This is a genomic window from Pseudomonas folii, from assembly GCF_014357575.1.
Lineage (GTDB): Bacteria > Pseudomonadota > Gammaproteobacteria > Pseudomonadales > Pseudomonadaceae > Aquipseudomonas > Aquipseudomonas folii.
In genome coordinates this window covers 1-57463 of record NZ_JACONW010000004.1, presented here as the reverse complement: position 1 = coordinate 57463, position 57463 = coordinate 1, and the positions used below count along the sequence as shown (strand labels likewise).

General features: G+C 56.6%; 52 protein-coding genes and 1 pseudogene (1 of these 53 cut by a window edge). 29 read left to right on the top strand and 24 right to left on the bottom strand.

From position 1 onward, the window contains the following. From H8S59_RS01990 to H8S59_RS27215, 9 genes and pseudogenes are all read left to right on the top strand, one after another. A protein-coding gene (locus H8S59_RS01990) for a MurR/RpiR family transcriptional regulator (RefSeq protein ID WP_095098937.1) crosses the window boundary here: on the top strand, window positions 1-590 show its 3' portion. It extends 271 nt beyond the left edge of the window; 590 of the gene's 861 nt are visible here — the last part of the coding sequence; the start codon falls outside the window, past its left edge; its stop codon occupies window positions 588-590. 49 nt (window positions 591-639) lie between these two features. Next, window positions 640-1200 (top strand): D-alanyl-D-alanine dipeptidase, encoded by a 561-nt coding sequence (gene ddpX, locus H8S59_RS01985; RefSeq protein ID WP_187520314.1) that lies wholly within the window; start codon window positions 640-642, stop codon window positions 1198-1200. A 200-nt stretch (window positions 1201-1400) separates the two neighbouring features. Next, window positions 1401-2969, top strand: coding sequence for an ABC transporter substrate-binding protein (locus H8S59_RS01980; protein WP_187520313.1), 1569 nt, complete (start codon window positions 1401-1403; stop codon window positions 2967-2969). Window positions 2970-3097: 128 nt separating this feature from the next. Further along, window positions 3098-4114: an ABC transporter permease gene (locus H8S59_RS01975; protein ID WP_095098945.1), complete on the top strand. Its 1017-nt coding sequence runs from the start codon at window positions 3098-3100 to the stop codon at window positions 4112-4114. Between the two features lies 1 nt (window position 4115). Further along, on the top strand, window positions 4116-5015 hold the full coding sequence (gene ddpC, locus H8S59_RS01970) for a D,D-dipeptide ABC transporter permease (RefSeq protein ID WP_187520312.1): 900 nt from the start codon (window positions 4116-4118) through the stop codon (window positions 5013-5015). Between the two features lie 2 nt (window positions 5016-5017). Continuing rightward, the gene (locus H8S59_RS01965) at window positions 5018-6037 is read left to right on the top strand and encodes an ABC transporter ATP-binding protein (protein WP_187520311.1); all 1020 of its coding nucleotides are present in this window, start codon (window positions 5018-5020) and stop codon (window positions 6035-6037) included. Beyond that, complete coding sequence (locus H8S59_RS01960; protein ID WP_187520310.1) at window positions 6034-7020, top strand: oligopeptide/dipeptide ABC transporter ATP-binding protein; 987 nt, start codon at window positions 6034-6036, stop codon at window positions 7018-7020. The genes H8S59_RS01965 and H8S59_RS01960 overlap by 4 nt, the downstream gene beginning before the upstream one ends. A gap of 146 nt (window positions 7021-7166) precedes the next feature. Beyond that, a pseudogene (locus tag H8S59_RS27220) lies at window positions 7167-8216 on the top strand (HAMP domain-containing protein); the annotation flags it as partial. Between the two features lie 63 nt (window positions 8217-8279). Further along, window positions 8280-9074 (top strand): methyl-accepting chemotaxis protein, encoded by a 795-nt coding sequence (locus H8S59_RS27215; protein WP_411567055.1) that lies wholly within the window; start codon window positions 8280-8282, stop codon window positions 9072-9074. Window positions 9075-9189: 115 nt separating this feature from the next. On the opposite strand, the gene H8S59_RS01950 is transcribed toward H8S59_RS27215, so the two are convergent. From H8S59_RS01950 to H8S59_RS01920, 7 genes are all read right to left on the bottom strand, one after another. Further along, on the bottom strand, window positions 9190-10014 hold the full coding sequence (locus H8S59_RS01950; protein WP_095098957.1) for an HDOD domain-containing protein: 825 nt from the start codon (window positions 10012-10014) through the stop codon (window positions 9190-9192). A 333-nt stretch (window positions 10015-10347) separates the two neighbouring features. Beyond that, a complete protein-coding gene (locus H8S59_RS01945; protein ID WP_187520309.1) occupies window positions 10348-11301 on the bottom strand; it encodes a 2-hydroxyacid dehydrogenase in 954 nt (317 codons plus the stop codon). A 153-nt stretch (window positions 11302-11454) separates the two neighbouring features. Then, a complete protein-coding gene (locus H8S59_RS01940) occupies window positions 11455-12729 on the bottom strand; it encodes an MFS transporter (protein WP_187520308.1) in 1275 nt (424 codons plus the stop codon). 449 nt (window positions 12730-13178) lie between these two features. Further along, window positions 13179-14486, bottom strand: a complete 1308-nt coding sequence (locus tag H8S59_RS01935; RefSeq protein WP_425504540.1) for an OprD family porin — start codon at window positions 14484-14486, stop codon at window positions 13179-13181. 281 nt (window positions 14487-14767) lie between these two features. Next, a complete protein-coding gene (locus H8S59_RS01930; RefSeq protein ID WP_187520306.1) occupies window positions 14768-15187 on the bottom strand; it encodes a GFA family protein in 420 nt (139 codons plus the stop codon). A 288-nt stretch (window positions 15188-15475) separates the two neighbouring features. Beyond that, a complete protein-coding gene (locus H8S59_RS01925; protein WP_187520305.1) occupies window positions 15476-16363 on the bottom strand; it encodes an arginase family protein in 888 nt (295 codons plus the stop codon). A 145-nt stretch (window positions 16364-16508) separates the two neighbouring features. Beyond that, entirely contained in the window at window positions 16509-17438 is a 930-nt protein-coding gene (locus tag H8S59_RS01920) for a helix-turn-helix domain-containing protein (protein ID WP_187520304.1), read from the bottom strand. Window positions 17439-18199: 761 nt separating this feature from the next. Between H8S59_RS01920 and H8S59_RS01915 the strand changes: the two genes are divergently transcribed. Further along, on the top strand, window positions 18200-20026 hold the full coding sequence (locus tag H8S59_RS01915; RefSeq protein ID WP_187520303.1) for a hypothetical protein: 1827 nt from the start codon (window positions 18200-18202) through the stop codon (window positions 20024-20026). 396 nt (window positions 20027-20422) lie between these two features. On the opposite strand, the gene H8S59_RS01910 is transcribed toward H8S59_RS01915, so the two are convergent. Further along, window positions 20423-20710 (bottom strand): hypothetical protein, encoded by a 288-nt coding sequence (locus H8S59_RS01910; protein WP_187520302.1) that lies wholly within the window; start codon window positions 20708-20710, stop codon window positions 20423-20425. 466 nt (window positions 20711-21176) lie between these two features. Between H8S59_RS01910 and nfsA the strand changes: the two genes are divergently transcribed. Continuing rightward, window positions 21177-21998, top strand: a complete 822-nt coding sequence (nfsA, locus tag H8S59_RS01905) for an oxygen-insensitive NADPH nitroreductase (protein WP_187520301.1) — start codon at window positions 21177-21179, stop codon at window positions 21996-21998. A 27-nt stretch (window positions 21999-22025) separates the two neighbouring features. Here the strand turns inward: nfsA and H8S59_RS01900 are convergent, their stop codons facing one another. Continuing rightward, window positions 22026-23417, bottom strand: coding sequence for a heavy metal sensor histidine kinase (locus tag H8S59_RS01900; protein WP_187520300.1), 1392 nt, complete (start codon window positions 23415-23417; stop codon window positions 22026-22028). Beyond that, window positions 23414-24088, bottom strand: coding sequence for a heavy metal response regulator transcription factor (locus tag H8S59_RS01895; RefSeq protein WP_187520299.1), 675 nt, complete (start codon window positions 24086-24088; stop codon window positions 23414-23416). The genes H8S59_RS01900 and H8S59_RS01895 overlap by 4 nt, the downstream gene beginning before the upstream one ends. A 531-nt stretch (window positions 24089-24619) precedes the next feature. On the opposite strand from H8S59_RS01895, the gene H8S59_RS01890 reads away from it, so the two are divergent. From H8S59_RS01890 to H8S59_RS01875, 4 genes are all read left to right on the top strand, one after another. Then, the gene (locus H8S59_RS01890) at window positions 24620-25858 is read left to right on the top strand and encodes a TolC family protein (RefSeq protein ID WP_187520298.1); all 1239 of its coding nucleotides are present in this window, start codon (window positions 24620-24622) and stop codon (window positions 25856-25858) included. A 66-nt stretch (window positions 25859-25924) separates the two neighbouring features. Beyond that, window positions 25925-27259: an efflux RND transporter periplasmic adaptor subunit gene (locus H8S59_RS01885; protein ID WP_187520297.1), complete on the top strand. Its 1335-nt coding sequence runs from the start codon at window positions 25925-25927 to the stop codon at window positions 27257-27259. A 24-nt stretch (window positions 27260-27283) separates the two neighbouring features. Further along, entirely contained in the window at window positions 27284-30427 is a 3144-nt protein-coding gene (locus tag H8S59_RS01880) for a CusA/CzcA family heavy metal efflux RND transporter (RefSeq protein ID WP_187520296.1), read from the top strand. Between the two features lie 131 nt (window positions 30428-30558). Beyond that, the gene (locus tag H8S59_RS01875) at window positions 30559-31173 is read left to right on the top strand and encodes a hypothetical protein (RefSeq protein WP_187520295.1); all 615 of its coding nucleotides are present in this window, start codon (window positions 30559-30561) and stop codon (window positions 31171-31173) included. A gap of 7 nt (window positions 31174-31180) precedes the next feature. On the opposite strand, the gene H8S59_RS01870 is transcribed toward H8S59_RS01875, so the two are convergent. The 10 genes from H8S59_RS01870 to H8S59_RS01825 form a co-directional block, all read right to left on the bottom strand. Continuing rightward, entirely contained in the window at window positions 31181-31768 is a 588-nt protein-coding gene (locus tag H8S59_RS01870; protein ID WP_187520294.1) for an SMI1/KNR4 family protein, read from the bottom strand. 90 nt (window positions 31769-31858) lie between these two features. After that, window positions 31859-32449: an SMI1/KNR4 family protein gene (locus tag H8S59_RS01865; RefSeq protein WP_187520293.1), complete on the bottom strand. Its 591-nt coding sequence runs from the start codon at window positions 32447-32449 to the stop codon at window positions 31859-31861. 46 nt (window positions 32450-32495) lie between these two features. Then, entirely contained in the window at window positions 32496-32963 is a 468-nt protein-coding gene (locus H8S59_RS01860; protein ID WP_187520292.1) for a DUF4303 domain-containing protein, read from the bottom strand. 91 nt (window positions 32964-33054) lie between these two features. Next, window positions 33055-33384, bottom strand: coding sequence for a DUF7716 domain-containing protein (locus tag H8S59_RS01855; RefSeq protein ID WP_187520291.1), 330 nt, complete (start codon window positions 33382-33384; stop codon window positions 33055-33057). A gap of 63 nt (window positions 33385-33447) precedes the next feature. After that, window positions 33448-33993 carry a hypothetical protein gene (locus H8S59_RS01850; RefSeq protein WP_187520290.1) on the bottom strand — a complete coding sequence of 182 codons (546 nt, stop codon included), beginning with the start codon at window positions 33991-33993 and terminating at the stop codon, window positions 33448-33450. A gap of 10 nt (window positions 33994-34003) precedes the next feature. Next, window positions 34004-34378: a hypothetical protein gene (locus tag H8S59_RS01845; protein WP_187520289.1), complete on the bottom strand. Its 375-nt coding sequence runs from the start codon at window positions 34376-34378 to the stop codon at window positions 34004-34006. A 69-nt stretch (window positions 34379-34447) separates the two neighbouring features. Continuing rightward, a complete protein-coding gene (locus H8S59_RS01840; protein ID WP_187520288.1) occupies window positions 34448-35029 on the bottom strand; it encodes a hypothetical protein in 582 nt (193 codons plus the stop codon). 61 nt (window positions 35030-35090) lie between these two features. Beyond that, window positions 35091-35540, bottom strand: coding sequence for a DUF7832 domain-containing protein (locus H8S59_RS01835; RefSeq protein WP_187520287.1), 450 nt, complete (start codon window positions 35538-35540; stop codon window positions 35091-35093). A gap of 121 nt (window positions 35541-35661) precedes the next feature. Next, window positions 35662-37257: a J domain-containing protein gene (locus tag H8S59_RS01830; RefSeq protein WP_187520286.1), complete on the bottom strand. Its 1596-nt coding sequence runs from the start codon at window positions 37255-37257 to the stop codon at window positions 35662-35664. Between the two features lie 3 nt (window positions 37258-37260). Next, on the bottom strand, window positions 37261-38955 hold the full coding sequence (locus tag H8S59_RS01825; RefSeq protein ID WP_187520285.1) for a molecular chaperone HscC: 1695 nt from the start codon (window positions 38953-38955) through the stop codon (window positions 37261-37263). 437 nt (window positions 38956-39392) lie between these two features. On the opposite strand from H8S59_RS01825, the gene H8S59_RS01820 reads away from it, so the two are divergent. The 8 genes from H8S59_RS01820 to H8S59_RS01785 all read left to right on the top strand — a co-directional run bounded on the left by H8S59_RS01820 (window position 39393) and on the right by H8S59_RS01785 (window position 47132). Beyond that, window positions 39393-39962 (top strand): hypothetical protein, encoded by a 570-nt coding sequence (locus H8S59_RS01820; protein ID WP_187520284.1) that lies wholly within the window; start codon window positions 39393-39395, stop codon window positions 39960-39962. Window positions 39963-40175: 213 nt separating this feature from the next. Next, window positions 40176-40772: a DUF6891 domain-containing protein gene (locus H8S59_RS01815; protein ID WP_187520283.1), complete on the top strand. Its 597-nt coding sequence runs from the start codon at window positions 40176-40178 to the stop codon at window positions 40770-40772. 53 nt (window positions 40773-40825) lie between these two features. Then, complete coding sequence (locus H8S59_RS01810; protein ID WP_095099045.1) at window positions 40826-41257, top strand: hypothetical protein; 432 nt, start codon at window positions 40826-40828, stop codon at window positions 41255-41257. Between the two features lie 123 nt (window positions 41258-41380). Further along, window positions 41381-42160 carry a hypothetical protein gene (locus H8S59_RS01805; RefSeq protein WP_187520282.1) on the top strand — a complete coding sequence of 260 codons (780 nt, stop codon included), beginning with the start codon at window positions 41381-41383 and terminating at the stop codon, window positions 42158-42160. A 126-nt stretch (window positions 42161-42286) separates the two neighbouring features. Beyond that, complete coding sequence (locus H8S59_RS01800; RefSeq protein ID WP_095099051.1) at window positions 42287-42769, top strand: cell division protein; 483 nt, start codon at window positions 42287-42289, stop codon at window positions 42767-42769. Between the two features lie 36 nt (window positions 42770-42805). Next, window positions 42806-45241: a PEP-utilizing enzyme gene (locus H8S59_RS01795; RefSeq protein WP_187520281.1), complete on the top strand. Its 2436-nt coding sequence runs from the start codon at window positions 42806-42808 to the stop codon at window positions 45239-45241. A gap of 42 nt (window positions 45242-45283) precedes the next feature. Then, on the top strand, window positions 45284-46240 hold the full coding sequence (locus tag H8S59_RS01790; protein ID WP_187520280.1) for a DKNYY domain-containing protein: 957 nt from the start codon (window positions 45284-45286) through the stop codon (window positions 46238-46240). A gap of 25 nt (window positions 46241-46265) precedes the next feature. After that, the gene (locus H8S59_RS01785; protein WP_187520279.1) at window positions 46266-47132 is read left to right on the top strand and encodes a hypothetical protein; all 867 of its coding nucleotides are present in this window, start codon (window positions 46266-46268) and stop codon (window positions 47130-47132) included. Window positions 47133-47180: 48 nt separating this feature from the next. Here H8S59_RS01785 and H8S59_RS01780 read toward each other — a convergent pair whose 3' ends face one another. Beyond that, entirely contained in the window at window positions 47181-48437 is a 1257-nt protein-coding gene (locus H8S59_RS01780) for a M20/M25/M40 family metallo-hydrolase (RefSeq protein ID WP_187520278.1), read from the bottom strand. A 157-nt stretch (window positions 48438-48594) separates the two neighbouring features. Here H8S59_RS01780 and H8S59_RS01775 point away from each other — a divergent pair, with 157 nt between their 5' ends. After that, window positions 48595-49011, top strand: coding sequence for an immunity 22 family protein (locus H8S59_RS01775; protein ID WP_187520277.1), 417 nt, complete (start codon window positions 48595-48597; stop codon window positions 49009-49011). A gap of 121 nt (window positions 49012-49132) precedes the next feature. On the opposite strand, the gene H8S59_RS01770 is transcribed toward H8S59_RS01775, so the two are convergent. Next, window positions 49133-49339: a hypothetical protein gene (locus tag H8S59_RS01770; protein ID WP_095099063.1), complete on the bottom strand. Its 207-nt coding sequence runs from the start codon at window positions 49337-49339 to the stop codon at window positions 49133-49135. A 253-nt stretch (window positions 49340-49592) separates the two neighbouring features. Between H8S59_RS01770 and H8S59_RS01765 the strand changes: the two genes are divergently transcribed. Further along, window positions 49593-49922: a DUF2790 domain-containing protein gene (locus H8S59_RS01765; RefSeq protein ID WP_095099066.1), complete on the top strand. Its 330-nt coding sequence runs from the start codon at window positions 49593-49595 to the stop codon at window positions 49920-49922. A gap of 65 nt (window positions 49923-49987) precedes the next feature. On the opposite strand, the gene H8S59_RS01760 is transcribed toward H8S59_RS01765, so the two are convergent. Further along, a complete protein-coding gene (locus tag H8S59_RS01760) occupies window positions 49988-50929 on the bottom strand; it encodes a LysR substrate-binding domain-containing protein (RefSeq protein WP_187520276.1) in 942 nt (313 codons plus the stop codon). Between the two features lie 157 nt (window positions 50930-51086). Here H8S59_RS01760 and H8S59_RS01755 point away from each other — a divergent pair, with 157 nt between their 5' ends. Together H8S59_RS01755 and H8S59_RS01750 are read left to right on the top strand one after the other, a co-directional pair. Continuing rightward, window positions 51087-52412, top strand: coding sequence for an MFS transporter (locus H8S59_RS01755; RefSeq protein ID WP_095099072.1), 1326 nt, complete (start codon window positions 51087-51089; stop codon window positions 52410-52412). A 31-nt stretch (window positions 52413-52443) separates the two neighbouring features. Beyond that, complete coding sequence (locus H8S59_RS01750; protein ID WP_187520275.1) at window positions 52444-53484, top strand: histone deacetylase family protein; 1041 nt, start codon at window positions 52444-52446, stop codon at window positions 53482-53484. 117 nt (window positions 53485-53601) lie between these two features. On the opposite strand, the gene H8S59_RS01745 is transcribed toward H8S59_RS01750, so the two are convergent. Beyond that, on the bottom strand, window positions 53602-55032 hold the full coding sequence (locus tag H8S59_RS01745) for a mechanosensitive ion channel family protein (protein WP_187520274.1): 1431 nt from the start codon (window positions 55030-55032) through the stop codon (window positions 53602-53604). Between the two features lie 117 nt (window positions 55033-55149). Between H8S59_RS01745 and H8S59_RS01740 the strand changes: the two genes are divergently transcribed. Next, window positions 55150-56055 (top strand): LysR family transcriptional regulator, encoded by a 906-nt coding sequence (locus H8S59_RS01740; protein ID WP_187520273.1) that lies wholly within the window; start codon window positions 55150-55152, stop codon window positions 56053-56055. Between the two features lie 423 nt (window positions 56056-56478). Then, entirely contained in the window at window positions 56479-57348 is an 870-nt protein-coding gene (locus H8S59_RS26895; protein WP_187520272.1) for an AraC family transcriptional regulator, read from the top strand. The last annotated feature ends 115 nt before the right edge of the window (window positions 57349-57463 follow it).

Genomic DNA, 57463 nt, shown 5'->3' with positions numbered 1-57463 from the left:
GGGCATTTCGCGAGGAAAGCATTCTCGGTGATGCTCTGGACCGTTCGCTGACTCGTGAGCTGGAAGCCATCCAGCATGTCTACGGCCTGGCCCGCAGTGATACGTTCGCAACCATTGTTGAACGTATCTACAGTGCTGACGCCGTGTTCATCATCGGCATTCAGACCACCCGTGGCATTCTCAATGCCTTCTTCAGCCATCTGGAATACATCCGTCCGCAGGTGTACTACGTGGACGGCTTATCGGGTACGTATGCCGAGTCGCTGAACTCAGGTTTCAAAAATCCCTACGCACTCATTGCGGACTTCCGCACTTACTCCAGCATGACCCGCAAATTTTGCGAGGTCGCCAGTGGCCAGGATTTGCCCTTGGCGTTGATCACCGATTTCCATTGTCCCTGGGCGCGGGATTACTCCATGGACCTGTTGCAGTTGAAGTCCGACGTCGGGCAGTTCTGGGACTCACCCGCACCTCTGGCCTGCCTGTTCAACCTGATGGTGTCCGCTGTGGCCGAGAAATACGGTGAGCGGCTTGACCAGCGCCTGGCGAAGAACCGTCAGTTGCAAGAGCTTTTCGGTCAGTTCGAATGAATGGCCCATTCATCATGTTCTTCGCTGTTTTTGTTAATGGAGTGTTTGAGTGAATAACGGCCCACTTGTCGAAGTCGATGCCCACGCGCTAGAGGTCCAGATCGACCTGATTTATGCCGGTGCCGACAACCTCGCTGGCAAGGTGATTTATCAGGACCCGCGTTGTTTGCTGCATGTGGACGCTGAGCGTTGCCTGCGCATGGCAAGCCGGTTGGCCCGGCAGGCCGGTTATCGCTTGAGGATATTTGATGCCTACCGTCCGCCGTATGCGCAGTTTCTGTTATGGGAGGCGCTGCCTAATCCTGAGTACGTCCGCGATCCGGGGCTGGGGTCACACCACAGTCGTGGCGTTGCGGTCGACCTTACGCTGATTGATGCCGACGGCCAGCCGTTGGACATGGGCACCGGGTTTGACGACATGCGTGAGCCTTCCCATCAGTTCTTCAGTGATCTGCCACCGCAGGTGCAGCGTAATCGCCTGATGCTTTTGGGGATCATGCTTGCTTCCGGTTTTACCTGGATCGACAGCGAATGGTGGCATTACGAGTTGCCCGACGCTGAGGATTATCCGCTGATCGACGATAAGACGCTCCAGCCTGTCGGCCATTGAGATACGCGCTCAACAGCGCTGCATGACAACAGTATTCAAAAACAAATGACCGGGGCGTTGATGATTCCCGGCGTGAATTCGGCAAGACCTGCACTGCAGTGATTGCCCGTTTCGGACGTGAGTCCGAGTTTTAACTGCCCGGTATAGCTTCAATAAAAAACCTGACGAACTTCCACATATCGAATGATCAAGGAACCGGCATGAATCTGATTTTCACTCCGCGCCTCAATCCGCGCTCCCTTGCCATGGCATTGCTCTGTACGGCCATGGGGCTGGGGGCCTGGCAGTCTGCAAGCGCTGCTGCTCCCAAGGACGTTTTGATGATCGGCAAACCCGCCGACCCGCAAACCCTGGATCCTGCGGTCACCATCGATAACAACGACTGGGCGGTGACTTATCCGGCCTATCAGCGGCTTGTGACCTATAAGGTTGAAAACGGCAAGGGCAGCACCGAGGTCGAGGGCGAACTGGCCTCCGGCTGGACCACTTCGGCGGACAGTCTGGTCTGGGAATTCAAACTCAAACCCGGCAACAAGTTCGATGACGGAAGCGAAGTCAGTGCAGAAGCCGTCAAGTTCTCCTTTGACCGGGTCATGAAGCTCAAGCAAGGCCCGTCGGGTGCGTTCCCCGATGACATGGTGGTGTCGGTGGTCGATCCGTCGACCGTGCGGTTTACGCTCAAGACCCCCTATGCGCCTTTTCTCTCGACACTGGCCCATAACGGCGCTGCAATTGTGAACCCTGAAGTGGCGAAGAAAAGCGAAGGTGCTGAGGCTTACCTGTCGACCCATACCGCAGGTTCCGGTGCATTCAAACTGGTCGGCTGGCAGAAAGGCCAATCATTGACCATGGAGCAGAACAGCTACTACGCCGGACCCAAGCCAACCCTTAACAAGGTTGTGGTGAAAATCATTGGTGAGGCGTCGGTGCGGCGTCTGCAACTGGAGCGTGGCGATCTCGACATTATTGAAGATATGCCGGAGGACCAACTCGATGCCCTGAGCAAGAAGCCTGGCGTCGTGATCGGTGATTACCCGTCCTTGCGCGTGACGTTGCTGTATCTGAACACCAAGAAAGCGCCGATGGACAATCCCGATGCACGCCGTGCCATCGTTGACGCTCTGGATTACGACGGCATTATCAACGGTCTCCTGAAAGGCAAAGCCAAGCCCATGAACGGGCCGATTCCACAGGGCATGTGGGCTTACGATGAAAAATTGCCAGTGCCCAGGCAGGACCTGGCCAAGGCCAAGGCAGACCTCGCCAAGGCGCCGTCCAAAATCAGTTCGCTGAATTTCATGTATTCAGACAAGGACCCGAACTGGGAGCCTATCGGCCTCACCCTGCAAGCTGGCCTGGCGCCGCTGGGCGTTAATCTGAAACTGGAGAAGCTGGCTAACGCCACGATGCGTGAGCGTTTGGGCAAAGGTGATTTCGATGTCGCTATCGGTTCGTGGAGCCCGGATTTCGCCGACCCCTACATGTTCATGAATTTCTGGTTTGACTCCAAATTGCAAGGTCTGCCCGGCAACCGCTCATTTTATGAGAACCCTGCAGTGGACAAGCTGATTCGTGAATCTGCGGCCACCAACGACGCAGCCAAACGCACCGAGTTGTATCAGCAGGCTCAGAAAATTGTCCTTGATGACAGCGTCTACGCCTACCTCTACCAAAAGGCTTACACCTTGCCGATGCGCGATACGGTCAAAGGCTACGTGTTCAACCCGATGCTGGAGCAGGTGTTCAACGTCGGTACGATCACCAAGTAATACGTCACGGACTCAACATTTCTACCGTTAACGTTCGGCGCTCCCTTTTGATCCTTAAAGGGAGTGCTGCGACGCCGTGCCCAAGGCAGCCATTTGAGCTGCCGCTAAACGCATGACTGAGGTGCCTGATGGCCTTCTTGAATATCTTGCGAAAACGACTTTTCGGCCTGCTACTGGTTGTGATTGGCGTCTCCGTGATCACCTTTTCGATTTCCCACCTCATTCCCGGTGATCCCGCGCGGCTTATTGCCGGGGATCGAGCCACCGACGCGATCGTGGCCAATATCCGTCATCAGTTGGGGCTGGACTTGCCGCTGTACCAGCAATATGGCCGCTACATGCTCGACCTGCTTCGCGGCGATCTGGGTACCTCAATTCGTACCAGTCGGCCAGTGCTGGAGGATTTGCAGGCGTTTTTTCCTGCCACCCTGGAGTTGGCAATGGCTGCCTTGCTGCTGTCGATCCTGGTCGGCGTGCCGCTGGGCGTACTGTCTGCGGTTTACCACAACCGCCTGATCGATCAGATCGCCCGCACGCTGGCGGTCACCGGTATATCCACTCCGGCGTTCTGGCTGGGTCTGGGCCTGATCGTGTTTTTCTATGGTCACTTGAACTGGTTGCCTGGCAGCGGTCGCCTGGATGACGGATTGGACCCGCCGGTGACAGTCACCGGTTTTTACCTGATTGACTCATTACTGATGGGCGACTGGGCGCTCTTCAGCAATGCGCTGCAGCATCTGATCCTGCCCGCCGTGACGTTGGGTTTCGTCAACCTGGGGGTAGTCGCCCGGCAGATTCGTTCGGCGATGCTTGACCAGTTGGGCGAGGACTACATCCGCACGGCGCGGGCGTATGGTTTATCGAAGTGGTCGGTGATCCTGCGTCATGCACTGCCTAATGCACTTATCCCTTCGGTGACCGTACTTGGCCTGACGCTTGGTGACTTGCTATATGGCGCGGTGCTGACTGAAACAGTATTCGCCTGGCCGGGGATGGGGGCTTACGTGGTCAAGTCCATCGAAGCTCTGGATTTTCCAGCGGTGATGGGCTTCGCAATCGTTGTCTCCTTCATTTATGTGTTGCTCAACATGGTTATCGATCTGCTTTACCGCTTGATCGATCCGCGCATCAGCGAGGTCAACTGACATGACGACACCACTCACTCCCTTGAGTGTCGCACCCGTTGCGCAGACTGCAGGCTGGCGGGACCGGCTGAGCTTTTTACGCTACCAGATCGGGCGCAGCCCGCTGACCATTGCTGGCCTGGCGATCACCTGCATCGTGCTCCTGTGCATGATTTTTGCGCCATGGCTGGCTCCCCATGATCCCAATGCGGTCAATCTCGCCCATCGGCTGGCTGCGCCGTCTGCCCAGTACTGGTTCGGCACCGATGAAGTGGGGCGCGATCTGTTCAGCCGGGTGTTGCATGGCAGCCAGCAATCGGTTGGCGTCGGACTGTTCGTGGCGTTTTCCTCTTGCCTGATCGGCGGCCTGCTGGGCTGTATGTCCGGCGTTATCGGCGGTCGTTTTGACAGCCTGATCATGAGGCTGATGGACATCATGCTTTCGGTGCCTTCACTGGTGCTGATCATGGCCCTGACCGCTGCACTCGGCCCAAGCCTTTTCAACGCGATGCTGGCGATTACGCTGGTACGTATTCCATTTTATGTGCGGTTAGCCCGCGGCCAGGCACTGAGTATCAGGCAGATGGGCTACGTTAAAGCGGCACAGACCTTCGGCGCCGGGCGTTGGCACATTGTGCTCTGGCACGTGGCGCGCAATGCCACGCCGCCCTTGCTGGTGCAACTGAGTCTTGATATCGGCGCAGCCATCCTCATGGCTTCCGCGCTGGGCTTTATCGGTCTTGGCGCACAACAGCCCACGGCCGAGTGGGGCGCAATGGTCGCGACCGGTCGCAAATACATTCTTGATCAGTGGTGGTACTCGACTTTCCCGGGGCTGGCGATCCTTATCACCGCTACGGGCTTCAATTTGCTGGGCGACGGCGTGCGCGACTTGCTCGATCCGCGTCAACAGGGGAAATGATCATGTCGACTCTATCTATTGCAAGCCCGAAGCTTGCGGCTGCACCGGTATTGACGATCGATAACCTGAGCATTGAATTCCCGGCCTATCGCGGCACGGTGAAGGCACTCAACGGCATCACGCTGCAGGTGGATCCGGGGGAGATCGTCGGCGTGATCGGTGAGTCCGGTTCAGGCAAGTCGGTCACTGCCATGCTCAGTATGCGTTTGCTGCCGGAGCGCAGTTACCGTGTCAGCGGCGGCAGTCTGCACATATTGGGTCGTGACATGCTGGCGGCCAAAGAGAAAGACCTGTTGAAGGTACGCGGTCGTGACGCGGCGATGATTTTTCAGGAACCCATGACGGCCCTGAACCCGACCCGGCGTATCGGCCGACAAATGACGGATGTGATCATCCATCACCAGCACGTGAGCAAATCCCAGGCGCGGGCCAGAGCTGTCGAACTGTTGCGTGACATGCACATCGCCGACCCTGAGCAGGTGCTGGAGAGCTACCCGTTCGAGCTTTCCGGCGGGATGCGTCAGCGTGTGATGATCGCTCTGGCGTTTTCTTGCGACCCTCAGCTGCTGATTGCCGACGAGCCCACCACGGCATTGGACGTTACCGTGCAGCGTCAGGTTTTGCTTTTGCTGAGAGAAAAGGCCCGTGAGCGCGGGACGGCAATTTTGCTGATCACCCACGATATGGCGCTGGTTTCTCAGTTTTGTGACCGGGTTTACGTGATGTACACCGGCGCTGTGGTGGAGCAGGGGAATACCGCTGCGGTCATGGCTGATCCGCGTCACCCTTACACCCGCGGTCTGCTCAGCGGCTTGCCTGAGCAGGTGCAGCCAGGGGAGGATTTGATGACGATACCGGGCCAGGTGCCAAATCTTTCTGCGCTGCCCGAAGGGTGTACGTTCCGGGACCGTTGTCCGTCCGCGATGGCCAAGTGCATCGAGCGGCCACCGCTTCAGCCCATCAATGGCCGCGAGCTACGTAAAAGTGCCTGCTGGTTGAGCGAACAGGAGCAAGTTTCATGATCAGTACTGCACGTAAACGCCTGCCTGAAGACAACTCGCCGATTCTTTCCCTTGAAGATGTCCGCGTACATTTCCCAGTGGGCAGCGACTGGCTAGGTCGGGCAAAGGGCGTAGCCCATGCATTGAACGGTATCGATCTTCAGGTTCATGCCGGGGAGACACTGGGTGTGGTGGGGGAGTCCGGGTGCGGCAAAAGCACCCTGGCGCAGCTGTTGATGGGGCTGATCAAACCCACAATGGGTCGCATGGACTGGATTTATAACAATGCCCACGAGTTGGGCAGTAACGTGCAGATTGTTTTTCAGGATCCGCAGTCCTCGCTGGATCCTCGGTTACCGATATGGAAGATCATTACGGAGCCACTGTTCGTCCAGCGTTCAGCGCCGCGACGGGACATGCGTGACATTGCTGCAAAAGTTGCCTCCCAAGTGGGTATTCGTACGGAGTACCTGGACCGTTTCCCGCACCAGTTTTCTGGCGGTCAGCGTCAACGAATTGCCATTGCTCGTGCATTGTCATCCAATCCGGACATCATTGTTCTCGATGAACCCACTTCTGCGCTGGATATTTCGGTACAAGCACAAATTCTTAACCTGCTGGCAGCGTTGCAACGCAGTCGTGATTTGACCTACATCCTGATTTCGCACAACGTCTCAGTGGTACGCCATATGGCCGACCGGGTGGCCGTGATGTACCTGGGCCAAATCGTCGAATTAGGCAGCGCAGCCGAAGTGCTTGAGCGGCCTCAACATCCTTACACTCGTCTGCTTCTGGACGCGGTTCCGCGCCTGGGAGCTCCGCTGGATAACGCATATATTTCGGCGCCTACAGAGTTACCGGGCAACCGTAAACTGCCCTCCGGCTGTTTCTTCCGGGACCGCTGCCCGCAGGCGACAACAGGTTGCGACAGGCCACAGTTGCTGGCCCCCGCGAAAGAGGGGCAGGGGTCAGTCAGGTGTCATCTCATGTCGAGTATTACTTAGACCTGTGCACACTATGTCGCACCTCTACTGAGGTGGATCCAATAATATATTTATCGAGATACTTTCTTTTTACTCGAAGAGTACGTAAAACGCGGCACGGCCTTTGCTAACTTGATCTCAGGCCGTCCCGTTGTAACTCTTTTGTAATGGAAGTATCCGCAATGATGAAAAGTCTGGGTTTCAGCAGAAAGATTCTGCTCGCCGCCGCATTGGTCGTGGTGGTCGCATTTACCTGTTTTATTGTTGTTAACGATTACCGACAACGCCAGACTTTGAAGTCCAACGTTTTTGCCGAGCTTCAACAACTGGGTGGGTTGACGACCCAGAACATTCAGACCTGGCTGGAAAGCCGCACGCAGTTGCTGCAATCCATGGCGCAGCGGGTCTCGGCGGATGGCAAGGCGATTCCGGATCTGCAGCGCTCCATCGGTATCCCGGCTTACACTGATAATTTCCAGCTCAGTTATTTCGGTGGTACTGACGGCGTGATGTTTTCGGTGCCTGCGGGTAACCGGGCGGCAGATTACGATCCCCGCGCGCGTGGCTGGTACAAGGCGGCGCAAAACGCCCCGGGCACTGTTGTGACCGAACCGTACATTGCCGCTTCTTCGGGCAAGTTGGTCGTGACACTGGCGGCGCCGGTCAAGTACCAGAACCAGTTCATCGGCGTTGCTGGTGCTGATATTTCACTCGAGAGTATTACCAAGACCATCAACTCGCTGAACTTCGGCGGGCATGGTTATGCATTCATCGTCAGCGGTGACGGCAAGATTCTGATTCACCCGGACAGCAAACTTATTCTGAAGAACATCAGCGAAGCCTATCCGACCGATACACCGAAGATTACTGCAGGCGTGACTGAAATCGCGTCCGCCGGTAAAGCGGAAATCATGTCGCTGACCAAGGTAGAAGGCGTTTCTTCAGCTAACTGGTATGTGGCGCTGGTACTGGATCAGGATGCGGCCTACGCCATGCTCGGCGAATTCCGTACGTCAGCGATTACTGCGATGGTCATTTCCGTGGTGATCATCATTCTCCTGCTGGGCATGTTGATCAGCGTGCTGATGCAACCGCTGCATCAGATGGGGCGCGCCATGCGTGACATCGCTGATGGGGATGGCGACCTGACCAAGCGTCTGGCTATCACTTCACAGGACGAGTTCGGCGAATTGGCGCAGTCATTCAACCGATTCGTTGAGCGTATTCACGGCTCCATACGCGAGGTGGCTTCCACGGCCGGCCAGTTGGGAGATGTGGCAATGCGCGTGGTGAAGGCTTCCAACTCCTCCATGACCAACTCCGACCAGCAGGCCAATCGCACCGAAAGTGTCGCGGCGGCGATCAACGAGCTGGGTGCGGCTGCCCATGAAATTGCTCAGAACGCGGCACGCACTTCTCAGCAATCTGCCGATGCCAGCCAATTGGCGAGTGATGGTCAGCAAGTTGTACAGCAGACAATCAGCGCGATGAACGAGCTTTCGGCAAAGATCAGCGAGTCCTGCGCGAACATCGAGAACCTGAACGGCAAGACGGTAAATATCGGTCAGATTCTGGAAGTGATCACCAGTATTTCCCAGCAAACCAATCTACTTGCACTGAACGCAGCGATTGAGGCCGCGCGTGCTGGCGAAGCGGGCAGGGGCTTTGCCGTGGTGGCCGACGAGGTGCGCAGCCTGGCACACCGCACTCAGGATTCGGCGCAGCAAGTGAAGAAGATGATCGAGGAACTGCAGATCGGCGCTCGGGAAGCGGTGGTCACCATGACCGAGAGCCAGCGTCAGAGTGAAAGCAGCGTGACCGTCGCCAATCAGGCGGGCGAGCGGTTAAGCAGCGTCACTCGCCGTATCGATGAGATCAACGACATGAACCAGTCTGTAGCCGCTGCGACCGAAGAGCAGACAGCGGTGGTTGAGTCGATCAACGTCGATATTACGCAGATCAACACGCTCAACCAGGAAGGCGTCGACAACCTGAAGCTGACGCTGGATGCCTGCTCGTATCTGGAAGAACAGGCTGCACGGTTGCAGCATCTGGTGGGGACTTTCAGGATTTGATGTGAAGAGTAAGGCTTGAAACCGTGTCGCCGTTATCGCGGGCAAGCACCGCTCCCACATTTGAAATGCAATCCCATGTGGGAGCGGTGCTTGCCGGTGATAAGGGCCACTTGGTCTAACTCAGCAATTCTGCAAACGCTTTGTCCGCCTCCAGCACGGCGGGCAATCCGGCAAACAATGCATCCAGATTGACCCCTTCAGTCAGCGGCCCGACCACCGCCTGTTGCGCCTCTGGTGTAGCGCCGCCGTGGGCTTCGAGCGCATCGGAAACCAGCATCGCCTGGGCCACGATACGCGGCAGGGGCGCATTGCCTGGGGCTTGTAGCGGTTTGGCCTGATACGCGATGGCTTGTTGAATCACCTCGGGCAAATGCCAGCGACGTGCCAGCTCTTCACCCACTTCGGGATAACCAAAACCCAACTGCACCGTTTCATTGGCCGCGCGCCCCGGTGTCCCCGTCTTGCTCGCTGCATTGATACGCTCGGCGACTTCCGGCGCGCCTGTCTGGATCAACAACTCGCCGATGTCATGCATCACACCGCAGGTAAACGCGATCTCCGGATCCACGCCGCTCTGTTTTGCCAGCATCCGGCAGATCCCGGCTACCTGAAAACTCTTCAACCAGAAGCCTTTAAGGTCAAAGCTCGGCCCGGCCTTGAACGCGCCCGTCACCGCCGAAGCCAGCACTAGGGTGCGCAGCGTGTTGAAACCCAGACGCATCGCCGCGTCTTCAATGCTGGATGACTCCCGGGAGCCGCGAAACCGGGCCGAGTTGGCCAGACGGAGGATCTTCGCCGAAATCACCGGATCCTTTTCAATATTGCGAGCAATGCTTTCCAGGCTGGAAGAAGGGCTGTCGAATTGCAGGATCAAATCCTGAGCAACTTTCGGGATGCTGGGGAGGCTATGCAGGTTGGCGAACAGCGTTTCAATACTCATGGAAGACTCACCTATTTTTCCGTCCTGAAACAGAACGATAGGTGATATTGGCGAGCCTGCACGGCTAACGATCGTTAAATGCGTGAAACAGTCAGCAAATCCGGTGTCTCTGATCTGCTTCGTGGGACTGGCTTTAGCCGGGAAGAGGCCGGGACAGACGATGAACCTTCATCGGCAGAAATACCGCCTTCCCGGCTAAAGCCGGTCCCACGTCATCAGTGAGTCCTGTGGGACGATGCCGGCGACTGGTTCTTTCAGACAGACCGCGTCATCGTTCATCGCGAGCAAGCTCGGCTCCCACAAAAAACGCGTTCCAGTTTGGGCGGGAAATAGTTAAACCGTCACCGGCGTAACCAGCTCACCCTCTTCGATGTAACGACTCAGATTGGCGAACACCAGATCGGCCATGGCTTTGCGGGTCTCATAGGTGCCGCTGCCAATGTGCGGGGTCAGGACGACCTGGTCCAGGGCCAGCAACTCGTTCGGTACGTTGGGCTCATCCTCGAACACATCCAGCCCGGCACCGGCGATTTCACCCGCCTGTAGCGAGGCAATCAGAGCCTTTTCGTCCACGACCGTACCGCGTGCAACGTTGATCAGGAAAGAATCCGAACCCAGCGCCTTGAGCACCGAAGCGCTGATCAGCTTTTCGGTATCGGCACCACCCGGCACGATCACCACCAGATAATCGCTGACTTTGGCCAGTTCGTGGAGGTCGGCGTAATGGGTGTAGGACACATCCGGATAAGCCTGGCCGCGACGGAAATAGGCAATGTTCATGTCGAACGCTGCTGCGCGAGTGGCGATGGTTTTGCCGATTTTTCCCAAGCCTACGATGCCGCAGGTCTTGCCCGCCAGATCACGACCCAGCGGGAATTTGCCGTCTGGCCATTTACCTGCCCGTACAAAACGCTCGGCTTCGCTGATCTTGCGGCTCACACAGAGCATCAGCGCGAGTGCAGTTTCCGCGACAGCCTTGTTCAATACATCCGGGGTGTTACTGAATTTGATGCCGCGGCCTGCCAGGTAGTCGGTGTCGATCGCGTCGTAACCCACGCCGAAGCTGGTGACCACTTCAAGATTGGGCAGACGATCCAGCACCTGATTGTCAGTGCCATACACGGCGCTGGTGACGATGGCGCGAATCTTTTCACCGTGGGTGGAGAGCCAAGCCTCCAGGTCCGCGATCTCCCAGCGGTTGTGCACGGTAAAGTCCCGGTCCAGCGCTTCAGTGAGAGAGGCGTGCATCTGGCCCCAGACCAGTACTTCGGCTTTGCTTTGAGTCATAGTGGATCGCTCGTCATTTTATTTTTGAGAAACATGAAGGCATGCTTAGCGTCATATGTCATCGTACAACTTCGCTCTGATCATATACGCATGGTGCCGTCATTCAAGTCTGAATGTTCGATCCGAAGCCTGGCGATGGGTTCAGACAACCTTCTAGCCAACTACTTGCCGACCTTTCGGCCCCGTTTCCAGAATCAACAGCGCGAGCACGATAGCGAGCACGATGCCCCCCAGCAACCACGCCCCGGCAGCCTGAAATATGGGCAGGGTCAAGACGCCGCCCATGGCCATACGGGCAAGCAGGTAACCAAAAACCGGCGTGAGCAGGGCGCTGAAGGTAAAGACCAGGAAGTTGATGGCACCGGTGGCACTGCCTTTAACGTTGTCGGCGTTGACTTCCTTGATGATCGAATAGGGGATCATCGCTGCACCGGAACCAATACCCAACAGCAGCCCGAACAGATAAGGCGGGGCAATTCCGGCAGGCAAATACAGGATCGCCGCGCTGGCGATCAGCATCAGCGATGCGCCACCGATCAATACCGGCTTGCGTCTGCCAATGCGGTCGGAAATATAGCCAAGCAACGGGCAACCAATGACCCAGCCCAGGGGGATCATGCTGCTGCGGTTGACTGCTTCGCCGTAGCTGACCGCGAGACCGTCACGTAGAAACGGCACGCCCCAGATCATGTCGCCAATCGTCGTCGGCAGAAACAACAGGCCCGCCGTGAAACCGCATAGCCAGGACTGCGGATTACTCAGGACCTGCTTGTAGGGCGTCAGCACCGAACCCAGTGAGTTGCTGCTGCCCGCAGGCCTTGGGTCGTGGCCTTTGGGAGTCATGCACAGCACCAGTATGGCGATCACGAACAGGCAACCGGCAGCGATGAACCAGAATTGCTGCCACGGGATAGTCCCGTGAACAATCGGGCCCACGGCGAATTGCCCGGCGAAACCGCCCATCATGCCGAAGCATTGAGTGAAACCGACGGCAGTGGCCAGATACCGGGGCGGGAAGCCATGGGTTGCCAGATATACGGCGCCTATGAAAGCACTGGCCGATCCAGCGCCTTGCAGCAAGCGGCCGATTTGCGCGACTTGCAACTCCCCCAGCCCGAACAACGCCGCGCCCACTGCAACCATCAGGATGCCCGCCGGGATCACGTACTTGGCACCCAGCCTGTCCAGTGCCGCGCCCGCAATGATCGAGAAAATCGAGTAGGTGTAGTAATACAGACCGACCAGCGCACTGACGGCCACCACGTCGCGGCCAAACGCTTCGGTCAACTCCGGCATCATCACCCCCGGCGCGGAACGCAGGGCGTATTGCACAAAGTAGAAGAGGGCGCAGAACAGCCAGGCGATCACGAACCCCATGTGCAGCGGTTCGGAGCGGACGGACAAATGTGCGGCTGACGCAGGAGGCATGAGGATGGCCTTGGTGGAGGGGCAATGGACCTCAGCCTAGACGCTTTTCGTGATCCGAAAGCTGCGCCGGATCAATGGATGGGTATTGAAGCGGCTCGTGCCGTGCTGTTCGTGGCAAACAGGGACCCTGTAGGAGTGAGCTTGCTCGCGATGGCGTCATGCCTGACGGTAATTTATCGACGGACAAATCGAATCGCGAGCAAGCTCACACTTACCAGACAAAATGCAAATTAATGAATTGAAATGCATTTTCTGTAGGAGCTGCCGAAGGCTGCGAAGCATTTCTCCTGATACACCGTGATCGCAGCCTTCGGCAGCTCCTACAGGTCCAATGTTTACTTGAGACAAAAAGTAATGACCAAAAAAAGGCGCTCGCGAGAGCGCCTGAAACACCTTGGTTGCAGAGCGGGAGCTTCCAGGGCGGTGTTGCTAAAACCTCATGCCGCTCTTCACAGAACGCTAAGCGGATACTCGACAATCACCCTGACCTCATCAAGGTCTGACTCGAATGCAGTCGCACGGGTGGTGGCTTGTCGCACGCGCAGTGACAGGTCCTTCAGGTTGCCGGTCTGCACGATGTATTTCGCTTCGATATCCCGCTCCCAGCGTTTCTGATCGGTGAGTGGATTGCCATCCGAATCCCGGCGCATGTAAGTGCTGTTGGCATTGGAGTAGTCGGCATCGGTGCCTTTACCGTAGCGCGTCATGAATGACAGGCCGGGTATCCCGAAAGTTGTCATGTCCAGGTTGTAAGTGACCATCCACGAGCGCTCTTTCGGTGAGTTGAAGTCGCTGTACTGGATAGAGTTCGCCAGGTAGATCGAGTCGGACTGTCTGAGGTAATCGAAGTCGTTGTCGCCTTCATTTCGCTGGTGCGAGAGGGCCAGGGTATGAGCGCCAAACTGGAGGCCGATTTTTGCGCTCCAGATGTCATTGTCGAATTCCCCGAGGAGCTTTTTGCCTTCGTCCGTGGCGTTGTAGTAGTTCAGGCTACCGGTCAGTGCGAGGTCATCCGAGAGCGGCAGCGTGTAAGAGGTCGATGCATACGTCTGATCCCAGGCGTCTTTCAGCCTGCTGGTGTACAGCCCCAGACTCAAGCGGTCGGTGGCATTGTAATCGCCCCCGAAATAGGCGACCCACGGAGCGTTGACCGAACCTGCATAGAACGTGGCGAAGTTGTCGCGCATGCCGCTGGAGGCCGGCTGGCTCATTGAGTGAAGTCGGCCACCCTGAAGGGTTAAACCGCTGATACTTGTGTTGGTCGCTGTCACGCCGCGAAAGCTTTCAGGCAGGAGTCGCGAGTCGCCAAAAGAAACCACCGGGGTTGACGGGAAGACATCTCCGACCTTTACAACAATATCGAATGCTCGGGCTTTCAGTGCGCCGCCGACCTTGCTGTATTCGTCTTCGGCCTCGCCATCACCGTCGACCGGAAGCACATCGAAGGAGCTGCGTCCGCCGTTACGGCCATCGCCTGTATCAAGCTTGATGCCCAGCATGGCAAAGGCGTCGACACCGACGCCAAACGTACCCTGGGTGAAACCCGATTCGAATTTGCCGATAACGCCTTGTGCCCACGCTTCGGAATAGCCATTGCCGGTAGGGCTCGACTCGCCTTTGCGATGGTCGCGGTTCATGTAAAAACTTCGATTGAGTACGGTCAACGTACTGCCTTCGATGAACCCTTCCTTTTGCTCTTCTGCAAAAGCAGCAAGCGGCGTGACACTCGCAAGGGTCGATAAAACGGCCACAGTCATTTTGTTGAGGTGAGTCATAGTCGCTCCGTTCAAATCGGCAGATTTCTTATGTGTCGACCTGGCTTTTTTATAAATTCGAGCGTTGCCAGTGGGCACAATCTTGACGAGTTGAAGATAACGACGAGATGGTTGAAAGATTACAAATGTGCAATGAAGCGTTTATGTTCCCGAGACAGCAAGGGGTTGGTTACTGCTGACAACCTGATGCGACCGGTAACTGTGTTTATTTATTGCATCAGCCTTCGACCCAATGCAGCGAGGCCGGAAGGCTGATATTGCATTCAGCCGGGTGCGTTGGTCGGTGGCTCGCGGTCGGCAGGATGATTGACGCCGTCGCTGGTCTTGATCTGCCCCAGATCATAGGGGTTCACGCCTTCCAGGCAGCCCAGATTAAAGCCGTACTGGTCCGGTGAGGAGCGCCGCTGGTGATGGGTGTAAATCCCGCAGTTACCGCAGAAATAATGCTTCGCTGTGCGGGTATTGAATTGATAGAGCTTGAGCTGGGTCTGGCCCTGAATGACTTTGACACCGTCCAGCGCGACCGACGCAACGATGGCACCTTTGCGGCGACACATCGAACAATCGCAGCGCCGAGGATCGACAATGCCATTGGGTAAATCCAGCTCCAGTACCACCGCGCCGCAGTGGCACGATGCACGATGTTTGGGTTTTATTTCAGTGGGGCCGACTTTCTTGATCACGGGCTGTTCCTCCTGAGGTAATTCAACAGGGTAGCCGTTTAGAGTGGATGGTGCACATGTTGGCCAGCAGACACAGTTTCCGCGAACTCATTTACAAAGAGGCCGGTATACCGCCGGACTTGTGGGAGATTCTATGTCTGTCCGCAAGCTGATTGACGACGTGGGACTGGCTTTAGCCGGGAAGAGGGCGGGGCAGGCGATGAATCGTCATCGCCAGAAATACCGCCTTCCCGGCTAAAGCCGGTCCCACGTCATCAGTGATTCATATCAGGCAGATTGCATCCAGCCTCACCGCGAGCAAACGTCACCCAGCAATGGCAGGCCAGCCAACATATTTTTCAGCGCAAGCGCGTCCCAAGGCAGATGCTCAGCGACACCGATCCCGACCACATCCACGACGTTTGCCACATCGCGCAGCAGGCGCACAACTTGATCCATGGTCATCTTGCCTTGAGCGATCCCTTCAAAGGTGTCATCCGGGACGTTGGGTTGGGCGAATAGCAGTGAACGAAACAGGCTCGGATCCAGCACATCCAGATCAAGGTGGATAGCCAAGTGCCTGACCCCTGTCTCCTTGAGCCATGTCAGCACCGGTTCGCTGGTGTTCGCCAGGTCAGCAGGACTCGCGCTGCGAAGGCCGAGGCGCTTGATGGTGGCGGTTTCGACTTCCATGGTTTGCTGCAGACCGGCATACATGACATTCGCCGGTTTCAGCGGGCGCTTCACTGCCCGGGCAAAGTCCGGGTCCCCCTCGCCCAGCAGGTTACCCAGCACCATGGCGTGCGCGTGCTCGAATTCCTTAGGGGTCAGCACGTCAGGGTGGGCGTCGACCCAAAGCACTGCCAGCTCGCCGTCGTAGCGTTCATTGAGATAAGCAAAGGGGGCAAGGTCGACCAGGCAGTCGCCGCCGAGCACAACCATGCGGTCCGGTTGATGTTTCTCGATCAGTTGCTGCGCATGGCTCAATTGCTCAAGCAAGGCCTGATGAGCAACGATACCGTTTTCGTTTTGCAGCGTTTTGCCATCGGGCTCAGGGACATGCACTTCCTCCACGGGGCCGTTCGCCTCGGGAGCGAGCCATGACAGCAATTGAGCGCCGAAGAAATACGGGGCGTTGTTGCCACCTTGCCACTGCGGGAATAACAGACGTAGGGTTTTATCTGAGGCGTTAGCCATGTGTTCACCATTAGGTTGGCTAAGTTGAATCATTGATTGGTCACAGTTGGCGCGAGCTAAGTCGCGCACTGTTGATAGTGCGCGTGAAAAGAGCAGGCCGCTTTGTCGTACGCGCCAGGTGCTGTGCTCAGAATGCCAAGTGTGATCAGGCTCGATGCAGCAGTTGCTGAGGGGAGATGCCGTAGGCTTGTTTGAACGCCCGGCTGAAGTGCGAGAGGTTACTGAAGCCAAAGCTCAATGCGGCGTCGCTGACGTGCGTGAACGACTTTTTCAGCAGGGCATCATGGCAGGCGGAAAGTCGCTGCTGCCACAGCCAGCGAATGACCGTGGTGCCTTCCGTGGCAAAGAGTCTGTTCAATGTTCTTGGCGACATGTGCACGGCGGAGCAGATGCTTTCCACGCTCATCCCGGTCTGACCAAGATTTGCCAGAATGTGCTGTTTTACTGCGGCAAGCTGCTTGTGCCGGTGTGATACCTGTTTAGGCGTCAGGGAGCCATAAGCTGTTTCGAACGCGCTGGACAACACATCCAGCAGCGCCCCATTGAGCCGGTCGCCGATGGCAGCATCAGGCGTCTCGGCCTTCCACATCTCCAGCAGCATTGATTTTGCGAGCCCGCCCAGCGGCGACTGGCTCTCCAGTGTTCGGCTTAAAAAACCTTCGTAATGAGGAATATGGGACAGCAACAGCGAGCGAGGTACCGCCAGTACTATCTGATCGTCGCCAGCGGGAAGGGTGCAGGTGAAGGGTTGAGCGCTGTCGTATAGGACGATGTCTCCAGGACGTTGAAGCGACGTTCGGCCGGACTGGCTGATGTAAGCCTCGGAGCACAAAGTAAGAGTCAGGAAAAACGTGCCGTTGCCCCGGTCGTCTCGGGGGCGTTTGTACTCCACCGGCAACGATCTGATTCGGCTGAATAACACACTGCCCTTGGTCGCGACGTCCAGTGAGCCATCGAACAGCTCATCTGTTAACTGGCGGTTCGTGGTGGGTGTGTAAGTCGAGCAGACGACATCTTGCCAATAATCGAAACGCTCCTTGGCATCAATGTGTGCAGTGGGAAAGACAATCGCCATGGGGCGCTCCGGTGAATAGGCTGTCAAAACTTTGCAAATCACCGTATCAGATATTCGGCAAAGTGGAGGCATGCGGCAACGTGATGCAACTGGATACGTCTCTGGCTGCGAGGTTTTCCATTGGAACTACAGCAGGCCTCCGTTGATGGTCAGAGGTTCTTTAGTCAAACGATCAGCAGTAGCAAAAATAGAATGGGACGTGGTCGGAAGAAGGATGGCGACCAGTTTGCTCGCTGGTAGCCAGACTGCCAACCAGCAGATTCGGGACTTAGCCCATCTTTTCCGAAGAACTCGGGCACGTGGGCGCGAGCCGCGTCGCTGATCAACTCAGGTCGGTTAATGGCGCGCTAGATGGTAGTCGGCGATACCCCAGCCCCTGCGTGACGTCGATCACAGTGCCCGGCATAACAGCCTTGTTCGCCGGGCTTGCAAGTTCTCTTCTTGATTTCCTTGCCACTGGTTGCCTGCGTGCTTTGGGAGAGTGGGGGCACCCGTTGTGGTAACCCGTGTGCGCGTGTTTGCAGGGAGGGGGGCGTGGGCATAGTCTCGTTCTGAGGGCTTGTGCGTAAACGCATGGATTTGACCAATCATTTGGTTGGATTTGACAAGCAGACAACGTCTTCTTTAGTGGCAGAGATCGATCTTGAGCGCAGTCTAATGCCATGGAAAGCGCAATGGCCGGTACTACTGCGTAAATGCAATTTAAGTCACTCCCTCGTATAGCCGATACAACCAACGACGCCCCTATCAAAGGAATGAGCATGAACCGTTTTATCCTGCCGCTGTTGGCAGCCGTCGCGATAGTGGCTGGGTACCGACCCGTGGAAAGTTGGCTTGAGCGTTATTTGCCGCTGACTTCCGAGGACAAGCTGGTCGCCGCGTTGCCGCTGGGGCCCACCCGCCAGCTACAGATCCAGCGGATTATCGACAGCGCCACACCCAAGGCCAAAACCGGTTTTGGTCTGGAACTGAACTCGCGCCTGAAAATTCGCGCGCTGAGTTGCACGCAGGGTTTCCAGGCTAAGTGGTACCAGAGCCGTGAAGCGATCAACGCGTCGGTGGGCCACAGTCAGTGTCTGGATGACCAAGAGCAGAGCATCACGCAGTGGCTCGGCATTATCGAAGCGGGTCAGCTACTGGCGAAGCCGCCGTTGCGTGAAGCCGTGGGTGAGCCTGTCGGGTTGGTGCAGGTAAAAAGCGGTATTCGCGAGATCAAGTATGCGCGCCAAGCCGCCATCGCATTGCTGGGTAGCGGCAATGATCTCGCAGTGGTCGACCTGCACAGCGGCGAGGTGCTACACCGTGATCCTTGGCAGACCACCCAAGGCACCCTCAGCGAGTTATCCGCCAATGGCCGCCTTTACGCGCGCGACGCAGGGCGGTTGCTGTCGATCGTAGACGCCGCGAGTGGCACTGAAGTGGTACGTATCCCAGACGCCATGGGCCATGCGTTTTTCTGGCTGGATGACCATACAGCGGTTTTCGGCCAGATCAGCAGTGGCGGTGCACAGCTTATCGATTTCGACAGTGGCCAGATCGTTGATCTTGGCATGCCGCGCAGCTGGAACCGGGCGTTGCCAATGCCCGGTAAACCTGACCATTACCTGCTGCTCGGCGGGCAGCATAACGTGGAGATCCAGGTCCTGCGCCAATCGGGGCCAGTCCAGGTGAGGGTCGTCGCTCAGCTCGATGTTGACGGCTACGGCAGGTTCGCGGGGTTGGAAAACAATAATCCCAGTCGCGACGGCACGCGTTACTACGGTATCGACGAAGGGTTGGTATTACTGGACGTATCGCAATTAGCGTTGACTCGGATTGATACCGCACCTTTGCGTTTGACGCGGGTCACCACTACGCCGCAAGTGGGGCAGATCCTGCTCGAAGGTACTGCGCCGGGGCTACGCGCCACTGATGCCCGGCGCTATATCTACGAGGTGGCCAGCCAGACAATCGCTCCGCTGAGCGATCCGCGTTACAAAGCTTCACGTTTGGATTATGTGCCGGCGTTCGATGTCATGGCGCTGGTCGAGGGTAACCGCATCACATTTCATCACGATCTGGCTACCGGCTTGCCACAGCCCCTGGCCTTGTGGCGTGCGCAACTGGCGGAACGTCAAACTGCGCAAGTGGCCCAGGCCCAGCAGATCCAGAGCATCGTTCAACGGGTCGAGTTCGCCCCGCTCAAGGCACTAGCAGCCACAGCTCAAGTCGAAGGGGTCGGTGTGTACGAGGCGGCCGAAGGCGTGCATGGGGGCGGGACGCACGCGCCGGGGACGGTGCAGGTCGAGGTCAAGCCGAGTCGCCAACCGACTGTGCTGGTTCTGTCTTCTTACGAGCCTGTGCGTTGGCGCTTGCTCCTGCAACCCGGCAGCCAGTTGGGGCTGGTGCTCGTATCTGGATATTATCCTTCGATGGTGGAAGGGGCTGGCGACGCTCGGGTCGTGGTCATCGGCGCGGGTTTTGCCTATAGCAAAGGCTCTGGTGAATATCAGGGTTTGAACCAAAACGTAATGCGCTATACGGGCAAGGGGATAGATTTTTTTCAGGGAACGTATTCAGGACGTCGGTTTTCGGTTGGGGGGAGATGATTCATGAGCGCTTACGAAATACCCATGGGGCAAATGGTTCGCGGGCGACGTAACGCTAGCCGGATCATCTATCAGGCCGTCCGTGGCAGCAGCGGTTGCCATGATTTATCGAACTGAGAGTGATCAATCCCGAAAATCCTCAAGCCCTGCTGGTACCTTCAGACGACAGCATTGAGCCGGCCATTGCCCTGCTTGGGCATATGCGATGCTTAAAGACAAACCAATGAATGTGAGCGCTGAAGCAGACCGCCCGGGATTAGCTCTCCCGTAGCCCTCAAGCGAAATGTCTGCTTTGGGTCTTAAGCTGCCTTAACCGAAGGCAGCTAATGGTTAAGAGTGGTTACTGATTGCGCCTACGATCTGCTTGCTTAGTCAACAAAGATGCCAAGTCCAGCGCTAACGCCATAGATAAGCGACAGCGTTCACGAACTGCCGCCGCGCCTGCTCGGAAAGCCAAGGGAAATCTGACTTGAGGCGAGCGTCTGCGAGTAAGCAACTAGCTTCAAGTTCGTTGCTCATCCGCCAGCTTGGGTACTCGATTGCTGCAATCCATACGATGTGCAACATCTCACGTGCATCAGCATCGAGAGAGGTGGATGCTGACAAGACCTCATAAAAACGCCAAGGCTGTTCCCAGCTCTCGAATTTTTCTATTTCCAACACCAATGTTAGGTGCAGTTCCATGGAGGTACCTAAAGCCTAGGTCAGGAAAAGTCATAAGCAAATCCACCGTTGAGCGGCAGAATCATAACTCATTGATCACGTTCGCTCACGTCGGCGGCATCAGAGATCCTCAAGACAGTGCTAAACGGCATGGCGCACTGAACTGAGAAGCAAACGCTGGCACCAGACCTGATCATCTTAGCCGCCTAATCTTGCCTGCAAAGACCGCTATCGGGGCCGACTGCTACCGGTCATGGAGACGCCGTGTGCTGGTCAGGCTCGATACAAACGCTTGGTAAGGTCGGATGCAAATGGGTCGTCAAGTGGAATGTAATTTCCTAACCAGGCTCACGCTGTAGCAACCACTCGCCATCGCCATCCGCTGATATCGTCTAACCGCAATTTTCGTCGCATGCTAATTTGTCTTCGGACTAAAAATACGAGTTCATCAAAGGCTCTTCCCGGTTACGGCCTGATTGGAGATTTCATGACACAAGCAACCCAGCACGGTCTGGCCCTACGCTACGGCGATACAGACTCAACGATTCCCGAGAACTGGAACCCGATTCTCGACCAACTGGTAAACCATCGCAGCGTCCGCGCCTTCAACGACAAGCCGCTGCCAGAAGGGACGCTTGAAGCGTTGATCGCTGCCGCGCAATCGGCGGCAACTTCATCAAATCTGCAAGTCTGGAGCGTGATCGCTGTCCAGGATCCATCTCGCAAAGCGCGCCTTGCGGAGCTTGCTGGTAATCAGGCCTACATTCGCCAGGCCCCGCTGTTTCTGGTCTGGCTCGCCGACCTCTCCAGAGTATCCCGAGTAGCAGCGCGCGCGGGCGTCGAGCTCGAAGCCTTGCCTTATATCGAGAGTCTGTTGTTGGGCACTATCGACGCGTCGCTGGCCGCCCAGAATGCTGTGGTGGCTCTGGAGTCGATGGGGCTCGGTAGCGTCTACATCGGCGCGATACGTAATGACATCAAAAGTGTCGCGAAGGAATTAGAGCTGCCGCCTCAGGTATACCCGGTATTCGGGATGTGCGTGGGTTATCCCGATGCTGAGCGTCCAGCGCAGGTAAAGCCGCGCTTGCCCCAGGCGGCGGTCTTGCACCATGAGCGCTACAGCGCGGAGTCGGAACTGTCCTCTATAGAACAATATGATCAGCGCCTCGGCGCCTTTTATCAGCAGGAGGGTATGAAGGCTGCGGGCTGGTCTGAGCAAGTTGTGAATCGCTTGCGCAGTATTTCCAGCCTGCATGGGCGTGAAGAGTTGGTCAGTGCGCTACAGCAAATGGGCTTCGGCCTGCGCTAGCAGGCCCGGCTCAGTTCGGTGAATCACTCACTTCGCTCGCGGAAAAACCAGCCTGAAAGTCGTGACCCGTTCCAGCTCACTCTCCACCGTCACGCGCCCTTGATGAACAGTCATGATGGAGCGAACAATCGCGAGCCCCAGACCGGTGCCGCCCTGTTGTCGGGAGCGGCTGGCGTGTACGCGGTAAAAGCGGTCGAACAGGCGCGGCAGGTGCTCGGCTTCGATGCCTTCGCCCAGGTTGCTGACGGCCAGAGAGACTTCATTGGCATGGCTGGCGAGGGTGATGGTCACTGTGCTGCCGGGATTGCCGTGACGGATGGCGTTGGAGATCAGATTGGAGATCGCTCGCTGGATCATCAGTCTTTCTCCGAAGGTCTGGGCACTGCCTTGAACCACCAGCGTCATGTTTTTTTCTTCCGCTGACTGATCAAAAAGCTCGGCGACCTTGTTGGCTTCTTCCTCAAGATCCACGGCAGTAAACGTCAATAGCGCCGAGGGTTGGGTCACGCTGGCCAGGAACAGCATCTGGGAGACCATCAATGACAGACGCTCAAGTTCTTCGGTGCATGACTCCAGCGCCTGTTTGTATTCCTCGGGTGGTCGCTCTCGGGACAAGGTGACTTGCGCCTTGCCCATCAGGTTGTTCATGGGTGAGCGCAGTTCATGGGCCAGGTCATCCGAAAATTGCGCCAGTTGCTGAATATCCTCGGCCAGTCGGTTGAGCATCACGTTGACCGCGTGGGCCAGGTCACGGAGTTCGTCAGGGAGTCCGGCAGCTTGCATCCGATGGGACAAATCCCGGGCCGATACCTTGTGCGCGACTTTGCGAAATGCGCGCAAGGGTCTTAACCCGCGATGCACGATCCACCATGCGCAACCGCCAACGAGCAGCAGGATAAGCGGCGAGGCAATGAGTGTGGATTTCACATAGGCGCCGAGTAACAACGCATCGCTTTCTCTGTCGAGCGCGAGCAGCACCAGAACCTTCTGGCCGCCTTTGAGGCGCACGTGTTTGCTGGCAATCAATATCTCGTGACCGGTCGAGGATTCCACTCGTTGGAAATCCCCCCGGCTGTCCTCGCCCAAGGGCACAGGAGGCACCATCTGCTCATCCTGGCCCAGGCTCAGCAGGCGTTTTCTCGGGACGCTCGAGTCGAGGATGGTCAGGGTCAAGTCATCGTGCCCGACAATCTGGTCACGCAGGTGGTGAGGCGCAAGCACCACGTCAGCAACGGAATTGAAGCTCTCTGACAGACTGTGCTCGATTTGCTCCAGCTTTTCCTGCAGACCGTTCCTCGCTCGGAAATCCAGCTGATGGGAAATGGACGCGTAGGCGAACGCTGCCATTACCAATACCAGCACGGCACTCATGGCGGTTACGGCAAGGCCCAGCCGTGTGGAAAGACGCGTGGGTTTCATTCACGCACTTCCAGAACATAGCCGACGCCGCGCAGGGTGTGGATCAGCTTCTGTTCGAAAGGCTCGTCGATTTTCGCCCGCAGACGGCGGATCGAGACTTCGACAACGTTGGTGTCGCAGTCAAAGTTCATGTCCCACACCAGCGATATGATCTGCGTGCGAGACATGACTTCACCGCTGTGACGCATCAACAGGTGGAGCAGGGCGAACTCTTTGGTCGTCAGGTCAATGCGCTGAGTGCCACGAAATGCCCGGTGTCGTCCCTGGTCCAGCTCAAGGTCGCCGACCCGCAGCACTTCGGGCAAACCGGCCTGTTCGCTGCGACGCATCAGGGTCCGAACTCTGGCCAGCAGCTCGGGAAACTCGAACGGCTTCACCAGATAATCATCAGCCCCCATCTCCAGGCCCCGAACCTTCTCTTCGAGACGACCACGGGCTGTGACCATCATGACCCGGGTATTGCTGTTTTTTCTCAGCCGGGTCAACACTTCCCAACCGTCCATTTCGGGCAGGTTAACATCCAGAATGACCAGATCGTAGGTTTGATGCTGAGCCAGATAAAGCCCATCAAGTCCGGTGACGGCCAGGTCCACAACATAGCCACTCTCGGTTAAACCCTGATGCATGTACTCGGCAGTTTTCGGCTCGTCCTCTACAACAAGGATTCGCATATCAGTGTCCTGTATTAATAGGGTGGATAAATGTCGCGGGCTTTGTTGTTTAAAACAGCCTGCTTTCAAACTGCACCACTGCAATAGTGTCCTGGCAGTCCGCAGTTTTGCGCGATCTGTCGAATGTGGGCGGATTCTGGAGTCTGTAGCCACTTCAGGGTCAACCCCGCAGGTGGCTGAATACAGAGATTTTTTTGCCTGCTCTCAATGGAATAAGCTTTAAAGTGTTAGCCCTGTCAACGTTTTAAAAAGCAAGTTTTAAGTTATTGCTGTTTATGTCTTCGGGGGCGGTCATTTCATTGCGTCGCGCAGTGTAATAGCGAGCGACTGCAACTTTCCTTAAATGACAGGATTGTAATTTTTCAGTAATCCTTCTGCTAACTCCCTTTGCATAAAGTCCCCGCATCCAACTCCGCTGAACGCAGCCGGAGTCTGTTCTGGTTATTTGATGGGGTGGTTAGTCATATGCAAAGGCGCGACGGGAGCAGTGCAAACCCGCTCAGGCATAAAGTTTTTTCCTTGGTAACAGACATGAAGCCCACCGTGAAAACCGGTTTGCTTTACGCCCTGTTACTGTCATTCACCGCGCCCGGTATTGCGACTGCTCAAAGCTTGAGCCTGCCTCAGGCCATCGAGGCAGCCTTTGCGGAAAACCCGGACCTCGCCGCCGCACGTTGGGAAATTGGCATCGCCGAGGGTGACAAGCAGCAGGCCGGTCTGATGCCCAACCCGGAGTTGTCCTGGGAGGTCGAGGACACTCGTCGCAACACCAGCACCACCACGGTCATGCTCAGTCAGGCGCTGGAACTGGGCGGCAAGCGCGGTGCCCGCGTTGAAGCGGCCAGCCGATCCCAGGATGCTGCACAGATCGAACTGGAGCGACGGGGCAACGAGCTGCGTGCCGAAGTCGTCCAGGCTTTCTACACCGCAGTGCGTGCGCAAACCGGTCTGGAACTGGCGCGGCAATCCCACACCCTGGCCCAACGCGGCCTGGAAGTAGCCGACGGGCGTGTGCGTGCGGGCAAGTCTTCGCCCGTCGAGGTGACCCGCGCGCAGGTACAACTGGCCGAAACCGACCTGCTGGTGCGCCGCGCCGAAACTCTGAAAGCCAATAGCTACCGGGATCTGGCGCGCACGACAGGCTCGTCCGTTTCTTCGTTTGATCGTCTGGAGTACGCCGAGCTGTCGCCGGGCAAGTCGCCGTCGGCGGCGAGGATGCTCACGGCTATCAATCAATCTGCGGAGCTGCGTCTGGCCCACGCCCAGATTGAGCAGCGTGATGCGGCGTTGGGCTCGGAGCGGGCGCAGCGCATCCCCGACCTCACTGTCAGCATTGGTAGCCAGTACAGCCGCGAAGACCGTGAGCGAGTCAATGTGGTCGGCTTATCGGCACCGCTGCCGCTGTTCAACCGTAATCAGGGCAATGTCCTGGCCGCGTCACGCCGTGCAGACCAGGCCCGTGATTTACGCAACGCGGTAGAACTCAGATTGCGCACCCAGACCCAGGCAGCGCTGGATCAGTGGGCCACCGCCAGTAAAGAAGTCGAGTCCTTCAATCAGGTGATTTTGCCCTCGGCGAAAAGCGCGGTGGATGCTGCGACCCGTGGCTTCGAGATGGGCAAATTCGGCTTTCTCGAAGTTCTCGACGCACAGCGCACGCTGATTGCGGCGCGCAGCCAGTACCTCGAATCGCTGGCCATTGCCACGGACGCCAGAGTGACTGTCGAGCGCATCTACGGCGACATCACCGCGTTTACTGCCAATCCTTAACCCTCACTTTTCGCATTTATCGGGCGCATCGCTGTGTACATCCGTACGTGATCGCCGGGAGCATCCATGGATAACAAACGAAGTATGACCATTGCCCTGGCGGTGGTTGCAATCATTGGTCTGGGCAGCCTGACGCTGGGCAATCAGGGGCTTCCCGTTGCGGCGGAAGCGGCCAGGGACGCGAAGCATGAACACTCCGAAGAGGAAGGGCATGCAGACGAGAAGGGGCACGCGGAAAATGACAGCCACAGCGATGGCAAGGTGGATGAGAAAGGCCACGCTGACGAAGCGCACGGCGAAGAAAGCCATGGTGATGAAGAGCATGGCGAAAAGGGTCACGGTGCTGAAGGGGCCGAAGACTCCCACGAAGAAGAAGGCAAGCTCGAACTCAACGCTGAACAGATCAAGTCAGCTGGCATCGAGCTAGCCGTCGCTGCACCTCGGTCGATGAGCACTTCTGTCACGTTCCCCGGCGAAATTCGCTTTGACGAAGATCGCACCACCCACGTTGTACCGCGGGTCGGCGGGGTGGTGGAAGAGGTTAAGGTCGACCTCGGCCAGTCGGTGAAAAAAGGCCAGGTGCTGGCCGTGATCGCCAGTCAACAAATCTCCGATCAGCGCAGCGAGTTGAATGCGGCACAGCGCCGTCTTGAGCTCGCCCGGTTGACGATGCAACGCGAGAAAAAACTCTGGGAAGACAAGATTTCCGCCGAGCAGGATTATCTGTTGGCGCGTCAGGCGTATCAGGAAGCAGACATCAGCTACGCCAACGGTCGGCAGAAGCTGAGTGCTATCGGTGCCAGTCTGAAATCCTCCGCAGGCAATCGTTATGAGCTGATCGCTCCCTTTGATTCGGTGGTCGTCGAAAAGCACCTGGCCATAGGCGAGGTGGTCAATGACACCACCTCGGCATTCACGCTCTCCGACTTGTCGCGGGTCTGGGCGACCTTTGGCGTGGCGCCCAAGGACTTGAACAAAGTCGTGGTAGGTCGCGCGGTCACCGTCAGCGCACCAGACCTGAATGCCCAGGTCGAGGGCCGCATCAGCTACGTCGGCAATCTGTTGGGCGAGCAAACCCGCGCGGCTGCGGTGCGTGTGGTGCTGGCCAACCCCGAGGGCGCGTGGCGTCCGGGGCTGTTTGTTTCTGTTGATGTGACCGCGGAAAAAGCCAATGCGGCGGTCAGCCTGCCTGAATCTGCCATTCAGTCCGTTGAAGACCAGACTTCGGTGTTCGTGCGAAATACCGAAGGTTTTGAGCTGCGCCCGGTGAAAGTCGGCAGGCGCGATGGCGGTTATGTGGAAATCGTTCAAGGCCTGACGGCGGGCACTCAAGTGGCCGCCGCTGGCAGTTTTATCCTCAAGTCCGAGCTGGGTAAAGGCTCCGCTGAGCACTCCCATTGATCTGCTTCGCACGAGTACAACGTCATGTTTGAACGGTTGATCCAATTCGCAATCGAGCAGCGCATCGTCGTGATGCTTGCCGTGTTGCTCATGGCAGGGCTCGGCATTGCCAGCTACCAGAAACTGCCCATTGATGCTGTGCCTGACATCACTAACGTGCAGGTGCAGATCAACACCTCAGCGCCCGGTTTTTCGCCGCTGGAGACTGAACAGCGCGTGACCTTTTCCATTGAAACCAGCATGGCAGGCCTGCCAGGGCTGCAACAGACTCGTTCCCTGTCGCGCTCGGGCCTGTCGCAGGTCACGGTGATTTTCGAAGACGGCACGGACCTGTTCTTTGCCCGCCAGTTGGTGGGCGAGCGTCTGCAAATTGCCAAGGATCAGTTGCCTGAGGGCGTCGATGCGGTCATGGGGCCGATTTCCACCGGGCTTGGCGAAATTTTTCTGTGGACGGTAGAGGCGAAGGAGGGCGCGCTGAAGGAAGACGGCATGCCTTACACCCCGACCGATCTTCGGGTGATTCAGGACTGGATCATCAAGCCGCAATTGCGCAATGTGCCAGGCGTCGCCGAGATCAACACCATCGGTGGTTTTGCCAAGCAGTATCAGATCGCGCCTGATCCGAAAAAACTGGCCGCGTACAAGCTGACCTTGAACGACCTGGTGGCCGCCCTCGAACGCAACAACGCCAATATCGGCGCGGGCTACATCGAGCGCGGCGGCGAACAATTGCTGATTCGCGCGCCGGGTCAACTGGGCACGGTGCAGGACATTGCCAATATCGTCATCGCTAACGTCCAGGGCACGCCGATCCGGGTCAGCAGCGTGGCCGACGTGGACATCGGTCAGGAGTTACGGTCTGGCGCTGCCACTGAAAACGGCCGTGAAGTGGTGCTCGGTACGGTGTTCATGCTGATCGGCGAAAACAGCCGCACGGTTTCCCAGGCCGTCGCCGCCAAACTGGCTGATATCAATCGCTCATTGCCCGAAGGTGTTGAGGCGATCACGGTGTATGACCGGACCAATCTGGTTGAAAAAGCCATCGCGACCGTGAAGAAGAACCTGATCGAAGGAGCCATCCTGGTCATCGCGATTCTGTTCCTGTTCCTCGGTAATATCCGTGCTGCGTTGATCACCGCCATGGTAATTCCGCTGGCCATGCTGTTCACCTTCACCGGAATGTTCACCAATAAAGTCAGTGCCAACCTGATGAGTCTCGGCGCGCTGGACTTCGGCATCATCGTCGACGGCGCAGTCGTGATCGTCGAAAACGCTATCCGCCGACTGGCTCACGCCCAGCAGAAATACGGGCGGATGTTGACCCGATCCGAGCGCTTTCATGAGGTGTTTGCAGCGGCCAGGGAGGCGCGTCGTCCGCTGATTTTCGGCCAGTTGATCATCATGGTTGTTTACTTGCCGATCTTCGCCTTGACGGGTGTTGAAGGCAAAATGTTCCATCCGATGGCTTTCACGGTGGTGATTGCGCTGTTGGGCGCCATGATCCTGTCGGTGACGTTCGTACCGGCGGCCATTGCCATGTTTGTAACCGGCAAGGTCAAGGAAGAAGAGGGCGTGGTGATGCGCACTGCGCGCCTGCGCTACGCACCGGTTTTGAAGTGGGTACTGAGCCACCGGTCGATAGCATTCTCTGTCGCTGTGGTGCTGATTGTGTTGTCCGGATTTACTGCGAGTCGCATGGGCAGTGAGTTCATCCCAAGCTTGAGTGAGGGCGACTTCGCGTTGCAGGCGCTGCGCGTTCCAGGCACCAGCCTGACCCAGTCGGTGGACATGCAGCAGCGTCTTGAAAAAGCCATTGTCGAGAAAATGCCGGAAGTCGAGCGGGTGTTCGCCCGGACAGGTACGGCAGAAATCGCTGCGGACCCCATGCCGCCGAACATCTCCGACAGTTACGTGATGCTCAAGCCGCAAAGTGAATGGCCAGATCCTGGCAAGTCTCGCGAGGCATTGATTGCTGACTTGCAGCAGGCCGCTGCGACGGTGCCAGGCAGTAACTACGAGTTGTCGCAGCCGATTCAGTTGCGCTTCAACGAGTTGGTTTCGGGGGTGCGCAGCGACGTTGCGGTGAAGGTGTTCGGCGATGACATGGCAGTGCTGAACCAGACTGCCGCGAAAATCGCTGCGACCTTGCAGAAGGTGCCGGGCTCGTCCGAGGTCAAGGTCGAGCAGACTACGGGGCTGCCTGTGCTGACGATCAATATTGATCGTGACAAGGCCGCACGTTATGGCCTCAATGTGGGCGACGTTCAGGATGCCATTGCCATCGCGGTAGGCGGGCGCCAGGCGGGTACTCTTTATGAGGGTGATCGTCGCTTTGACATGGTGGTGCGATTGTCTGAAACGCTGCGAACGGATGTGGCCGGACTGTCGAGCCTGCTGATCCCTGTGCCTGCTATGGCAAGCAGCGTTAATCAGCAGATCAGCTTCATTTCGCTGTCTCAGGTGGCGAGTCTGGATCTGGTGCTGGGGCCGAATCAGATCAGTCGGGAAAACGGCAAGCGTCTGGTCATTGTCAGCGCTAACGTACGCGGTCGCGACCTCGGCTCGTTTGTTCAAGAGGCGGGCGAGACCATCGAACGCGACGTGCAAATTCCGGCGGGATACTGGACCAATTGGGGCGGCCAGTTTGAGCAGTTGCAGTCCGCTGCCAAGCGTTTGCAGATCGTGGTTCCGGTGGCGCTGCTGATGGTGCTGGCGTTGTTGTTCATGATGTTCAACAACCTGAAAGACGGTTTGCTGGTTTTCACCGGTATTCCGTTTGCGTTGACCGGCGGCGTCATGGCGCTCTGGTTGAGGGACATTCCACTGTCCATCTCGGCGGGAGTTGGTTTCATCGCGTTGTCGGGTGTGGCAGTGCTGAACGGCCTGGTGATGATCTCGTTCATTCGGAATCTGCGCGAGGAAGGGCGTTCGCTGGGCGATGCGATCAACGAAGGGGCTCTGACCCGCTTGCGCCCGGTGTTGATGACCGCGTTGGTGGCGTCGCTGGGCTTTATTCCGATGGCACTGGCGACCGGCACCGGAGCAGAAGTTCAGCGTCCGCTGGCAACCGTGGTGATCGGTGGGATATTGTCGTCCACCGCGCTGACCCTGCTGGTACTGCCTGCGCTGTACCAATGGGCGCATCGTCGGGAAGAAGAACCGACCTAGTCCAGGCGTTGGAAGTGAGAGCCCGCGGCAGGTGACTGTTGCGGGCTTTTTTATAGCGTCTGGCTACCTCTGTAGCAAAGACGAAGCCTTGGTATAGTCACCGCTCATTGCGTGCCAGGAGACGTTGCAGAATGTTAAAGCTTAATTCGTTTCGCGAGACAGTAGAGGCTATCGCTGCATGCTCTGATGATCGGGATGTATGGAACCGATACGCCTGGGTCTACGTTCAGGGCGACACCGCACTGTTGGACAGTCGCTTCTACCTGCTCACGCGCCTTGAGGACGATTGTCGCGCGTTTGAGCCTGGCGCCCAGTACGATCTGTCGTCGTGCCTGGAAGCGGCTACATTTGCAGACGTGTTGTCTGTACAGAAGCGACAGCAGCCGCACTCCAGCCTGGAGGACTACGCCATCGCCCTTGCGCATTACTCTGAGCAAGATGCCTTTCTGGAGGTGCCCGGTGGTGACGACCCAAAGGCAGCAGAACCCGGTTTGGCGCGGGACTTGTATGCCGAGTACGATCTTTTTCTGGCTGAATGTGCGCCTGAGCATTTGAGTGTCGCGGCGCGGGAGGTCAGCGCCGTTCTTGAAATCAACATTGCCAGCGCGCTAGCGGGATGTCGGGCGTTGCCCTTGTGCCTGGGAGAGCGTATCACCGGCGATCAGTGCCTGCAGATCGAAGCGCGTTTTTCCGCGGTCGCGATTCCGTTGCAGCGAGTGACCCACCGCTCATTTCCCTGGCAGTAAGCTGGCGTCAGGTTTCCCGGCGAATGAACTGGTAGTCGTAATCAATCAGTAGTTGCAGATAGTGATCGAAGCTTGGCGCAATCACTTCATAGTTATCCGGGTCATGCAGAAAGCGCATGACCTGACCCACTGTGCCGCCCGGGGCCGGATTGAAGTCGATATACAGTCTCGAAGTGCCCCCATTGTTGAGACAGTTGGAAAAGCAAAGCCGCTCGTTCATGCCCACCGTGCGGTCAATGCCTTCTCCGGCCAGCTCGCCTTCCTCATCCGGCCAGCCTTCATAAATTTCTGCGATGCTTTCGGTACAAGGGCCGTTAGCTTCGGCAAGTATGTCTTCTACCGAATTCAGGTAGTAAGGAAAACGGGCCAGGTCGGAGCCCAGTATCAGCACTACGAACTCGGCGTCCGGATATTCCCAATGCGTGCCGTCGAAATGGCCAAGCAGTTGTAACAGGCTTGCCGGGCACAATGGATAGCGCTCGGTGAGCCGCTGCAGGTCTGCCGCAGAAGCGCCGTGTGCATCTTTCAGTTGATCGAGATCTTCGGCAGGTAAGGCCTGGCGCAGACCGGCGAGATAAGTGTCGACGAGGCTCATGATGGAGTGCCTTGAAAAGAAAAACTGAATTCAGGTTGCCACATTTGTCGTTCAGGGGGAGGGCAGGAAAACCCTGGATTCACAAAGACATCAGTAGTCTTCAGCCTCGAAAACGAAGGCGTAGTTGTCATCAATCAACTGTTGCAGGTAGTGATCGAAGCTCGGCGCAATCACCTTGTAGCTGTCGGGGTCGTGAAGGTAGCGTACGACCTGACCCACATTGCCGCCGGGGGCTGGATTGAAGTCGATATACAGTCTGGAACTGCCGCCATTGTTCATGCAGTGCGAGAAACACAGCCGTTCATGCATGCTCAGCGTTATGTCGATCCCGGGGCCGACGAGGTCGGGTTCGTCAAGATAGCCTGCATAAATTTGCTCAATGCTTCGGGTGTAAGTCTCAATTTCTTCAAGGATCTGATCGACCGAACTGAGGTAGTAGGGGTACTCGAATACATCGGAGCCCAGTATCAGGACCATGACTCTGCCGTCCGGATAATCCCGGTAATGCGTGCCGTCGATCTGGCCGAGCAATTGAAGAAGGCTTGCCGGGCACAACGGATAACGATCGGTGAGCCGCTGCAGGTCAGCCGCTGAAGCGCCGTGTGCATGTTTCAGCTCATTGAGTTGTTCGGCTGGTAAGGCTTTGTGCAAACCGGCGAGGTAGGTATCGACGATGCTCATGATTGAAGTCCTTGTATAGCTATTGAATATTTCGGTATTCGCGTTTTCAGCTGGAGGGTGACTCCATCCATGTCCTGAACTCATCGGCTTGCTCTGGAGTGTTGAGAGCGTTCATCCAGGCAATCTCGTCTTCCGGGCATTCAAAGTCAGAAACCGCAAACACATAAATGGCATCGTCGAACGTCGTCGTCAGCTTTTTCAGGGCGATGACACATTGCTCGAATATATGTTTGCGATGTGCCACGAAATTGTCCTCGGTGGTCGCGTCGGCCAGATCCCAGAGCATTTTGCATAAATCCTGGAAGTAATCGTCGGCGTAGGCTTCGTGGCTCCATTCGGCGGGATACCACTTGAAGTATTGCCAATCATCGGAGTTTTCAGCTATGACACGTTCCAAATGGTCTTGAGTGTTAAAGGCGGGTACCAGTGTTCGCGCATCGCCGTCGGAATAAAGCGCGAATCCGCAGACCTGTGCGTTCGGGAAGTCCGCTCGAAACTGTTCGATGGCGCTCATGGACGCCTTCAGGACATCTCGTTGAAACTGCTCGATATTCAAAGTCGACATGGTTTTCTCGTGGCGGGTTATGGCTAACGATCATCGTTCATCAGCGCGGGTCTGGCTGAAATTCCATGAACGCGTCGTTTTGGTAAAAGAACTCAAAGGCCTGGAAGTAGTTCTCCAGCGATGCGTGAGTCAATTGCTGGTCGGCGTTGAAGATGACGTCCTCGATCATGGCCTTTTCCAGTGTCGCTACCCAACCTTCACTGGCCACCTGCGGGGGCAGGTAATCGGTGGAATCCGGAGCGAAATCCCGGCTGTCCAATGAGAACGCGCCGCGGGTATCCAGCGTCCATTGAGTCGCTGGCAAGTAGAACCAGCTGTCAGGCATGTCTGCGATATTCTGCAGTACTTCGCGAATGCTGTAAGTTTTCATGAGGCCCTCACGTCAGGCTGTTCAATCCGTTGTATCAAACCACTCCGTCAGGCTGAAAAACAATCACAGCCTATGGGGTGAAGTCATTGCTTCGATTAATTCAAGGTTGGCTGGCGCTGTCGAAGGAGTTGCTGCGGCCTGCTCCAGCAAGTTATCGAAAACATGCTGCTCTGCGGCCGTCAGTTCCATTTGTAGGTAGTCAGGGTCGCGTTCGTAATACAGCAAGTCAACGTTTTCCAGGGTCATGTTGATACTGCGCTGCAATAGAGCCGCGTCGTCGGTGACCGCCGCTTCTATCAGATAAAACAGGGCGATAAACGCGTTTTGTGCATAGCTCGCTTCCTGCTCACCGAAGTCATCGGTGTCAGGTATGTGGGCCTCGATCTCTGCGTGCAGGTCGCTGCACTCGCTGGCTCGCCCGGCGACGTACGCCGATAGGCCCCGGCAGAAAAGATCTGCCAGACATTGGTTATAAAGACGATCAAACATCTCGACCAGACGCAGACTTCTGAGCGTATAGCTGGCGATCACCAGTCTTTGCTGTTGCGCGGACAGCGCCTGATAGCCAAGCTTGTGGGTTAGGTCGTGTACGGGTTGCATGTCTTCCATTCGGTTACGCTCAGTCCTCTTCAACGACAGCTTTGATCAATGCCTCAAGGGATGAAAAAACCGCTGCGTCATCGATGAAAGGATCTCCCGAGTCCTGCAGGTAAAACCGGGGCTCTGCGGAGCGCTCCAGTAATACAAAGCGACCGCCGGAGTCGTCACCAATCAGCAGGTGATCAGGAAAATACTCCGCTATTTCGTAGGTCTGTTGGCGTTCAGCGATCATGTCCGTGGAATAAATCTGCACAAGGTCTTCGATCATCGCGCCGTCGCGCTGCGCCCAGAATCCGGTTATCCATGCCTCCGGTTTTATACCGCACTGTTGCATGGCCATAGCGATGTCTTCAGCACTCGCAGGCGGATTTTTGTCGGTGTAGAGCAGGCTCATTGGCGTCCACTCATTGAGTTGGATTAAAAGACTGGGGCGGCCACTGAATATAAGATCAGCCCCACGTGTTCATTCAAAAAAGAACTTCATAAAGCCATCCACGTCGGCGCCCTCAACATGACTCACTACGTCTCTGACTCTATCCAGAAAGGCAGGTTTGGGACTCAGGTCGTCGTCGAGGGTGTCATCGTTGAATTCCTGCAATTGCACCGTGATCCCGGCTTGTAAGGCGTTGAGCAATGAAACGATATCTGAAGCGACCTTGAACGATCTTTTCTGAATCGATCCGTAAATGGCAGAACAGGCATCGTGGCGGTCATAAACCAGCACATCGCCGTTGCGATCCGCGAAGACAGTGAAGCCTTCTTTCCAGCCCCACGCAGGGTCGTCATTGTCTGTGACATTCCAACCTTGCTGTGCTTTTTCCAGCCTCAGTGGACCATAAAGTTCCAGACCGAAATCTGCGCCTATCATGGGTTCAGCCGAGAGGTCTATGCGCTCGAAATACTTGCGCATGAGGCCCGCTTGCGGGCTCTCGGCGATGGCCGGAAGACTAGCCGGGGCGGCGTTAAAGGTGAGATGCCCGAGGGAATCAGGCCACGCATTGAATTGCACCACAAAACGTTCAAATGCCTGCAACGACTCATCCATGCTATTTCCCACTGACAGTAGGTTGATGTCGAATAAACGTCATGCTCCTCGCCAGGCTCGTTCAAATAATATGTTCGGGCCGCCCGGCTGCATTCCAGGCCGCAAAACGTGCATCCATCGCGGCAGACAGTTGGTCGTAATGGGCCCAGCTGTCCTCAACGCTGTAGAGGGTTTTAATGCTGACGCCAAAGGTCAGCAGGTAGTCGTCGACGTAACGGCTGTCGTTGTTCAAACCTTCGTAGTAGGCAACGGCAAATGCATTGCCGGTTTCAGAGAACTCCTGGTCGGTCAGTTTTTCATCCAGTACGGTCATTAGAAACTGTGCCCCGGTGAGGGTGCGATCCTTGAGTCGGGCGAGCCCGCTCTCGGCGTCTTCTTCCAGTTCTTCACTGGCCAGGTCATTCATCAGCATCCAGGCGAGAAACATGCCGATATGAGTGGCGCCAGCAGCTTTTGGCAGATGCTTGGGGAAGGTGCCCAGGTAGTGCCAGGAGGCATCGTCGTATTTCATGTGTTGCTCCAGTCATAGCGCAGGTCGGGGGCTCTTCAATCACTGGATGCTTATGTCCGCAACGAGTTCTCTCGGTGACCCTGAGCGCAGCCAGCGCTAAAGTTTATCCAGTTTTCAGCCATCAACCTTTAGTCAGCAGGGTGCCGGGCATGTGCAGTTGTACATAGCCAATGACACACAGCATCGACACGCCAAACAGCCATTGCAATCGGCTGAGTCCGGCAATCCGATAGATCGCCTGCAATGGCTTTCGCCAGCGGTACTGACGGTCTGTCGGCGCGGTACCGGCAAACCGCAGCAGGCCGATGACTCCGGTCAGCACATAAGCCGCGAGGCCGAGTATCCCGAGCAACTTCCATATTAGAAATCCGAGTGCTAGATAACCGCCGCTGTTACGGATCACCAGGTATCGACGATCCTTGATCAGCTTGTGTCGTACACACCACAGGCTGACCTGTAGGTCCACGTCATACAGGTATTGCGTCAGCGACGCCCAGTGGCTCAGTAACCATTTACCGACGTAAGCCGCCAACACGCCGCCCGCAATATAGAGTGGCAGCAGGATTATCGTGACCGTGAACATGAAGTCGGGTTGATCCATGCTGTTCAGTATCAGGGCGAGGGTGATGACGCAGGCGCTGCGTTTCAGCCCGTAGGGCGGCGCCTGGTGTGCCACAAGTGCCTTCCAGAACCTGGGGTTGTGGTTAGGGAATATTCCCAGCAGGTCAGGGTACTGACTGGCAAAGATCTCAGACAGTTGTTCGCAGGCGTGCCAGTCTGCCTCGACAAAATCAGCAGCCAGTTGCGCTTGCCGGGCCGGGTCGGTGCAGAGCAGGAACAGAGTGGCGGCATTGGCCCGCGCACTGGGTTGTTGTTCGCGCAGTTGCATGAGGGCGCGCAGTTCGTTGAGCCAGGCTTGTTGCTCGCAGCGCCGACGCAGGTATTGCCATTGCCCATCCGCAATGGGCACCACTGCCGTTTCATTGTCCCAGCCGAACAACTCACAGACGCGCCGGAACAATGCAGGTGTCCAGATTTCAGTATTTAGAAACAGATTCAGGACATGCACCTGCAGTGCCTGACGGCGTTCGAAATCACTGAGCCAGCCTTGACGACTGTGCTGCTCCAGGCAGTCGAAAAAATACGCGTCTTCGCCTGCAGCCATGTGCTGATCAAGGCGCTGATAAAGCGCTGCGGTGAGGGCAAAGGCAAGCCGTTGTTGCTGAAACTCACCACCTATGATCTGCTGCCACGGCGTCAGCCATTGACGCTTTTCCAGACCCCACTTCAATAGCGCAGTGTGCGCTTCAGGGTCGTCTGCACAGCGCTGGAACAGCAGGCGCTCGAACTCAGGCCCACAGCCTTTGGCCGAGGCTTTATCCCAATACTGCTCAACGTCTGCGTCATCAAATCCGGAGAACAGCTCGACGGCTTGCTGGTAGGGTGAAGGTGTCGGGTTGAGAGGCTCATGCGGGTGGCTTCTGACAACAAAGGGTTCAGCCATGAAGTCAGCAGCAGCTTGCTCGCTCTCGTCCAGGCCGCCATCACGCATGATCTGCAAGGCTTGCTCATACGCTTCACGCAGCCGCTGGAAGGCCACCGGATCTTCGTCCGGGCGCGTGGTCTTTAGCTGTCTGGCGTACTGGCGCTTGATGCTGCGCTCATCGGATCCGGCAGGCAGGCCCAGTATTTCCCAGCAATCGAAAGTCGACACCATGGCTCAGTATCCGCCGCCTCTTTCCAGCCGCGCGATGCGCTCGCTCAGGTCACTACGGGCCTGACGAATGATGTGTTCGTCCTGAGTTGCCAATGCCTGCTGAAACCGATTTGCACAGCGGTCAATCTCCTCACGAAGATCGCCCAGGCTCTCCTGATACATGCGCTCCAGACGGGCCACCAGCAGGGTATTGATTTGCTGATCACGGGGATGCACTTTCAGTTCGGCAAGCGCTTGCAGACGCTCGGCAATTTCTTCGCTGCTCAATACGCCCGGGTTATTTTCGATGACCAGTACATGCTGCTCGCCGGTCAGGGGAATGCTGACCTGACATTCCAGAATGCCGTTGTTGTCGTAGGTAAAGCGTACGTCGAGATCCACGGGGCCTTTTTGTGGTGGGACGGGAATATCCAGTTCACCCAAGGCAATGTTGTCGCGCACCAGGCGACTTTCGCCCTGGTAAATGCAGACCATCACACTGTCCTGAAAATCATCAACTGTCGACACAGTTTTAACCCGGCTCACCGGGACCGTACTGTTGCGTTCAATAATCGGTAAATAGTGGCCGCCCTCACGCTCCCTGCCGACTCTTTGCGAAATCTCGATGCCCATGGTGTAGGAGCAGACGTCTGTAAGTATCACTTCCTCAAGTGCAGCACTGCGTGATTTCAATGCAGCCTGTATGGCTGCGCCGTGGGCCACGGCTTCGTCAGGGTTGAGATGAATCGAAGGAAAACGACCGAACAGGCCGGCGGCGAGTTTACGTACCAGTGGCATGCGTGTGGTGCCGCCCACCAGCAATACTTCGTCGAGTTCGTTGATGCGGATTTTGGCATCACGCAACGCGCGTTCGATGGGGTTGCGCAGGCGCTCCAGCAGGGGAGCGAACAGCGTGGTCATATCGTCCTGGGTGAAGACGTGCTTCCACTCTTTGCCACCTACCCGCAAAACGAATTCGCTGTCGTTGTCCTGCCCCAGTGCCTGGCGCACGCGCTCGGCTTCGCGGCGCAGCGGCTGGATGATCGACTGTGGGGCGGGAAAATCAAGCTGGTCCCGTTGGGTCTGGATGAAACGCTCGGCCAGCAACTGGTCGAAGTCTTCACCGCCCAGATAGTTGTCGCCAGCGCTGGCACGGACCTCCACGACGCCGTCGAAGAGCTCAAGAATTGACACGTCAAAGGTGCCGCCGCCCAGGTCGAAGACCAGGAACGAAGTCTCTTTGTCGCGCTGAGGCAAGCCATAGGCCAATGCGGCTGCGGTCGGTTCGTTGATCAGTTTGTCGACTTTCAGCCCTGCCAGTTCACCCGCGATGCGGGTGGCCTTGCGCTGGGCATCACTGAAGTAGGCCGGGACGCTGATGACCGCTTCAGTCACCGGTTCGCCGTAAGCACGCTCAACATCTTCCTTGAGACTGCGCAGTACCAGCGCCGACAGTTCTTCGGGACGAAATGACTGTGTTCCCAACTGAACGGTATGGGCGCTGCCCATGTGCCGTTTGAACAACGCGGCAGTCTGGTCTGGATGAGTATGCAGGCGTTCGCGTGCAGCCTGACCAACCAGTATCCGGCCTTCCTCGTCCAGCCCCACGACCGAGGGCGTCAGGAGACTGCCCAGTACATTGGGCACTAGTACGCTGGCATCGTTATGCCAGACGGCAACCAGGCTGTTAGTGGTGCCCAGGTCAATTCCGACAATCATCAATGTGTTCCCTTATCCCTGGCTCGACGGCGCATTACTGTTAATCAGACTGAGGGCTGTCATGAAGGCATTCTTCCTTGAACGGCACAGGCTGAACGTAGCCATTTGAGATCACGTTTTGAAATGATGGTTCAATACTGGCACGCTTGAGTATTCGGTGGGAGATTCCATGTTTGTCCGCAATCTGATTGACGACGTTGGACCGGCTTTAGGCGGGAAGGCGGTATTTCTGTAGATAAAGATTCAGCGTGTTTCCCGGCCTCTTCCCGGCTGAAGCCGGTCCCACGTCATAAGTGACTCCTGTAAGAGCGAATTCATTCGCGAAGGGCCGGTACATACGCAGTCTGTTTATGGCCTGTGATGCCGCGTCCCGAATAAATTCGGCCCTACACATCGGTCATGAACTTAATATCAGCATCAACCTGTGGAAGTGACGGATGAAAACTGAGGCAAACATTGAAACTTTCAGCCCCGGCGTGGTCATTTTTGACCCGCTCGTGTTGAGCCGTTTTACTGCTGAGCATTGTCCGGATGATTCCAGCCTCTTTGAGGTGTTCATCGAACAAAGCGAAACAGGACGGTTGGCGGTCCAGAGTGGGGCGGTTGTGCCCCTGTATCCGCTGCCCGAAGAAGACTATGTGTTTCGTTTGCGCGATGAGCGAAAGTTGCCCTTTGAACAAGGCAATGAGGCGGTGTTTCGATATGCGGATATTCCACTGAGAGTCATCAGCGGCCTGCTGATTGTTGCCGATCTGCATGCCCTGACGGATTGGGATCCTGAGTTCTTTCTGAATTACAAAGCCCGGCTATCGGACAGCTTGGGCAATAACGACTATCTGGATATTTCACCGGGGCTCTACGCATTGAGCATCACTGGTTTCAGCGAGTTGCATGAAGGCTTCCCACTCAACGTGTATGAGTTGGGTATCAATGCCGTTGAGTCGTTGCCGGTGTTGAGTGATGAGGCGAATTTTGATCAATGGGATTTCAGGATCGACCGGGTATGAGCGAATTGATTTCGCACCCGCTGGAGATTTTTCCTGGGTAAAAAAACATGCGCATCCAGAACTACAGCCCGGTTCATGAGTCCATGACAGGCGTTTGCAAAGATGTGCAGTTTTTAAGGGTGCATCAATAGCCAGAGACAACGGTATTAGCGTCCGGTATACACGCCGGATAACCTCCGGTCTTTATTGATTGTTTACGCTGGCGAGGTGTCAATGGCAGACAGTAATGGACACGTTGCGGACAGCATCCGAATGTGGGTGTGGTCCGGCTTCTATACGTACGAAGAAATCTACGGGATGGTCGATGACATCATTGACGATCACTGTGACGTGGCCGCGCTCAAGGCGTCGATCCTGCCGGAGTTGCAACGCAAGCTTGACGCAGAGCGTGACTGGCCGGAGGTGACTGCCTGCGATCGACTCGATGAAGTGTTCTATCACCTCCATGAAGACGGTATCTGTGCCCTCCAGAATGCAGGCTATGAAGCGTCGGATGGGTTCACGGAAGTGGCCGAAGTGCTTCACGAGGCCCCCGATGATCATTACCACGGCTTTTGCTTTTACCATGGGCAAGACGTCGAGTGCGTTGTTAAGAGCGATGTTCTGTTCATCGCCTTTGGGGCGGTCAATGATGATCCTGCAACGGCTCTCAAGGTGGGGCAACGGTTGGCCACAGTGTTGAAAACTGCTGGGTTTGAAGTCGTCTGGAATGAAACCGTCGAGCGATGTGTGGAAGTTCACAACTTCAAGTGGCAGCGCAGAAGTCCAGTCCCTGACAGTGGACTGGATGCGTTGCCCACCCTTCATTAATGTTTTTATTTATGTATTATCCCCGGACTTTTTCTCGCTAAGGAAGACAATCGATGTCAGTAATCAGGAGTGTTTGGGCAGTACTTTTCAGTGTCTGCCTGTTGGGTTCATCCGTTGCGATGGCTGAAGAAGCCCGCCCGGAAGTCGCTGATAAAATGTTCGCTTACAGCGGCGAGAAGGGCGCGAAGGTCTGGGTCCTGCGCATCGGCGATCGCTCTGCCAATGAGGCGTTGGTGCAGGTAGCGGGTGTTGATCACGAGTGGAATTTGCGCATTCAGAAAATGAAAGTGGAAAAAACCAACAAGGACACACGCTATTCCGTCCAGAAGGACGGCAAGTCCTACGAAGTATTGCGACTTGATCGGGACTCTGGCGAACTGTACTTGCCAGGTGAAAGCCAGGAGCTGCACGTCAGGTACAACGACGAGTTGTCCATGACTGGCCGTCCACAGTGGTTCCTGACTGAGTACCTCGACCAGAAGTAACGGTGTCTGGCCTGATCGCGTCGCGTCTGCGCTCAGGCCTGTTAATACCAGGAGATGTTCTGCTCATTGGGAAAGGTCGATAGCGTGAAGAATTCACCTGAAGCAGCCATGATCTGCGTAGACATGAACGGCAAGGATCCGTTGCTGGATATTCCCTGGCCAGAGATACAAGGCAACCAGGCTGTATTTATCGAGCGGATCAGACTCGAGCAGACAGACCTGGAGATTCTGGGCAGCCAGATTGAAAGGGAACTCTATCTGTTTGGCGGCAAGGTCAGCGACTGTGTCCACCCTGAATATGGTGAATTGTTCCGGGTTCATTACCTGGTCATAGAGAAACAACTGAACAGTGGAACGCTGATTTACCACCCGCTCTCACAAAATGGAGAAGTGACGTACAGCCGCAAAGGGGAGGCCACGCGGCCTGTTTGCGTTGACATGATCAAAAAGAAAGACATTCTCTTTCTACGTCGCCCACCCAGATGGAATGCGTCGGAGGCCAGTATCCCCACCTGTAACGGGCAAATGTTCCATTTCTGTTCACAGGTGTACCTTCCGCAAACCGCGACCAATCGTAAATCCCTGACCTTTGTTACTACCGTGTTCTTATTTGTACACGTGCTGGAGCAGGATGAATTACGGGTGCAGATTTTCGCTCAGGACACTTCGGAGCAAACCGCTGAAGGGCACTATCGGCTGGAAAGCCAGATGATGCGCTTCGAAGAAGACTACAACGATCCAGCGGTTGTTTTGCAGCTCATTCGGGCTGGCAACAAACTCCTTCACGAGTACCTGCTCAACCATCCCAAGGCCAGTAAAAACATGCTGGAGTTGCTGGCAGAGCACGGTAAAACCAAAGCGCTCAAAGCCGAGGCTGTTAAAAGGGCGTTGGCTAAAACCTGATGCTTGAGCCGCGATGCGGTTACGTCGCAAGGTTTCTCGATCAGCCCCTTGCGGGCGATGTCCATTGTATTTAGCCCGTTGGTAAACCTTTAAATGGTGTCTTTTACGGACGCTGCAGGACGCAGAATGTCGTACTCATTTCTGACTCGCCGACGCTCGTTGGTGATGTGGCTGTATGTCATGGTGTCGGGGCATTTGCTGGCGAGCGTGGTGCTCACATGGGCCGCTCCTTCAGGCCTGTTTGATAACTACCTGAGCTCCCTTGAAGAGGTTTTCTGGACCGGCGCGGCGCCGACGTCTGCCCGAGCCCAACAGACGTGGTGGCTCGCGTTGTTTGGTGCGACGCTGCAGAGCTATTCGTTATACATGCTGGCCCTGGTGCACATTGGCAATCGTCAGAAAACACCGATGGTCTGGGGTTGGCTGATCGCCGGTCTGGTGCTCTGGGCGCCCCAGGACATACTGCTTTCCATTCAGGTCGGGGTCTGGTCGCACCTGTGGCTCGACACCTTTGCACTGCTCATGCTGCTACCACCTTTGGTGTGGCTGTATCGCCATGACCGTAATTATCAACGTGGCGCCGTCGCCCAGGGACCCAGCAATGTCTGACCGAATGGGCCCGGTTACCTTGCTTGAGGCGCACACATGAGCAAGCCGCTTCTGTATCTGCTGGCGGGCAACGGCAGTAGCGCCGAGTGGTGGGACGACGCGCTGCCTCACTTCGAGCACTATCAGGTCATCGCCCTGGAGTTGCCAGGTTTCGGCAGCAACCCTCAGCCGCCTTGCGAAGATCTGGCGAGCTACGCCGAGGCACTGTTAACGATGACTGTGAGCGGCAGCGCAATTGTGGCGGTGGGGGTCAATGCCTTGCTGGTGATGCATGCGCTGCAACGTCGCCCGGGGCATTTCTGCAGGAGCGTATTGCTGGCGCCGGTGGGGGCGTTTCTCTGGCAGCGTCGTTTGCCGGCGTTGATGTCGCCACTGCCGATTCGCAAGACCATCCATTGGTTATTGGCCAACAAGCCCGCACTGTTTGCCCGCAAGTTCTCCCGGCAGACCTGGCCCGCCAGTCACTATCAGCGTATGGGTAAAGGGTATGCGCGCTGCCGTTCGTTCGTGCCGTATTGGGATCTGTTGCGGGCCGACACCGCGTTGCCTTTGCTGGAGTGGGTGCAAGACCCGATCGAACTGGTCTGGGGCGATCAGGATGGGGTGTTGGGCATTGAGCAGGCCGCGGCTTGGTCGGCCATTCTGGCCCGCGCTGATCTGACCATCAGTTTGCAGCCAGGATGGGGACATTATCCGTGGATCGATGCGCCCGCCGCGTTTGTACAATGGCTGGAATCGAAGCAGCGCGGATTTGTCGCCCATACCAAGGGTGGGCGCTTGCGTCTGGCTGCCTGCGCGGGGCAACCGGTACCGCCAGCGTTGTCACTGGTAAAAGGTGACGAGTGCGGTCTGTCTGCATTTCTTGTCAGCCAGCCGGATGCCATCTGGGCGGTTCGCTCCTCCAGCTTTGGCGAGGATCAGGCCGACTCTGCGAACGCGGGCCTGAGTACCACTTTCCTGCGCGAACCTGCGCCCAACGTCTCTGCGCGTGTCGCCGAACTGCATGAAGCCGGCGTCGAAGAAGTGGTTGTTCAGCGGTTCATTACACCGGTGCTTTCCGGGATTGCTTTCGTTCGTCACTTGGCCGTCGAGCTGGAGTGGGTTGAAGGCCACCTTGAGTCTCTGGCTGATGGCCAGGCAAGCCCTGAGCGCGCAGTCATTTCCCGTCTGGGTGATTCCTGGAGCAGTCACGCGTTCAAGTCAGCTCACGGTTTGACCCAAGAAAAACTCTGGGACTTTCTGCAAGGTGTATTGCGGGTCTTTCACTATGTGCCGGGCGATGTCGAGTGGGCGTGGGATGGCCGCCAACTGTGGCTGCTGCAGTATCGACCGATCAGTGATTACGGCTGGCGTCGTCACTTGACCGCCGCCAACATCGCCGAGATCCTGCCGCCGCAGCCCAGCCGCCTCGTGGAGCACGCTCAGCGCCGCGCTGCGGGCAGTATTCCGGCAATCATGGCGCGCTGGGATCCTCGGGTATTGCAGGACAACGAACCGTTTACCGCCTTGTTTGGCGGTGCCTCCTATATCAACAATGATCTGTTTCTCGCTCGCCTGGCCGATTGGGGCGTTGCCTCCAGCAGCTACGCCGGTGAAGTCGGTGGCGCAACGCCGCATCTGCCCTGGCGGCCCATGCGAGTGCTGCGTTCGCTGCCACTGTTCCTGCGCATGCAACGCATCGCGCGCGGGCATTTGCTGACGCTGGAAAAGCAATTACAGCGTTTTGACCGGGAACTCGGCACCCTTAAGGCCCAAGGTGCTGATGGCAGGCAGTTGGCCGACTGGTTTACCCGCTTTTATGTGTTTGTGGTGCAGGGCAACCTGTGCATTGCCACCGCACTTGCCAGCAGTGGCGGCGACCTCTTGGGGCGCCCGCCGACCGCCTACCATGACCTTGAACATTGTCCTCATCGGTTGCCGTGGGAAACCGATCCGGCGACTGCACGTCCGGCGCTGACAGACCTGCCGTTGCAGGCATTCCCGGCGTGGTCGAACGCTATAAAACTGGCGCATTGTGCAGGTTTGCCCGGTCTGCGTGGCTATTACTTGCAGGTGCGGGAGTGGTATCGCGATAACCTGATGCGGGTGTTTTTTCGCCTGCATCACGCCATGCCAATGGCTGACCGAGCGTACTGGTTTGCGCCGCATGGGGATGTTCGCAACCGCGCTGGCAGTTTTTGGCAGGACGGCAGTGAGGGAACCGAACACGCCACCGGGTTCATGATTTATCCGGGGCAGGTCCAGGGCGTTCTGGGCGAGGACATTTTGCTGGAAGACACTCTGGACCCCGGGCGTCATGCGCATTATCAGAATGCCCGTGCGGTGATTGCACGCATGGGAGGGCGTCTGTCCCATGGTTCGACCCTGTTGCGTGAGCTGCGGAAACCCTCGGCGGTGATGCCCGATGTCGACCCTGCGTGGCTCGGGCGCGAAGTGCGGTATGTCGATGGTGCGTTAACACTGGTCGAGTGAACAGGCGGGCCAACCCTTGGCGGCGTCAACAGGTTGTTGTGCATGGAGCAGGAAATGCCAAACAGAAGTCGTGCCCTGGAACGCTGTTCGACGGCGCAAATAGTGGTGCTGTGTTTTACGTTGTGGCTGCCGCTGAAGAGTCAGGCGTTTGAGACGTTCAGCTGTACCGAAAGCTGGTTTGATACGACCTTTGCCGAGACCTTCGCGAACCCTCGCCCACCTGATCGGGAGCGCGACTGTTCCAAGGAAAAAGATGCCGTGCGAAAAGACCGTTTCCAGATCGTTGATGGCCGCGTGTACTTGGGTGGAGTGTCCCGCGAGCGCGAAAGTCCTTGTAGCGGTACAGGCGTTGGATCAGTAGCGCAGGGGCTCAATCCGGTGTGTTACCTGCCTGCCAGGCTGCAAATCCACGAAACTATCGAACGACGCAGATTCTGGTTGCTCAGTACCGATGCCGCACACTTTCGTGTCGCACGCTCCAGTCAGGCTGGATTGACGCCTGATCAGGCGAATCAAGTCGCTGCCTACTCAATGGACAGCACCACGGTATATCTCGGTGCTACCCGAATTAAAGGCGCCGATCCAAAGAGCTTTGAAGTCATTTTTCCTTTCGGTGACTATTCAGCGGTCAATCTCAATGCCAAAGACAAGTTACAGCGCTACTCGTATGCCAGGGACAACCAGCATCTGTTCATTGGTGAATGGTCGCTCCCATACATCGACCTCACCAAGGTTGAATGGCTAAGCGGGCACTGCACCGGGGAAATCATGGAATGCCAGAACACCACCTATGCCAAGCCACTGATAGGTAAAGTCGGAGACGACATCCTGTTTCTTTACAAGAGCGCGCGTCCTACGCTTTTTCGTAACCTCGCCACTGCAGATTTTGAATTGTCGCGGGAAGGTTTCAAGAGCTATGTCATCAGCGGTGGGAAGCGCTACCTGATTGAACACGGGTTCATGGAAGAAGCGAAACTGGTTGCTCAACCGCAAGGTTGACCCTATTAAAAGAGGCGTCTGGACAGTGAAAACAATCAAGTGGGTTGATGATGCCGTGCTCGTTGTCGAAGTCGCTGAGGGCATCTATACCCTTGCCCAGATGCGAGAAAACGGCCTGATGGAGTTTTTTGACACCTTCAGAACGGCCGATGAATGGGCGGGCGTTGATTTAAATGACAGCCCCATTGTGTTCTGCCTGTTTATTGCCGAAAAGTCGGTCAAGAAACTATTCATGCGATTCCTGACCGCAGGTGAAGTGAAGATCAACGAACGCCCGATACTGAAAAAAATGCTGGATTTCAGGTGGGTGTCAGAGGGCACATACACCGCTGACCTCATAGAACTGAGCGACCGTTACTCGAGTGTCGGGGCGACGGTGCTGAAGTCTGATCTATGTCCTGAGAAAGATCTTGAGATCATTGAAGGTCATGACTTCTGCGGCGTTAACGGCGACCCGGTCAAGCTGCAAGAAAGACTGCGTTTTTTTTACGACACGGGTATCAATTGGGATGACAGCAAGCAATTTATTTTCCCGTCGTTAAAAACCCCGGAGGCGCTGCTCTTGTCCCGCAAGGAAAAGGCTGAGGCTTCGATGTCTGAGCCGGATGTAAAAACGGGACTTCAGTTGTTGGAAGGGGATGAGGAGCTTCTGGCTAAAATTTATCCTGTGGTCTCTGCGCTTTATGTTGAAGTGCTGAAATTACAGGGCGCGGATGCGGCTGAGCTCGCGCTGCCGCTGTTCGAAAAAGCGGTGCTGCACATTAACCAGTTCGAAGATGAGATTGAAACAGTGGAGCGCGAGTCCCTGATGGAGGCTTTGTACCAATTGGGGGAGAGAGTCGGTCTGTCCAGAGACACTGAATTTGTCGAGCAGTGGCGGGGCGACTGGTAGCGTGGGGTACCTTACCGTTCGTAAGGCCCCAGCGCCAAAGCTCGTCAGTTATGGTTTGGACGGGTTGCCAGAAAGCTCCATGATCATGCGCGTCAGCAGATAAATGCGGGGCGAGACGCTTTCGACTTCGGCGTACTCTTCGGGGGTGTGAATGTTGCCGCCGACGATGCCGAAGCCGTCCAGCGTGGGCACACCGACACTCGCCGCCAGGCTTGCATCGGCCGCTCCGCCGCTGCCTTCGATGGTCAGTTTGCGCCCCAGTTCGCCATAGATACCCTGAGCGATGTTCACGAGCCTGTCGGTTTCCGCAGTCTGCGGCATGGGTGGCAGTCCACGAACCAGGCGCGTCGAGACTTCGGTATCCGGGATCAGTTTATCTGCCGAGACTCGCGCAAGGTCTTTCTCGATGCGGTCGAACTCTTCGGGCACCGCTGCACGAACATCGGCCTTGGCAATGGCATGATCGGGAATGACATTAGTCCGGTCACCGGCATTAATGGTGGTGAAGTTGATGGTGGTCTTCTTCTCGGCATCGCCCAGTTGCCCCAACTGCAGGATCTGGTGGGCCGCTTCCATGGCCGCGTTCCGCCCCAGTTCTGGCGCAACACCTGCGTGCGAGGCTTTGCCTTTGACCTCTACCTCTGCCGTGGCACTGCCTTTGCGCCACACGACCAGGCCATCGGCTGGACGGCCTGGCTCAAGGTTCAACGTCACGTCATGTTGTTTGGCCGTTGCCTTGATCAGCTCGGTCGCGGCAGCTGAACCCGTCTCTTCGCTGGCGTCCAGCAAGAAAGTGATCTGCGCGTAGTCGGTAAAATTGAGGTTTTTCAGAATCTGCAGCGCGTAGATGCCAGCGACAATCCCGCCTTTATCGTCCATCACCCCAGGCCCGTAAGCGCGACCGTCCTTGATATGGAAAGGCCGGGCAGCGGCCGAACCTTCCTTGAACACGGTATCCATGTGCGCCATCAGCAATATTTTTGCTTTACCCGTGCCTTTGAACGTTGCAACCACGTGTTTGCTCTTGTCGGGCGCGGTATTGGGGACGGTTTCAATGGTCGCTCCGAGCTTTTTTAATGCCTCGATAACGATCGCGCTCACTTGGGTCAAACCTGGCTCGTAACCCGACCCGGAATCGATGTTTACCAATTGCTCCAGCAACTTGAGCGCAGGCTCCTTGTATTGCTCGGCTGCCGACTGAACCCGTGCGTCGGGTGTGGCAGCCTGAGCGAGGGAACTCGCCCCCAGCGTGACAGCTAGCGCCAGCGCGCAGGAGAGGGCAGAACGCGAAAACATCAACGGCATGAGTGGATCCTTGAACAGGTTGGATTTATTCAAAGTACCCTAACGACTCGCGACGCGTTCTGCACCCAAAAAATGCAGGGTGCCAATGTGAAGAGTATTGATGCGTTCAGTGCGACAGGCATTTATCATGACGGGTGTCTGCAATGGGGGGGCGTCAATGATCACGTATGATTTGGACAAATATGACTACGTTCATGTGTGGGTGGGCATTAACTTTTCGGCCGAAAGGGAATATCAACAATATTTTGAGCTGGATTATTCCACGGAAGATGGCTTTGACGACCCTGACTACCGGGTCTGCGGTTTCTGCAAGGATGTAGGCGTCAAATGGTATGACGAAGATTTTATAGGCATCATTGCGCGGCGCGACACACCGGTCACGGTTGATGAAATCCTGAAAGACGCTCCCATTGATTCGAGTGACTGGGAAAGGGCCAAAAATGCCTGCGCAGCGTTAGGCATTATTGAAGCCAACGCAGTCTTCTGGTACACCGACGGTGATGGAGTCATCAGCATCTCGCCTGAAAAAACTTATAACGGCTTACGCTATCTTGGTTTGTTCGAAGCTAACTGAGTATGGGATGCCAAGTTAATTAACAAGCAAAAAAAGCGCCCCGAAGGGCGCTAAAGATTCACCTTGACCAAAGGAGCTTGTCAGCTGCTAAAGGTGAATAGAGTGGAACCGAAGTTAATCCTTAACCTTTTTCAGGTTCGTCAACCGACGTCTTCTTCTCGGTGTTAACGAGGCGCGACGCCTCGTTGAGTTGATCGTTGAAGCGCTGTTCCTGGACAATCTTGATTTTTTCAGCGGCCGGGCTGGCGCGCTCACTTCCGTCGTGGGCCATTGCCGCAGCAGATGATAGGGCGGCGACTGTGAAGGCTATGGATTTGATCAGGTTCATCGTAATTACCATTCTGTTTAAGGGCAGTTACTGCGGAGTCTTGAAGCCACCTGCGTCGTGCTCCTCAGTGTTAGCGTCGAGTATAAATATCGAAGCTAACAGGACGGTGAGTGAATAATTACAATATTGTTATTAACCGAGTTGGCAGGAATTCAACGTTTTTTTAAGATTTCCAAATCGTCATTTTCGCGCCACGTCATTGTTAGCGATGGGTTGTTATCTTTCAATCACCCACTAAACGGAGACAGAGAAAATGAAAATCGCTAAATCGTTGATGCTTGCACTTGCCGTACTTGTACCTGCTACTTCTTTCGCTTCCAGCGATCATGATCCGGTAGCCAGCAAGATTATCAAGGAGCACCAGGCGTTTGTCGCGGATTATGCCGCCGAGAAAAACCAGACGCCACCCGGCATCGTGAAGTATGAGTACGGCATGAAACTGGATGTCGAGAAAGTTGTGCGTATGTCTTCAGCTTCCAAAACGTGCGGCGTCAACCCGCAGTTGATGACTTACGAAGATTCCAAAGGCGCGTTGAATACCGTCAAGTATCAAGCGTTGAATGATTGCCGAAATAAAAACTGATCAGGAACTGCTTGTTCCACTTCTGTATTAAAGCGCGGCTGGATTGATCATGAAGATTAAACGCTTCATGAATTGTCCAGCCGCGCTGCCAGTCCTTCGATAAACACTGTTTCGGCACGGCTCATGCGCTGTTCGCGGTTCCACAGCAAGTGAATATCGACATCCGCAACACCCTCCAGAGGCGGCACTCGCCACAGCAGACCCTGCTCCACATCATCAACCACGACATGCTCCGGCAGGCATCCCAGACCAATCCCCGCAATGACCAGTCGCCTGATTTCTTCGAGGCTTGAAGATGACGCCACAATCCGCCCGCTAAATCCCTGCTGGTCACGAAAGATGGTCAAGGGTGAGAGCATCCCACCGATTTGATCACTGGTGAAACTGACGAAGTTTTCTGACTGCAGATCGCTCTGGCTGAGGTCGGTGCGACCATACAGCGGATGATTCCGGCCGCAGAAAAATACATAACGCTGGCGTTGAAACAGCCGTTGTTCCAGCCGTGGCTGTGGCCGGCGATTAAGGCTCAGCCCCAGGGTGGCGGTTTTTTCCAGCAGGGCACTGACGATATCAGAGCTGCGCATCACGTCGACTTCCAAGTCAACCCGTGGATGCTGACGGTGGAACTCCGTCAGGAAATTATCAAAGTTGTTCGACACAATCCGGCTGATCATCAACAGGCGCACTTTGCCGATCACTTCGTCCCCTGGCATCTGCAAGGTGTTGCTCACTTGCGAGACCTGGCCATACATCTCACCCGCCAGGGCGAAAATTTTCACTCCGGCTTCTGTGAGGTCAAAACGTGGCCCGCGACGGGCAATGAGCTGACAACCCAGTTGTTCTTCCAGACGTTTGAGGGCCTGACTGACCGCCGGTTGGGTCAAGTGCATTCTGGCCGCGGCGCGACTGATACTGAGCTCCTGGCCGATGACCCGGAAGGTACGCAGCAGATTCCAGTCAAGGCGGTCATTGAGCAACGGAGAAATATCGCGGGAAGAGTCGGTCACGTCCACCTCACTATAATTGCGGCTTATAGTTCGAATAATAAATAGAAATTTGACTGATTATGCCTCGTGGGCAAAAAATCAGTCCAGAGTTGCCAACAGAGCGACCCGGCAACACCTTTTCCTCCTGCCAAAAAAAACTAACCAATGGAGTTGATTCATGAAGCCCACTGCTTCTGCGCAGCCACGCCGGGCTGCTGCTGCCGCGTTCATCGGTACGATGATCGAGTGGTACGACTTTTATATCTATGCCACCGCCGCCGCGCTGGTATTCGGTCAGCTCTTTTTCCCCTCTGAAGATAAATTGTTCAGCACCATGGCGGCCTTCGGTACCTTTGCCGTGGGCTTTTTCGCCCGGCCCCTGGGCGGCATCGTGTTTGGTCATATCGGCGACCGGATCGGCCGCAAGAAGTCGCTGGTCATCACATTGGTGATGATGGGCGTGGTCACGGTCTGTATCGGCTTGCTGCCGACTTATGCGCAAATCGGCGCAGCGGCCCCGGTGTTGCTCATCCTGCTGCGTGTGGTGCAAGGCATTGCCGTCGGAGGCGAGTGGGGCGGCGCAGTGTTGATGGCGGGTGAACATGCGCCCAAAGGCCGACGTAATTTCTTTGCCTCCTTTGCGCAGTTGGGCAGCCCGGCGGGTTTGATCCTTTCGCTGCTGGCGTTCAGCGCAGTAACGCGTCTCCCAGAGGAAGACCTGATGAGCTGGGGCTGGCGCCTGCCGTTTCTGGCCAGCGCAGCCTTGCTGGTCGTAGGCTTGGCGATTCGCCTGGGCGTCAATGAATCGCCTGAATTTCTCAATGACAAAGAGCAGGCACGACTGGATGTCGCAAAGTCCGGGCGTAAGGCGCAGGCTCCGGTATTCGAGGTGCTCAAGACTTCATGGCGGCCTTTGCTGCTGTGCATCGGCGCAAACACATTGGGCATCGCCGGTGTGTATTTCACTAACACCTTCATGATTGCGTACACCACTCAGCAACTGGGCCTGCCAAGGTCGCTGATTCTGGAGTGCTTGTTTGTGGTGGCGATCATCCAGTTCTGCATTCAGCCCATCGCCGCATGGGTTGCGGAGAAAATCGGTGCCACGCGCTTCCTGTGCGGCGTGACGATACTGGCGATGGCCTCACCGTATCCGATGTTCATTCTGGTCAGCAGCGGTCAGGCACCGTTGATCATTCTCGGAATCGCCCTGGCGGTGGTCTGCATGGCGTCGTTTTATGCGGTGATCGCCGGTTACGTCAGTGGCATGTTTGAAACCCGGGTTCGCTACACAGCGATCTCCCTGGCGTATCAGGTGTGCGGCGCCCTGGCAGGCGGTCTTACTCCGTTGATCGGCACCTGGCTGGCGCATTCCTATCCCGGCCAATGGTGGCCGATGGCACTGTTCTACAGCCTGATTGCGGGCACCTCGCTGATCTGTGTATTGGCACTCGCCAAGCGACATGCCACAGCATTCGAACTGGAAACTGCTCGCGAAGCCTGATTGGCGCGACCTACTGAATGAGGAACATCCCATGCTCAGTTTTTTTCATCCTGAACAGCTTCTGCATTTCCCGAAGAGCTATTACTCCCGTGGGCAAATGCGCACGCCACAGGAAATCCCGCAACGAGCCCAGAATTTGCTGCAAGCGGTTCAGGGCCTGGCGTTCGATATTCGGCAACCGGCTGATTTCGGCCTCGATCCTTTGCTGGCGGTCCACAGCGATGCTTATCTGACGTTCTTGAAAAGCGCGCACACAGAGTGGAAGAAGATGCCCGAGGACTGGGGCGATGAAGTGATGTCGAATATCTTCGTTCGCGAGCCCAATGCTCTGCGCGGCATTCTCGCTCAGGCTGCCCGTTATCTGGCAGATGGCAGTTGCCCGGTGGGCGAAAGCACCTGGCGTTCCGCTTACTGGTCTGCTCAAAGTGCGGTTGCGGCGGCCAAAGCCGTGCTCGACGGGGAGCCAGCGGCGTATGCGCTGTGCCGTCCACCCGGACACCACGCCCGCAAAGAAGCTGCCGGTGGTTTTTGCTACCTCAACAGCGCGGCAGTGGCTGCTCAGGTTTTACGCGATGGCTTCGAGCGGGTCGCCGTGCTGGACACTGACATGCACCACGGTCAGGGGATTCAGGAAATCTTTTACGATCGCGATGATGTGTTGTATGTCTCCATTCATGGCGATCCGGAGAACTTCTACCCTGGCGTTGCCGGGTTCGAAGACGAGCAGGGCGCAGGCGCTGGAGTGGGTTGCAACGTGAACTTCCCGATGCCACATGGTTCGCCTGAGTCGGTGTTCATGGACAAACTTGAGCAGGCGCTGGACGCCGTCAAATCTTTTGACGCGCAGGTGCTGGTGTTGTCCCTGGGCTTCGATATTTACGAGCATGACCCACAGAGTCAGGTGGCCGTGACTCGTGAAGGATTCGCGAAACTCGGTGAGCGGATTCGCAGCCTGGGCTTGCCATGCGTGATCGTGCAGGAAGGCGGTTACCACCTGGAAACACTGGTCAGCAATGCCCACGCGTTTTTTGATGGGGCGCAGGTCTGGAAGGATGCTGTGCGCAAGGCCTGAGAGTCCGGTTTATACGGTTTCTGTAGGAGCTGCCGAAGGCTGCGAAAGCGATGTGTCAGTAAAATTGCTTCGCAGCCTTCGGCAGCTTGCTACAGACTGCGCAGGGCAATGGACACTTCACCGCTTCTGCAACCACCCCAGAAAACTGCCTTTCTTGATGGCTGCCGGTTTCTCGGTCAGCAATGACTGGCTGCTGTGTTGGCGCACGGCCTGAAGTTTTTTCAGGGCGTTCTTGATCTGGCCTTCACGTTCCATGGTTTCCCGGGCCATGCTCTTGTCGATGCTGTACACCACGCATGAGGTAAGAGCCGTGAAGCGTGCTTCGGACGGCGTATCGTCAAGGACGCTCTGTTCGCCCATCACTTCGCTTGGGCCCATGCGCCCAGCTTCGATGAAGGCCTTGCCGTCGGACACTTCGGCCGACACAACGCCGGTGGCGATCACCAACAGGCTGTCGGTCACTTCATTGGCTTCGATGATCACTTGGCCCGCGGCGTACTCCCTGGCGGACATGCTCTGCGCCAGATGGTTTTTCTCTTCGGTATTCAGTGCGCGGAATACCTTCACTTCGTCCAGCAGGGTTCGGGCGCGGGATACCGGTTCTGCCACCACATCGGACTGCCAGGCAATGCCCGCTGCTTCAAGGTGGCGATAAGCGAGGTCGAACAGCAGATTGCGGACTTCGCTCTTCTTGTCCAGATCCTTGATGAAACCGGTGACGGTATATTCGATGGTGGTTGGGCTGGCCTCCTTGACCACCGCACGGGCCTTGGGGAATGGCAGCAGGGCGCTGCTGCCTTGTAGCGCGCGGTCCAGTGCATCCAATACGCGGCGCGGGCGAATGTGGGGCGATACCATGATGTTGATCGATACCCCGAACATGTCCTTGGGCCGACTCAGATTGACGATTTTGGCTTTGGCGGCCACCGAGTTGGGGATGACCGCCGTGCTGCCGGTGCCGGTCAGCAAGTGAGTAGCACGCCAGTCGATATCGACGACTTTGCCCTCTACGCCGTCAATGCTGATTGAGTCGTCGACCTGATAGGGCTTGGTGGTGTTGAGGATGATCCCTGAAAACACGTCGGCCAACGTGCTCTGCAACGCCAGGCCGACCACGATGGCCATTGCTCCGGAAGTCGCCAGCAAGCCTTTGACGGGAAGCTGCATCACATAACCGGCGGCAGCCACGATAGCGATCAGAAAGATCACGGCGCCGATCACTTCCTGCAGCAAGCGACCGCTGTGACCGATGCGGCGCATCAGCAGCGTGCCAATGATTTCAGTCAGGGTCCTCGCCGCCAGAATCCACCAGACGATTTCCAGTGCGGTGGCCGCCAGATGCCGGGCGCTGTCTTCTTCCCAGGGGGCGCTGTCCAGTGGGCTGAGGCCCGCGCTGATGATCACCACGCTATAAACCAGAAACAACGCCAGCCGAACCGCAACTTTCTGCAATCGATAGGGGTACGGCACCAGGTTCCAACTGACCAGATCCAGCAGGACCAGCAACAGGCTGCAGATCAGCGGATAGCTTTGAATAAATGCGGGCATGATCTGATCCTGTAGGAAGTCGGTGCAGCGATGGGAATACAGTCACCGCAGATTAAGCGCATGCATTGGGCGGATAAAGCTGGTAGAAAGCGTTGGACTGTCAACCGGTGAGCGACAATGAACCCTTTCGAAGATATGCGCATATTTACCCAAGTGATGGAATCCGGGAGTTTCACTGCTGCCGCCGAACAGTTGGGGCTTTCCAAGCAATTCATCAGTCGCCGCCTGATTCAACTCGAAGAGCGTCTCGGCGTGCGCTTGCTCAACCGTTCAACCCGCCGGCTGGACGTCACACCGTTGGGCCAGGCCTATTACGAATCGGCGTTGCGGTTGGTGGCGGATCTTGAACAGGCCGAGCAGAGCATAGCCGGGCAGAACACTCAACCGCGGGGCACCATTCGTATTACTGCGCCGTTGTCGTTCGCCGTCGAACATCTGGGGCCGTTGTTGCCGGTTTTCCTGCAACGCTATCCCGAGGTGTCAGTAGAAGTGGACCTGAGTGATCGCGCCGTGGATTTGCTGGGGGAGGGGTACGACCTGGCGCTGCGCATCGGTGTACTGGAAGACTCGACGCTGATCGCCCGTCACATTGCCAATATCGAGCGGGTGTTCTGTTGCAGTCCAGACTACCTTGAACGACACGGCGCCCCTGCCGAGCCGGAAGAGCTCAAGCATCATGATTGTTTGCCTTATGGCCATAGCCGTCAGGTGCAGTGGCGCTTTGAGCGAAATGGCAAGCCCTTGGCGGTCAACTTGTGCGGACGCATGCGCTCCAATAATGGCGAGCTGTTGCGCGATGCTGCCATTGGCGGGTTGGGGATCACCTATCTGCCGCTGTTCATTGTCGGCGCGGCGCTGGAAGACGGGCGTCTGGTCCGCGTGTTGAACGAGTTCCGCACGCCATCACTGGCGTTGTCGGCGGTCTACCCGCAACACCGTCAGGGCTCGCGTCCGGTGCAAGCGTTGATCGAGTTCCTGAAAGAACATCTGGTTCAGTGCCCGGCACTGGTATCGCCTGACTGAACGAATCAAGCCCGGCATGAGTTCAGCGCTGCCGCTATCAACTCACGACCAGCGACTGCCCCGTCGCCATATCGTCAGGTCGTCGCGCTGTCGCGCAACAACACAGGATCTGTAGGAGCTGCCGAAGGCTGCGATGGCGGTATGTCAGGAGAAATGCTTCGCAGCCTTCGGCAGCTCCTACAGAAAATGTATTTCAAGCCAGTATTTTGCCGTTGTTTGATGAGAGCGCACGAGCACCGCCAGGCCGCGATAGCGGTTTATCAGAAAGGCCGCCATCGCTGCCTCACGGTGCTCGTGAGCTCCTTCAGAGAAAAGATTTATTCAGTAGCGATATATCGTCCGACAAGAGCCCGGTCGCGGATGTCTGGTTTTGCCGATAGAGTAGGTTGAACCTGTTACCCGCCCCGAGCTGAAGGAATCAACTTGAGCGCCCCCGCAATCGCCCATTTGTATACCGAAAAGTTCTCCGCCACGCGGGTGGTGGATGCACGCCCGGATCCTGAGAAGATCATTGATATTCCCTGCCTCGATGCCTTTTCGATCATCGTCCAGCTCGAGGATTTTGCCGAGCATCGGTTATGGCGTGGCCGACGTCTGAGTTATGCCGGTGGTTATCGTCAGGGCAGTGTTTCCTTGCCGTTCATGGGGGATGAGTTGCGCTGCCAGCATCGCGCCTCTTATGACAATCTGCGCTTCAACATTCCGCGACAGACCTTCGACGAATACCAGCGTGAAAATGGCGGGCGGATCATCAGTGGATTCCGCTACGAACAGGGTGCTCAGGATCCGGTGCTGTACCACCTGGCGCAGGCGATGCTGCCCGCGCTACGCAATCCGGCAGCCGCCAATCAGTTGTTCATTGATCACATCCTGTTGGCGATGTGCGCGCATTCGGTCACTCAATACGGGCGCGTTGCCTCTCTGACCGGAAAATTCACTACCACGCTGACGCCGATGCAGGAGCGTCTGGCCAAGGAAATGATCGCCAGCAATCTGGGCAACGATCTTTCTGTGGAGCGGATTGCTCGGGAGTGTTCGCTGAGTCGCAGTCACTTCTCTCGCGCGTTCAAACAGGCCACGGGCGTTGCGCCGCACACCTGGTTGCTGCAGATGCGCGTCGAGAAAGCCAAAGAGTTGTTGATGGCCCAGCCTGGACGGTCGCTGGTCGAGATTGCCCAGGCGTGCGGGTTTTCAGACCAGCCGCACCTGACCCGGGTTTTCACGCGGCTGGTGGGAGTGACGCCCAGTACATGGCGTGTGGCTCAGCGTGGGGCGCTGATTGTTCTGGGTTGAAGAGCTTGTCTGAGCTGCTCACTCGATAGCCATGATGAAGAGGAGGCTGTCGTCCAGCAGCCCACAGCTATCAGGTTCGACGCCAGTCCTGTGGGAGCGGTGCTTGCCCGCGATA

Coding starts and splice junctions, on each gene's coding strand:
- H8S59_RS01980 (WP_187520313.1), top strand. CDS start 1,401: ATGAATCTGATTTTCACTCCGCGCCTCAATCCGCGCTCCCTTGCCATG.
- H8S59_RS01975 (WP_095098945.1), top strand. CDS start 3,098: ATGGCCTTCTTGAATATCTTGCGAAAACGACTTTTCGGCCTGCTACTG.
- ddpC (WP_187520312.1), top strand. CDS start 4,116: ATGACGACACCACTCACTCCCTTGAGTGTCGCACCCGTTGCGCAGACT.
- H8S59_RS01965 (WP_187520311.1), top strand. CDS start 5,018: ATGTCGACTCTATCTATTGCAAGCCCGAAGCTTGCGGCTGCACCGGTA.
- H8S59_RS01960 (WP_187520310.1), top strand. CDS start 6,034: ATGATCAGTACTGCACGTAAACGCCTGCCTGAAGACAACTCGCCGATT.
- H8S59_RS27215 (WP_411567055.1), top strand. CDS start 8,280: ATGCGCGTGGTGAAGGCTTCCAACTCCTCCATGACCAACTCCGACCAG.
- H8S59_RS01950 (WP_095098957.1), bottom strand. CDS start 10,014: ATGAGTATTGAAACGCTGTTCGCCAACCTGCATAGCCTCCCCAGCATC.
- H8S59_RS01945 (WP_187520309.1), bottom strand. CDS start 11,301: ATGACTCAAAGCAAAGCCGAAGTACTGGTCTGGGGCCAGATGCACGCC.
- H8S59_RS01940 (WP_187520308.1), bottom strand. CDS start 12,729: ATGCCTCCTGCGTCAGCCGCACATTTGTCCGTCCGCTCCGAACCGCTG.
- H8S59_RS01935 (WP_425504540.1), bottom strand. CDS start 14,486: ATGACTGTGGCCGTTTTATCGACCCTTGCGAGTGTCACGCCGCTTGCT.
- H8S59_RS01925 (WP_187520305.1), bottom strand. CDS start 16,363: ATGGCTAACGCCTCAGATAAAACCCTACGTCTGTTATTCCCGCAGTGG.
- H8S59_RS01920 (WP_187520304.1), bottom strand. CDS start 17,438: ATGGCGATTGTCTTTCCCACTGCACACATTGATGCCAAGGAGCGTTTC.
- H8S59_RS01915 (WP_187520303.1), top strand. CDS start 18,200: ATGAACCGTTTTATCCTGCCGCTGTTGGCAGCCGTCGCGATAGTGGCT.
- H8S59_RS01910 (WP_187520302.1), bottom strand. CDS start 20,710: ATGGAACTGCACCTAACATTGGTGTTGGAAATAGAAAAATTCGAGAGC.
- nfsA (WP_187520301.1), top strand. CDS start 21,177: ATGACACAAGCAACCCAGCACGGTCTGGCCCTACGCTACGGCGATACA.
- H8S59_RS01900 (WP_187520300.1), bottom strand. CDS start 23,417: ATGAAACCCACGCGTCTTTCCACACGGCTGGGCCTTGCCGTAACCGCC.
- H8S59_RS01895 (WP_187520299.1), bottom strand. CDS start 24,088: ATGCGAATCCTTGTTGTAGAGGACGAGCCGAAAACTGCCGAGTACATG.
- H8S59_RS01890 (WP_187520298.1), top strand. CDS start 24,620: ATGAAGCCCACCGTGAAAACCGGTTTGCTTTACGCCCTGTTACTGTCA.
- H8S59_RS01885 (WP_187520297.1), top strand. CDS start 25,925: ATGGATAACAAACGAAGTATGACCATTGCCCTGGCGGTGGTTGCAATC.
- H8S59_RS01880 (WP_187520296.1), top strand. CDS start 27,284: ATGTTTGAACGGTTGATCCAATTCGCAATCGAGCAGCGCATCGTCGTG.
- H8S59_RS01875 (WP_187520295.1), top strand. CDS start 30,559: ATGTTAAAGCTTAATTCGTTTCGCGAGACAGTAGAGGCTATCGCTGCA.
- H8S59_RS01870 (WP_187520294.1), bottom strand. CDS start 31,768: ATGAGCCTCGTCGACACTTATCTCGCCGGTCTGCGCCAGGCCTTACCT.
- H8S59_RS01865 (WP_187520293.1), bottom strand. CDS start 32,449: ATGAGCATCGTCGATACCTACCTCGCCGGTTTGCACAAAGCCTTACCA.
- H8S59_RS01860 (WP_187520292.1), bottom strand. CDS start 32,963: ATGAGCGCCATCGAACAGTTTCGAGCGGACTTCCCGAACGCACAGGTC.
- H8S59_RS01855 (WP_187520291.1), bottom strand. CDS start 33,384: ATGAAAACTTACAGCATTCGCGAAGTACTGCAGAATATCGCAGACATG.
- H8S59_RS01850 (WP_187520290.1), bottom strand. CDS start 33,993: ATGGAAGACATGCAACCCGTACACGACCTAACCCACAAGCTTGGCTAT.
- H8S59_RS01845 (WP_187520289.1), bottom strand. CDS start 34,378: ATGAGCCTGCTCTACACCGACAAAAATCCGCCTGCGAGTGCTGAAGAC.
- H8S59_RS01840 (WP_187520288.1), bottom strand. CDS start 35,029: ATGGATGAGTCGTTGCAGGCATTTGAACGTTTTGTGGTGCAATTCAAT.
- H8S59_RS01835 (WP_187520287.1), bottom strand. CDS start 35,540: ATGAAATACGACGATGCCTCCTGGCACTACCTGGGCACCTTCCCCAAG.
- H8S59_RS01830 (WP_187520286.1), bottom strand. CDS start 37,257: ATGGTGTCGACTTTCGATTGCTGGGAAATACTGGGCCTGCCTGCCGGA.
- H8S59_RS01825 (WP_187520285.1), bottom strand. CDS start 38,955: ATGATTGTCGGAATTGACCTGGGCACCACTAACAGCCTGGTTGCCGTC.
- H8S59_RS01820 (WP_187520284.1), top strand. CDS start 39,393: ATGAAAACTGAGGCAAACATTGAAACTTTCAGCCCCGGCGTGGTCATT.
- H8S59_RS01815 (WP_187520283.1), top strand. CDS start 40,176: ATGGCAGACAGTAATGGACACGTTGCGGACAGCATCCGAATGTGGGTG.
- H8S59_RS01810 (WP_095099045.1), top strand. CDS start 40,826: ATGTCAGTAATCAGGAGTGTTTGGGCAGTACTTTTCAGTGTCTGCCTG.
- H8S59_RS01805 (WP_187520282.1), top strand. CDS start 41,381: ATGAACGGCAAGGATCCGTTGCTGGATATTCCCTGGCCAGAGATACAA.
- H8S59_RS01800 (WP_095099051.1), top strand. CDS start 42,287: ATGTCGTACTCATTTCTGACTCGCCGACGCTCGTTGGTGATGTGGCTG.
- H8S59_RS01795 (WP_187520281.1), top strand. CDS start 42,806: ATGAGCAAGCCGCTTCTGTATCTGCTGGCGGGCAACGGCAGTAGCGCC.
- H8S59_RS01790 (WP_187520280.1), top strand. CDS start 45,284: ATGGAGCAGGAAATGCCAAACAGAAGTCGTGCCCTGGAACGCTGTTCG.
- H8S59_RS01780 (WP_187520278.1), bottom strand. CDS start 48,437: ATGCCGTTGATGTTTTCGCGTTCTGCCCTCTCCTGCGCGCTGGCGCTA.
- H8S59_RS01775 (WP_187520277.1), top strand. CDS start 48,595: ATGATCACGTATGATTTGGACAAATATGACTACGTTCATGTGTGGGTG.
- H8S59_RS01770 (WP_095099063.1), bottom strand. CDS start 49,339: ATGAACCTGATCAAATCCATAGCCTTCACAGTCGCCGCCCTATCATCT.
- H8S59_RS01765 (WP_095099066.1), top strand. CDS start 49,593: ATGAAAATCGCTAAATCGTTGATGCTTGCACTTGCCGTACTTGTACCT.
- H8S59_RS01755 (WP_095099072.1), top strand. CDS start 51,087: ATGAAGCCCACTGCTTCTGCGCAGCCACGCCGGGCTGCTGCTGCCGCG.
- H8S59_RS01750 (WP_187520275.1), top strand. CDS start 52,444: ATGCTCAGTTTTTTTCATCCTGAACAGCTTCTGCATTTCCCGAAGAGC.
- H8S59_RS01745 (WP_187520274.1), bottom strand. CDS start 55,032: ATGCCCGCATTTATTCAAAGCTATCCGCTGATCTGCAGCCTGTTGCTG.
- H8S59_RS01740 (WP_187520273.1), top strand. CDS start 55,150: ATGAACCCTTTCGAAGATATGCGCATATTTACCCAAGTGATGGAATCC.